The following is a 57,671-nucleotide window of genomic DNA, read 5'->3' on the forward strand; positions in this document are numbered from 1 at the left end:
CTTTTTAAAGGCTCCTACTAGCACATAACAAAACCACTTCTAGTGGTTCAAGCGTAGCGTCCCAAACCTCCACCTCTGGTGGAGGTCATGACTTTGAGGTTTAGCGTTTCGGTCTGCTGCCGACGAGGCCATAAAAGGCGATATAGACATAGCAGATGATCGGCATCAGGAAGGCATGATGAATGCCGACTGTATCGGCCAGCGCGCCCTGTATCAGCGGGATGATCGCGCCGCCGACAATGGCCAGATTCAGGATCGCCGAGCCCTGGCTGGTGTGCTTGCCAAGGCCATGCAGTGCCAGACTGAAGATGGTCGGGAACATGATCGAGTTGAACAGGCCGATAGCCAGAACCGCCCACATGGAGGCATTGCCCGTTGTCGCGACCGTGAGGAGCAGCAACAGAATGGCGGCCACGGCGTTGAAGGCCAGCGCCTTGCCGTCATCGATATAGCGCATGGCTGCCGAGCCGATGAAGCGGCCGACCATGGCTCCGCCCCAGAAATAGGCGACGTGATGCGCCGCATCGGTTTCCGATAAGCCGACCACACTCGGGTCGCTCAGGAAATTGACGAGAAAGCTGCCGACGCTGACTTCCGCGCCCACATAGACGAAAATGCCGATGGCGCCCAGCACCAGATGCCGGTACTGCCAGGCAGAACCTTCATCCGCGACGGTGCTTTCTTCGGCTTCGACATCCGGCAGCTTCAGGATAGCGAAGACAACGGCAAGAACGACAAAGGCGAGTGCCAGCAAGAGATAGGGGAACTTGACGGCATCGGCTTCCGCCGTGCTGTTGACGGCCCCGGTTGCGGCAGACAGGATCAGCATTGCGCCGAAAAGCGGTGCAATCGTCGTGCCGAGCGAGTTGAACGCCTGTGTCAGCGTCAGGCGACTTGCAGCCGTTTCCGGCTTGCCGAGGATCGTGACATACGGGTTGGCAGACACTTGCAGTATCGTGACGCCGGACGCCAGCACGAAGAGTGCGCCGAGAAACAGCCCATAGACCCGGTAGGAAGCTGCCGGAATGAACAGGGCGCAGCCGATGGCGGCGACCACGAGGCCGACGACGATGGCGCGTTTGTAGGAGATACGCTTGACGAGCGCTCCGGCGGGCAGCGAAACGATGAAGTATGCGCCGAAGAAGCAGAACTGGATCAGCATCGACTGGGTATAGTTGAGCTGGAAGACATTCTTCAGATGCGGGATCAGGATGTCGTTGAGGCTGGTGATGAAGCCCCACATGAAGAACAAAACGGTCAGGCTGGTGAGTGCGAAACCGAAATTTCCAATAGGGGTTGAGCCAGTGGGAGACTGGCTGCTGGCTGCGGAGGAAACAGTCATTTTTCTCTACAATCTACGCTTGGGGAGGAAACTTGAATGCAATTGATCGTTTGGGGAGTACTTGCCCTTAAACGCTGAAATAAACGGCGCCAGTGTTGGGAGCGCTCTGGCTACACAACTATGGGTGGGGCATTTTGAAAAGAGAATTCTGATAAAAATTGTGTGTTCGTGTAAAACGCGCGCGCACTGTGGAAAACAGAACGAAAAAAGCCGCGCCAGTTTGAAACACCGGGCGCGGCTTTTTTCATTTCATGCGGACCGCTCCGATGCAGTCGGAGGCGGAACGGAATATTTCGATCAGCCGCGCTTGGCGTCGATCGACAGCGAGCCTGCGCCATGCAGAGCGAGCAGGAAGAGGCCGCCAGCGATGGCAAGGTTCTTCTGCGCCATCAGGGCGTTCATGCCTTCAGCGAAGTTCATGTGGGCAACAAGCGTTGCACCGATGGTGAACAGGCCAACGACTGCTGCAGCGATACGGGTCTGGAAACCGACCAGAATGGCAATGCCGCCGACAAACTCAACGAGGCCGACAACGACAGCCGTAACCATCGGGAGCGGAAGGCCGAGGCCTGCAAAATAGCCAGCCGTGCCGGAAAGAGCCGTCAGCTTGCCGAAACCGGCAATGATGAAGAGGATCGAAAGGAACACGCGGGCGATGAGCGTTACAGCGCCGTTGGACTGTGGGGTAATCGAGGACATGGGGGAGCTCTCTCCTGTTGAACTTTGCCATCAATTATCGATTAACAACTGTCAAGAAAAGCCGTATAATTCTCGACAGTTTGTTCACTGCATATAGACGATCATGCACGCCTGATTACTCAGGCGCGATCATGCGCTCCGCCCGGACGAGCCGGTCGTAGTCTTCAGCACTCACCAGCCCACTCGCCAGCGCTTCTTCGCGCAGGGTCGTGCCGTTCTTATGCGCGGTCTTGGCGATCTTCGCTGCACCGTCGTAGCCGATTGCAGGTGCGAGCGCAGTCACCAGCATCAGCGAACGATCCAGAAGTTCCTTGATGCGGGTTTCATTGGCTTCAATTCCGTCCACGCAGTGATCGGCGAAGGAAACCATCGCATCGCTGAGCAGGCGGATCGATTGCAGGACATTGTAAGCGATGACCGGCTTGAACACGTTCAGTTCGAAATGGCCCTGGCTGGCGGCGACCGTCACTGTGGTCTGGTTGCCGAAGACCTGCGTTGCCACCATGGTCATGGCTTCGGCCTGCGTGGGATTCACCTTGCCCGGCATGATCGACGAGCCGGGCTCATTTTCCGGCAGGGACAGTTCGCCGAGGCCGGAACGCGGGCCGGAACCGAGGAAGCGGATATCGTTCGCGATCTTGAACAGATCAGCCGCCAGCGCGTTCAGGCTGCCATGGAAGTTGAGAATTGCGCCATGGCTGGCCAGCGCTTCGAACTTGTTCGGCGCAGTCTTGAACGACAGGCCGGTGATTTCGCTGACTGCATCAGCAAAGCCGCTGTCGAAGCCGATCGGCGCATTAAGGCCGGTGCCCACTGCCGTGCCACCCTGCGCGAGCAGAAAAACATCGGCGAGGGACTGCTCAATGCGATGACGCGCATATTCAAGCGCTGCGCGATAGCCGGAAAATTCCTGACCGAGCGTGACTGGCGTGGCATCCTGCGTATGGGTGCGGCCGATCTTGATGATGTCCTTGAAGGCTTCTTCCTTGACCTTGAGCGCCTTGGTCAAATGCTCCAGCGCCGGGTAAAGGCGATTGACCGCTTCAACCGCCGTGGCGATATGGATCGCCGTCGGGAAACTGTCATTGGATGACTGGCTCATATTGACGTGGTCGTTCGGATGAACCGGCTTTTTCGAACCCTTCTCGCCGCCAAGCAGTTCGATGGCGCGATTGGAGATCACTTCATTGGCGTTCATGTTCGACTGCGTGCCGGAACCCGTCTGCCAGACGACGAGCGGAAAATGATCGTCAAGCTTGCCTTCGATCACTTCTGACGCAGCAACCGCGACGACCTGACCCAGAACCGGGTCGAGCTTGCCGAGCGCAATATTGGTTTCGGCTGCGGCGCGCTTGACGACGCCCAGCGCATGAACGAGCGGCAGTGGCATGCGCTCGCCGCCGATCTTGAAATTCTGCAAGGAACGCTGTGTCTGTGCGCCCCAATAGCGGTCGGCGGGAACATCAATCGGTCCGAAAGTATCTGTTTCGGTACGCGTGGCGGTCATTTCATGTCTCCGGCTAGCTTTCGGCCCGTATCGGGCTCTGACGCAATGAATATAGCACTACCAACGAATTGGTAGCTCCGTCTTTTCCTTACGGAGCTATTTGACAAAATATGATTAGGAAATTCAACTTTATTTGAGCGTGAATTTCTGCGCCGGTCAGTTGTCTTCCTGATCGTCGTCTCCGCCCTCGGTTTCGGAGATCCACGCGGTCGGCTCGATCTTGCGCTGGGTCTTGCTGTCAGTGAATGTCCACCAGCCGGTATCGGTCTCATCCCACTGTCCGCCGCCAGCGTTCAATTGGGCGAGCGAACGATATTGCGCAATCGATTCATTGCGCTGATCATCCTCATCGGTCCAGACGACTGTAATCTTGCGACCATCCTTGGGGGCAGTATCGATTGGCAGTTCCTTGCGCATATGATTTTCCGTCCTCTCTCACATTGCGATAACGATAGGGCAAAATCGGCGGGAGGCAAGCTGAAGCAGTCGAGCGCAAGCACGAGCTGAACTTCGTAGGAAAATCTACGGGCCAGAAATTTGTGAAAATACGCCTTAAAGTGGAAAGGCAGGCCGAAGCCTGCCTTTCCTGTTGCCTGAGACAGGACTTCCGGGGTGCGGGGGCAAACTGGAAGTCCATCTCATGTCAACCGGGATTGACCATGATTGGTTGTCTCAAGTCAATGAGAACTTTCTAAAATAGAATATTAACATCGGCAAAGGGGTCAGACGGTAAATTTTTTATAAATCACAGATAGTTACGTAACGTAATGAGCGAAGTGCCGGTTAACCGCTCTCCCGCATATGCGCGGGCTCATTATTTGGCTGTGGGTTTGGCTTAGTATTCGTCAATTAAGGATGGCTTTTGGGACTTTAGATATAAAAAACCTCCGGCCGAAGCCGGAGGTTCTCTTTAAAGTAGTGCTTTATGGATTTCTTAGAAATCCATGCCGCCACCCGCGCCGCTTTGCGGCGCAGGCATATCCATTCATGGGCGTGCGTTATGGATTTCTTAGAAGTCCATGCCGCCCATGCCGCCCATGCCGCCAGGCATGCCAGCCGGAGCTGCATCCTTCTTCGGCAGTTCAGCAATCATGGCTTCCGTGGTGATCAGCAGGCCAGCAACCGAAGCTGCGTTCTGCAGAGCCGTACGGACAACCTTGACCGGATCAACGATGCCGAGAGCGATCAGATCGCCATATTCGCCGTTGGCAGTGTTGTAGCCAAAGGTGTCAGCGCCGTTTTCGAGGATCTTGCCAACGATAACCGAAGCTTCTTCACCAGCGTTGGTCGTGATCTGACGGGCCGGAGCCTGGATCGCACGACGAACGATGTTGATGCCAGCTTCCTGGTCAGCATTGATGCCCTTGGCCTTGATCTGAACCGAAGCGCGGAGCAGAGCGGTACCGCCGCCAGCAACGATGCCTTCTTCAACCGCAGCGCGGGTTGCGTTCAGGGCGTCGTCAACGCGGTCCTTCTTTTCCTTGACTTCAACTTCCGTTGCACCGCCAACGCGGATCACGGCAACGCCGCCAGCGAGCTTGGCAAGGCGTTCCTGAAGCTTTTCACGGTCGTAGTCCGAAGAGGTTTCTTCGATCTGCTGCTTGATCTGGCCAACGCGAGCGTCGATTTCGGCCTTCTGGCCTGCACCGTCGACGATCGTGGTGTTTTCCTTGGAGATCGACACCTTCTTGGCGCGGCCGAGCATATCGAGCGTAACGCTTTCGAGCTTGATACCGAGATCTTCGGAGATAACCTGACCACCGGTGAGGATCGCGATGTCTTCGAGCATGGCCTTGCGGCGGTCGCCGAAGCCAGGAGCCTTGACAGCAGCAATCTTCAGGCCGCCACGCAGCTTGTTGACGACGAGGGTCGCAAGAGCTTCGCCTTCAACGTCTTCAGCGATGATGAGGAGCGGCTTGGAGGTCTGAACGACAGCTTCGAGAACCGGCAGAAGAGCTTGAAGGTTCGAGAGCTTCTTTTCGTGCAGAAGGATGTAAGCGTCTTCGAGGTCAGCAACCATCTTTTCAGGGTTGGTGACGAAGTACGGCGACAGGTAGCCGCGGTCGAACTGCATGCCTTCAACGACTTCGAGTTCGGTTTCGGCGGTCTTGGCTTCTTCAACCGTGATGACGCCTTCGTTGCCGACTTTCTGCATCGCTTCAGCGATCATCTTGCCGATTTCGGCTTCGCCGTTAGCGGAGATCGTGCCAACCTGGGCAACTTCTTCCGAGGTGTTGATCTTCTTGGCTTTGCCGAGAAGGTTTGCAACAACTTCCGAAACTGCGAGGTCGATACCGCGCTTCAGGTCCATCGGGTTCATGCCGGCGGCAACAGCCTTGGCGCCTTCCTGAACGATAGCCTGACCGAGAACGGTCGCGGTGGTGGTGCCGTCACCGGCAGTGTCGTTGGTCTTGGAAGCCACTTCGCGCAGCATCTGTGCGCCCATGTTTTCGAACTTGTCTTCCAGTTCGACTTCCTTGGCAACCGAAACGCCGTCCTTGGTGATGCGCGGAGCGCCGAAGGACTTGTCGATTACAACGTTGCGGCCTTTCGGGCCGAGCGTGACCTTAACAGCGTCAGCGAGGATATCGACGCCGCGCAGCATCTTTTCGCGCGCAGAGCGACCGAATTTTACGTCTTTTGCAGCCATTTTACTCTCCTGGGAATATCCCGGTCAGGTATGGTGAATTGGTTTTGAGGCAGGAGCGAAACCGCTCTGTCTCTTTGTTCTTACGCATTATCCTACGCAAAACCGCTTCGCACTTTTGCTGGAAATGCTCCGGGCTAAATGAATTAGCCGACGATACCCAAAATATCGGATTCCTTCATGATCAGCAGGTCTTCGCCGTTGATCTTGACTTCCGTGCCGGACCACTTGCCGAACAGAACCTTGTCGCCAGCCTTGACGTCCAGCGGAACGAGCTTGCCAGCTTCGTCACGAGCGCCGGCGCCAGCAGCGACAACTTCGCCTTCCTGCGGCTTTTCCTTAGCGGAGTCAGGGATAATGATCCCGCCAGCGGTCTTTGCTTCCGATTCAACGCGACGAACGACGACGCGGTCATGAAGCGGGCGGAACTTGATATCAGCCATGGTATAACCCTTGGTGTTATAGACGTTGAACCCTGTTATACGGATCAAACCGATCCGCGCTGTTAGCACTCTCTCATCCGGAGTGCTAACGTGCCTTTGAGATAGAGGCCGGATCTTTTAATGTCAAGATTGCCTGAAAAATTTGACAGGCGAATGATGGTTAATTTGCACCGTTCGCGAAGGGATCAGGTGGTCCGATATGCGGAGGGCCGAGTGGTCCGCTCCGCATATGGTGGTTCGTTTGCAGGATCAACCCGAGATGCGCAGGTTTGACAGCTCATCGCCAATTTGGCGGAACGTTTCCGACAGATTGCCACCGGTTGTGTTCCAGAACAGCTTGGCGGGCTTGCCGCCGTCGAGGCGAACACGCGAGTCGGACGAGCAGGTTTTCAGCAGCTCGATCTGGGCTTTTTCGTCCGTCTTGCTCGTGTTCAGGTCCACCGCCACAGTCATAACGATGATGTTGGCGTCCTTCGCATTGTTGCAAAGCTTGTTGAAACGGGCATTCATCGCTTTGGTATAGACGCTGTTGTCCTGCGAGACAGACACGCCGCTTTCCTGAAACAGACGGGTCTGGCTGTAGCCCTTCGTGGTGCGGCTCGTATAGCCATGTGCTGAATAGTAGGACAGGTTGCTGGCCTTATCCCTGTTCGATCCAGCAAGCGAATTATACGTATAGTACGTATTGGCGCCATCGGTGAGCACGATCACAACCTTGTCGTTGCCGCGGTCGGTCGATGGGCGGCCTTCCGTAAACGGCGCGCCCTGTACAAGTGTGCGCCATCCCCACGCCATGCCTTCCGGAACATTCGTACCGCCATTTGGCTGCATGGCCTTGATCGCCGTCTTGATCGTCGTCTTGCCTGCATCGGTGGAGATGTCGGTCAGGCGCGTGATGGCCGTGGTCGTGCAACTATAGTTTGGCCCACCACCAGAAGACTGCTTCGACAGTACATTGTTCAGATAATATTTCTTGAGGTCATTCTGGCGGGCCAGGCCCGTCAAGCTGGTGTCGTCTGTCCACCAGCTGTTCAGCGTGAGGTTGGTCGGGTTTCCGTTCTTGTCGGCATCGTAATATTCCGCCGGGCCAAACATTGGCACGAACAGGGTTTCCGGTTTGCCGACGGATGGCGGGGTCACGTCCAGCGCCAGGGTGCCCGGGCGCGCCTCAACGCATCCTGCCCACGGAATCCACGAGGCGGTAGAACGCTTTGCGAGATCGGCATAGAGAACAGCGCGAGAAAAGGCCTTGTTATTGTCCGTTCCCCAGCCAGTACCCGATTTGAAGTAAAGGCCGCTGCCTGTCGGGTTTTCGACAATGCTGCGCGTGCTGTCGATTTTGACCGGCAGTACGAAGTTTTCGAGATTGACCGGCGAGGTGCCGCTCGGGTCCATCCATGTTTCTTTGAGATAGCCGGGACCTATGTTGACGGAGCCCGCGAAGGGCACCAGTGAGAATTGCACCGGTTTTTCAACGCGCGTGATTAAAGCCGATTGCGCAGCCATGCTGTCGACGAGCTGTGTTGCGGCGTCTTTTAGCAATTGCAGGCGCTGCGTATTCGAACCGGCGCCATTTTCATTCATGGAGCCGGAATTATCGAGCACGAGCGCCACTTCAATAGTATTCTTCAGCCGCACGAAGGAACTCAGCGTATATTGCTTGTTGTCCCAGTCATTGGCCGAGTTGGTCAGTTGTGCTGCGATGGAGCCGAACAGCGATGGATATATGAAGTTCGCGGTGGCTTCGATCTGCTGATTATCGTTCGAAGTTTGCGGAAACTGGATGGCAAAGGCGACCCGATCCGCGGCAATCGCTGTCAGGTTCACATTAAAGACCTTGCCGCCATAGTCCTTCATGTCCGCTTCGCTCGCGCCGGTCGAAAAGCGCTTGCCGACGGCCAGCGCCGCCGCGTCAAGCGCGGCCTGCACATTGTTGCGGGTGCGCATGAGATTGGTGGCGTCTATTGCGACCATGCCAGCAAGCAATAGCGGCACGAGCAATATGGCCGTGATCATCGCGAAATTGCCGCGTTCGTCACTGCAGAATCGGTTTGCTCTGTCGAAAAGGCTTCCGACTTTTGCCTTGCGTGCAAAGCCCGTCGTGCAGGCGGCGAAAAGCCTCCTTGCTGGTCCGCTCCAGTTATTCAAATCCACGCCCGCCCGAAAGGTTGTGTTGTTCTTTGTTGAACCGAAAGGTTGTGCGTCGTTCCTAGCAGCATCTTTCTAACAGTCGGTCACGAAGTGCGGTAAATGATCGGTGAATCTACACAACAGCTTATTGAGACATTCCTCATGGGGTGTTTGGACGCGGCGCTTTCTCGGCTTATTGGCGGTAAAGCTCGTGACAGTTCTGATCGGCTGCGTTAGATGGAGCGCATGCGGCTTGCTTATGCGGGCGGCGTTCCAGCTCGAAAATGGAATATCAAGAGGAAGACTATGAAGCAGCTTGAAAGCCTCGACGATCTGACCGGCCAATATGACGTGTTTTTCTGCGACGTCTGGGGCGTGGTGCATAATGGCGTCGCTGCACATCCGGCTGCTGTCGATGCGCTGAAGCGCGCCCGCGCCAGAGGCGTCACGGTCATTCTCGTCACCAATTCTCCGCGCCCGCATCCGGGCGTCGAGGCGCAGCTCGCAATGCTGGGCGTGCCTGCGGATACCTATGATCGTGTCGTCACCTCCGGCGATGTGACCCGCGACCTGATCGTCGAAGGTCCGCGCAAGGTTCTGCACATCGGTCGCGAAAACGAATTGTCGATCTATGACGGGCTGGATGTGGAACTGGTGGAAGAATTCGAGGCCGATGGCGTCGTCTGTACCGGTCTTGCCGATGACGATGTGGAAACGCCTGCCGATTACGCCGACCTGCTCCAGCGTCTGCGTTCGCGCAACCTGCCTTTCATCTGCGCCAATCCCGACATTATGGTCGAGCGCGGTCCGCGTCTTGTCTGGTGTGCAGGCGCTCTTGCGCGCGACTACAGCCAGCTCGGCGGTCGCACGCTGATCGCCGGAAAGCCGCATCGCCCGATCTATGAGGCTGCGCTGCACGCTGCCGAAGAGGTTCGTGGCGGCCCCGTCGACAAGAGCCGCATTCTCGGCATTGGCGATGGCGTGCTGACCGATGTGAAGGGCGCTGCCGGTTTCGGTCTCGATGTGCTCTATATTTCGGGGGGCGTGCACGCTGCCGATTATGCAGATAACGGAGCTGTCGATCTCGCAAAGATGGAAGCGTTTCTGGAAAAGCACGGACATCGTCCAGTCGCCGAGCTTTACGCGCTCGTCTGATATTTTCGCACATTGCGGGCAAGGTCAAACAAGCTCAGACTGAAGCAAGTCAAGACTCAGGCACACCATGACGAATTCTGATTTCCAACGTCTTTCGGGAACCGACACCTTGCCGGAGCGGCTGCGCAATTGCGTGGTGGCCATCGGCAATTTCGACGGCGTTCATCGCGGACATCAGGCCGTGCTTGAGCGAGCGCTGGAAATCGCGGCCAAGGAAAACCTGCCTGCAGTCGTGCTGACATTCGAGCCGCATCCGCGCAGTTTCTTCAAGCCGGACGAACCGATCGACCGGCTCACCGATGCGCGTGAAAAGGCGTCGATCCTGCGGCACATGGGCTTTCATGCGGTTGTGGAGCAGCCTTTCACCGCCGAATTCTCCAGCCGGTCGGCTGAAGATTTCGTGCAGCATATTCTGGTCGAAAAACTCCATGCCAGCCGTGTCGTGACCGGCTATGACTTTCACTTCGGCAAGGGCCGGCGCGGCACGCCGGAGTTTCTCCTGCAGGCAGGCGAGGGCGCTGGTTTCCATGTGACGCTGGTGGATGCCTTTACCGATGAAGGCAACAATCTCGTTTCGTCCACGCGGGTTCGCAATCTGCTCTGCGACGGCGATGTTGCCGGAGCGGCAGGACTGCTCGGCTATCGCTATGCGGTCTGCGGCGAGGTCATTCACGGCAAGAAGCTTGGGCGCACACTCGGTTTTCCCACGGCCAATATGAAGGTCAGCGCCCAGACCAGCCTGAAACATGGCATTTATGCCGTCCGTTTCCGCAGGCAGGTTGGCAGCCTGCATGACGGTGTCGCCAGTTTTGGCCGTCGTCCTACGGTGGATAGCGACGGCTCGCCGCTTCTCGAAACATTCCTGTTCGATTTTTCCGGCGATCTTTACGGCGAAGTCGCCTGTGTTTCGTTCTTCGGCTTCCTGCGCGGCGAAGTGAAATTTGACGGGCTGGATCCGCTGATCGAGCAGATGAAGCGCGACGAGGAAGAAGCCCGCGCCTTACTGGCCGGTGCCCGTCCTCTTTCGGAACTGGACCGTGTGCTTTCCTTTGAGTGAAGTGTAGCGGATTATTTTTCTACCTAAGATTTAAGTCAAATTTTACGTATTTCCGACAGAGAGTGTTAAACACCTTGCGAAGTTTCGAGGTGCTGTTTGTCGGAGATCTTGTTTTGCGTATTCTCTCACTGGCCCTCGTTGCAGGCACTCTCATTCCCCTCACCGGTTCCATTGCTCATGCCGCCGATGTGCAGCAGACCGATGTCTATGCGGCGGAAACGGTTCAGCCGGTCCGCAAGCATTTCTGGTCCGGCGACTGGTATCTCAAGGTCGGCGCTGCCGGTCTGGTCGCGCCGAAGTTCGAAGGCTCGAACAAATATCGCTTTTCCGCGCAGCCGCTGATTTCGCTTGGCCGTCAGGGCGAAGCGACGCGGTTTTCCTCGCGCAACGACAATGTTTCCTTCGCGCTGATCGACAACAACCGCTTCCGCGCCGGTCTGGCAGGCAAGCTGCTGTTCGAACGCGACGATGACATTCACGGCCTGAAAGACACCAAGTTCGGCGGTGAAGTGGGCGGTTTTGCCGAAGTCTATCCGACCGACTGGCTGCGTGTGCGTGGTGAGGTGCGTCAAGGCATCCGCGCCCATAAGGGCGTTGTCGCCGATATTTCTGCGGACGCCTTTTATGATGTGACGCCGGTTATCCGCGTTTCGGCAGGTCCGCGCGCAACTTTCGCGTCGAAGGATTACTTCAAGACCTATTACGGCGTTGATGCGCAGGAATCGGCAGCGTCCGGTCTGTCGGAATACAATCCGGGTGGCGGTTTCAAATCGGCCGGTTTCGGCGGTGCCATCAACTGGAAGGCGACCGACAAGATCGATACCAGCCTGTTTGGCGAATATACCCGCCTGCAAGGCCCGGCCAAGGATTCGAGCATCGTCAAGGAGCGCGGTTCGCCCGACCAGTTCATGGTTGGCATCTCTGCGACCTACCGTTTCGACTTCTCTTTGGATTAAGGCGCTCACGCGGTTTGACCACGTGTCAGACCGCATGAAGCGGACGCTACTGTGAAGATTTTCAGGGGCAGGGATGCAGTTTTATTGCGTCTTTGTTCCCCTGGCCTCTTTATTCCTGCAAAGCTCATTGCTAAAAGCGTGCCCATGATGACGGATTTTCGGCTTATCATGACGGCCATACGAATTATTGGCCCGGCCTCCCGCTTTGCCTGAATGGCTGTTTTGCCAGGCAATATCTGGCGCGGAGGTCCGGGAACGACCGGCTGTGCTCTTACAGTCCCCCTGTTATCGTTGATCCACATGCCCGCCATTTCTGGCCGAGGCTTCACAGGCGAATACCGATCATGACTGAGACGACCAAGATCGATTACTCTAAAACCCTCAATCTGCCGCAGACAGAATTTCCGATGCGCGCGGGCTTGCCGCAGCGCGAACCGCTGTTCGTCGAGCGCTGGGAGGGGATGAACCTTTACAAGAAGCTGCGCGAGCAGGCGAAAGACCGCCCGCTCTATGTGCTGCACGATGGCCCTCCCTATGCCAACGGCAATATCCATATCGGCCATGCGCTGAACAAGATCCTCAAGGACGTCATCACCCGCTCGTTCCAGATGCGCGGCTATAACTCGAACTACGTTCCGGGCTGGGATTGCCACGGCCTGCCGATCGAATGGAAGATCGAGGAAAAATATCGCGCCGAAGGCAAGAACAAGGACGAAGTGCCGATCAACGAATTCCGCAAGGAATGCCGTGAATTCGCCGCCAACTGGATCAGGGTCCAGACGGATGAGTTCAAGCGTCTTGCGATCCTCGGCGATTTCGAAAACCCCTACACGACGATGAATTTCCACGCTGAATCGCGCATCGCTGGCGAGCTTCTCAAGTTCGCGGCTTCCGGTCAGCTTTATCGCGGCTCCAAGCCGGTAATGTGGTCGGTTGTCGAGCGCACGGCGCTTGCCGAAGCCGAAGTCGAATATCACGACGTCGAGTCGGATATGATCTGGGTCAAGTTCCCGGTCGCTGGCCAGAATGATCTTTCCGGCAGCGCCGTGGTGATCTGGACGACCACCCCATGGACCATCCCCGGCAACCGCGCCGTGTCCTATTCGTCGCGTATCGAATATGGGCTTTACGAAGTCACGGAAGCCGAGAACGATTTTGGCCCGCTTCCGGGCGAAAAGCTCATCTTCGCCGACAAGCTGGCTGAAGAAAGCTTCGCCAAGGCAAAGCTTCAGTTCAAGCGCCTGCGCGGTGTTTCGGCAGACGAGCTTGGCAAGATCGTGCTCGATCATCCGCTGAAGGGGTTTGCGGGCGGCTACGAATTCGCGGTTCCGATGCTCGATGGCGATCATGTGACCGACGATGCCGGTACGGGTTTCGTCCACACCGCGCCAAGCCACGGTCGTGAAGACTTTGAAGCCTGGATGAACAATGTTCGTGAACTGGAAGCACGCGGTATCGATCCGAGCATCCCGTTCCCGGTCGGCGACGACGGCTATTATACCAAGGACGCGCCGGGCTTCGGTCCAGACCGCGAAGGCGGTGCCGCACGCGTGATCGACGACAACGGCAAGAAGGGCGACGCCAACAAGTCGGTGATGGATCAGCTTATCGCCAATGACAAGCTGTTCGCCCGCGGTCGCCTCAAGCACTCCTATCCGCATTCCTGGCGTTCCAAGAAGCAGGTCATCTTCCGCAACACGCCGCAATGGTTCGTCTATATGGATAAGAACCTCGGCGACGGCACCACGCTGCGCTCACGCGCGCTGAAGGCCATCGACGATACACGTTTCGTCCCGGCTGCCGGTCAGACGCGCCTGCGCTCGATGATCGAAGGTCGCCCGGACTGGGTGCTTTCGCGTCAGCGCGCCTGGGGCGTACCGATCTGCGTTTTCGTGGACGAGGAAGGCAACATCCTTCAGGACGATGCAGTCAACAAGCGTGTTCTCGATGCATTCGAGGCCGAAGGTGCAGATGCATGGTTTGCCGAAGGTGCGCGCGAGCGTTTCCTCGGTAACCGCGCCAATGAGCCTTGGGTGCAGGTGCGCGACATTCTGGACGTGTGGTTCGATTCCGGATCGACCCACACCTTCACGCTGGAAGACCGCCCGGACATGAAATGGCCGGCAGACGTCTATCTCGAAGGCTCGGACCAGCATCGCGGCTGGTTCCATTCGTCGCTTCTGGAAAGCTGCGGCACGCGCGGTCGTGCGCCATATAACGCCGTCGTGACCCATGGTTTCACCATGGACGAGCACGGCAAGAAAATGTCGAAGTCGCTCGGCAATACGGTAACGCCGCAGGACGTGATCAAGGAATCCGGCGCGGATATCCTGCGTCTGTGGGTCATGACGACCGATTATTGGGAAGATCAGCGCCTCGGCAAGAGCATCATCCAGACCAATATTGATGCCTATCGCAAGCTGCGCAACACCATCCGCTGGATGCTGGGCACGCTGGCGCATGACGAAGGCGAAAACGTTGCTCATGCCGATCTGCCGGAACTTGAGCGCCTGATGCTGCACCGCCTGACGGAGCTGGATGAGGTTGTGCGCAGCGGATATGACACATTCGATTTCAAGCGCATCGCCCGCGCTCTGATCGATTTCATGAATGTCGAACTTTCGGCTTTCTATTTCGATATCCGCAAGGACGCGCTTTACTGCGATGCCCCGTCGAGTGTTCGCCGCAAGGCTGCGTTGCAGACCGTGCGCGAAATCTTCGATCGCCTGACGACCTGGCTGGCGCCGATGCTGCCTTTCACCATGGAAGAAGCATGGCTCGACCGTTACCCGCAGTCGGTTTCGGTTCATGCCGAGCAGTTCCGTCCGACGCCTGCTGCATGGCGTGATGACGTTCTGGCCGAAAAGTGGCGCAAGGTTCGTGCGGTTCGCCGCGTTGTGACCGGCGCGCTGGAGCTGGAACGCGCAGACAAGCGCATCGGTTCGTCGCTGGAAGCAGCGCCGGTGGTCCACATCTCCGACAAGAGCCTGAGCGATTCGCTCGACGGTCTCGATTTTGCGGAAATCTGCATCACCAGCGGCATCTCGTTCAGCGATGCAGCGGCACCGGAAAGCGCTTTCACGCTTGGTGATGTGAAGGGTGTGGCCGTCGTGCCTGTTCGCGCCGAAGGCGAAAAATGTGCGCGTTCGTGGCGCTACACCACGGATGTGGGTTCCGACCCGGAATTCCCGGAAGTGTCGGCCCGCGATGCCGAGGCACTGCGCGAATTGAAGGCGCTCGGCAAGCTCGAAGCCTGATCGCAAAAATCACAATCCGCTCCGGTTTCACCCGGGGCGGATTGTTTGTTTACGCAACAGGGGTTGCGGCTTCCCGCGTGAACATGGTGAAATAGCGGTTAAAGCCGGATTGCCGCATGAGTTCCTCTCATGTACAAGGCAGTCCTCGAATAAATTCACGATCTGCCTTGGAGTTGCCGGTTTTTTGAGGCAAGGCACGCTGGAGCAAGCCTCGCGAACAAAGAATCGACAGGCGTAAAAGAAGTGGCGCTAATGAAGATTGACGGACGAGTTCTGATACTTATGACGGCTGTAGCGGGTCTTTCGCTGTCAGGCTGCATGTCTTCGCCGACCTACGGGACGGACAAGTCGTCGGGCGCGCAGCTCTTCGACGACGTTTCCAATATGGCGAGCTTCGGTCAGGGCAAGAACAAGAAAGAGCGCATCGATTACAAGCCGCGTCCTGATCTTGTGCGTCCTTCTCCTGGCGATAAGGGGCAGCTGCCTGCACCGCAGGATAATGTGGCCACCGCCGGCGGTGCAGACTGGCCGGAATCTCCGGAACAGCGTCGCAAGCGCCTGCGTGATGAAATCACCGCCAACCGCGATAACCCGAACTTCGTCTCGCCGGTTGAAGCAGACGGTCCGGTTGCGAGCAACCTGAAGACTGCACTTCCGGGCGGCAACAGCCGTCGCGAAGAATATGATTCCCGTTTGCCAACCGTTGATCCGCAGAAAATGGCGGCCATCAAGGCAGAACGTGCACAGCAGGCGCAGGGTTCGGCCACGAACCGCAAATATCTGAGCGAGCCGCCGCTGGCCTATCGTGAACCGGCATCCACCGCCGCCACCGGCGAACTGGGGCAGGACGAGGCGCAGAAGGAACGCGAGCGCAAGAAGGCCGCTGGCAAGTCCAAGGGCTGGCGCGATTATCTGCCCTGGAACTAACGTCCAGAAATTATTTATAAGAGTTTAAGCAGCCATGGCGTTACTATCCGCTGTGGCTGTTTTATTTTGAGTATAGTGTGAAGGTTTTCTGGCCGGATATTACAAATTTGTAATTTTAAGCATCATGACTTCTATTTGATTTCAATCAAAGACTTCATGTCTGTAAAGGGCATGATAGGGCATCGCTTCAAAGGTATAGTTCAATGAGCAGCGCAAACACGATCTGGGACAGCCGCAACGGTTACGGTGTGGTCTCCCGCAGCTTTCACTGGCTGATGGCGTTGTTGTTTCTATGGCAATTTCTGTCGGCAATTTTGCATCTCTTTGCGCGAGGCAGCGCGGTTTTCACGTTTTTCTGGTCCGCACACCAGCAGCTTGGCTTTGCATTGCTGGTTCTGGTTCTGCTGCGTGGCGTCTGGGGCCTTCTCAATACGGGTCGCCGTCCGCATAAGGACGGCCTGATGGGTAAGGCCGCGACGCTCGGTCATCTGGGCATTTATGCGCTGATGTTTGCAATTCCGGTCCTCGCGCTGATCCGCGCCTATGGTCGGGGGCGGAGCTTTTCCTTCCTCGGCATGCCGATCTTCGATGCCGCTGGCGTGCAAAACGAAACGCTGAACAGCATTGGCAGCGCGCTTCATGGCCCACTTGGCTGGGTTTTGCTGGCGGTTGTCGTCTGCCATGTATTCATGGCTCTGGTTCACCATTTCGCACTGCGTGACGACACCTTGCGTCATATGACCGGGCATAAGCCGAGGGGCTAGCGCTTCTCGCGGAAAAAATCCTTGAGGATTTTCTGCGCTTCGCCTTCGGAGAAGCCCGCATAGATTTCCGGCACATGATGACAGGTCGGCTGGGTGTAAAAGCGGGGGCCGTGTTCGACGCCGCCACCCTTGGGGTCGGATGCGCCGTAATAAAGGCGGCGGATGCGTGCAAAGGAGATTGCAGCGGCACACATGGCGCAGGGTTCCAGCGTCACATAGAGATCGCAGTCGATCAGCCGTTCCGATTGCAGGGCTTCACCGGCCTGCCGGATGACCAGCACCTCGGCGTGGGCGGTCACGTCGTTGAGTTCCCGCGTGCGGTTTCCGGCGCGGGCGATGATCTGCCCGTCATGCACGACAACGGCGCCAATCGGCACTTCGCCGCGCGCACCAGCGGCGCGCGCTTCATTCAGCGCGGCATCCATCGGTGTTGGTGCATCGGTAACGGTTGCGGAGGCCGCCTTTTTCATGTGCACTCCATTTCATGCACGTCCATTTCATTGCATGGATCGGGAAATTTCGCTCGCAAGCACTGGAGCGATTTGTTACTGCATAATTCTCGAAATCGAAACCGATTTGCGAACAGATTTATACGGCGTTTTCGTTCCAGACATTCCTTTGCCTGCTTTCGACGGTGCAAGGTGACACGGAAACGCTGCTGAGAGGCCAATACCAGATGACTAAAGACGACGATAACAAGGGCGGCAAGCCGCCTCATGGCCGTAGCGGACGCCCCGGTGGCGCCGGCGGCGGGCGCTCAGGCGGCCCCAAAGGTGGTTCGGGACGGTTTGACCGTTCGGATCGCCCTGAACGCTCGGACCGTTCCGATCGCCCGGGCCGTGACAGCCGCCCGCGCCGCGATGATGGTGACCGGGACGATGCACGCCGCGCCGGACCACGCCGGAGTGCCCCGCGCGATGTGGAAGTTGAGGAAGATACGAGCGAGCGTATCGCCAAGCGTCTGGCGCGTGTCGGCATCGCTTCGCGTCGTGAAGCTGAAACGATGATCGCCGCCGGTCGTATCGCGGTCAACGGCAAGGTGCTCGATAGCCCTGCGGTCAATGTGAAGCGCACCGACGTCATCACCGTCGACGGCAAGCCGCTGAAGCAGGCCGAGCGCACCCGCCTGTGGCTCTATCACAAGCCTGCCGGTCTCGTGACCACCAATCGCGATCCTGAAGGTCGCCCGACCGTGTTCGATGCGCTGCCAGCTGAAATGCCGCGCGTGCTGTCGGTTGGTCGTCTCGATATCAATACCGAAGGACTTCTGCTGCTCACCAATGATGGCGGGCTGTCGCGGGTTCTGGAACTGCCGTCCACCGGCTGGCTGCGCCGCTATCGCGTGCGCGCCCATGGCAAGGTCACGCAGCCGCAGCTCGACGAATTGAAGAACGGTATCGCTGTCGACGGCGTGTTCTATGGCAGTATCGAAGCGGAGCTTGAGCGCGTTCAGGGCGCGAATGTCTGGATCAATATCGGTTTGCGCGAAGGCAAGAACCGTGAAGTGAAGAACATTCTCGGCGCACTGGGTTTGACCGTCGGTCGTCTGATCCGTGTGTCTTTCGGCCCGTTCCAACTTGGTGACCTTGAAGAAGGCGCTGTGCGCGAAATTAAGGGCCGCACGCTGCGCGATCAGCTTGGTGACAAGCTGGTTGAGGATTCCGGTGCCGATTTCGACGCGCCGATCTTCAATGAGTTCTCCAATGCCGCTGTACAGGGCCGCACCCGTCGCGAGATGGAAGAAGCTCAGCCGGAACAGGAAAGCGAAACCCGCCGCGCACCGCGTGAGCGCGAATGGATTTCCAGCCGTCCCGAACGTCGTCGCGGACGCGAAGACAAGACGGAGAAGGTGGAACCGCGCCGTCGCGGCAACGCCAACGTCTGGATGGCGCCCGGCGCGCGTCCAAAGGGCGAGAAGGCCGCTTCCAAGCCTGCGCGCGTCGAACATCAGGTGCCGCATCGCGGCGCGAAGTTCAGCGGCGACATGCAGGTGCGTCCGCGTCGTTCGGACGATGCCGAGCAGGGCCGCGAAGAGGGTGGCGAACGCCGTTACGACAAGCGTTCGGAAGGCCCGCGTTCAAGCGGTCCGCGCTCTGGCGGTAAGCCGGGGGCGGAAGGTCGCTCTTACAGCGCTCGTTCTGAGGGCCCCCGTTTTGAAGGTTCCCGCTCTGAAGGCGGGCGTCCGGAACCGCGCGAAAAGCGTGAGGACGGTCACAAGGAACGTCGTCCCGGCAAGCGCGAGCGCGCCGAGTTGCGCGATGCTGCATCCGGCGAGCGCGCGCAGGGTGGTTTTGAAGGTCGCAAGACGTTCAAATCCGACAAGCCATATAAGTCCGACAAGCCGGGCGGTACACGTGGCGAGGGTCGCTTCGGCGGTTCTGATCGCGATACGCGTTCAGGCGCGCGTAGCGGTGGCGCTCCACGCGGTTTCAGCGATGGCCCGCGTCGTGGACCTGACGGTGGTAAGCCAGCAGGTAAATCGGGCGGTAAGCCAGGCGGACGTCCGGGTGGCAAGCCGACCGGCGGAAAGCCCACTGGCGGTAAGCCAGGCGGCGGTGGCAGATCGGGAGGCGGCGGTGCGGATCGTCGGCGGTAAGTTTCGCGGTCGTCCGCTTGTAACACCGTCTACCAACGCCATCCGCCCCACCACGGACCGCACGCGCGAGAGCCTGTTCAATGTTCTCGCGCACAGCTTCCCCGACAAGGTGGAAGGCGCGCGCGTCCTCGACCTTTTCGCGGGCACCGGCGCGCTCGGTCTTGAAGCCCTTTCGCGCGGTGCGCGTTACGCGACCTTTGTGGAGGAATCCGCGGAAGGTCGTGGGCTCTTGCGCCAGAATGTCGAGGCGCTTGGCCTGCAAGGTCATACGAAGATTCTCCGTCGTGACGCCTGTCAGCTTGGCATTGTCGGCACGATGGAGCCGTTCGATCTGATCTTCGCCGATCCGCCTTATGGACGGCGCATGGGGGAAAAAGCATTTTTATCGGCGCTTCAGGGCGGCTGGCTTAATCCTGACGCACTTTTGGTGCTTGAAGAGGCAGCTGAAGCTTCGCTTGAGCTTGACGAACAATTTGTTGTGCTTGACGAGCGCAACTACGGCGGCACAATCATTCGGCTCATCCAACTCAAAGCCGATTGAGATGATTTGCAGCGGTGTTTGCCGCCGCTCTATTTCTGTTCGGCGGCGATGTCGCTGGTAATGAACTGAAGCATGCCGCCCGGAAAGGCCGGGCGGAAATGAAACCGATTGGAGATGTCGCTTGGTGAATAACACCTCCCTCCGACGCCTGTTGTTATCGACCGCTCTTGGTTTCGCGCTGGCTCTGCCGCTCGCAACCGGCTCCGTTGAAGCTCAAAATCAACCAGCCCCCCAAACCGATGCCGCTAAGCCGGCCCCTGCGCCACAAGCGCAAGGCGATCAGGCCGCTCTGCCTGAAATCACCCAGTCCGATGGCGTCAGCAATTTCACCTTGCCCAATGGCCTGAAAGTCGTGGTCATTCCCGATCATCGCGCACCGGTTGTGACGCAGATGATCTGGTATCACGTTGGCTCGGCTGATGAAGTGCCGGGCGTTTCCGGTATTGCGCATTTTCTTGAGCATTTGATGTTCAAGGGTACGAAGAACCATCCGGCAGGCGAGTTCTCGTCCAAGGTCGCATCGATCGGCGGCGAGGAAAACGCTTTCACCTCTTATGACTACACCGCCTACTACCAGCGGGTTTCGCCCGAAGCGCTGGAAATGATCATGGGTTTCGAGTCGGACCGGATGGAAAATCTGGTTCTGAACGAAGAGGCCGTGACCACCGAGCGTGAGGTCATTCTGGAAGAACGGCGCATGCGCGTTGATTCCAACCCCGCTGCGATGCTGAGCGAGAACACCGATGCCGTGCTCTTCTACAACCATCCCTATCGCAAGCCGGTTATCGGCTGGCGGCAGGAAATGGAAAAGCTGAGCCTCAAGAACGCTATCGACTTCTATCAGCAATATTACACGCCAAACAACGCCACGCTGGTCATCGCCGGTGACGTGACGCCGGAACGCGTGCGTGAACTGACGCTCAAGACCTGGGCCAATGTGCCGAAGCGTGCCGAAGTTCTGCCGCGCGACCGCCCGCAGGAGCCGGAAAAACACGCCGCCCGCGTGGTGACGCTGCATGATGCGCGCATCAGCACGCCATCGTTCCGTATGTCCTGGCTGGTTCCGTCCTATGCCAATGAAAAGCGTTTTCCCGATGTGAAACCGGGCGATGCGCCTGCGCTCGATCTGTTGAGTGAAATTCTCGGCGGCTCGACCCGGTCGCGCCTTTACCAGACGCTGATCGTCAAGAACAACATCGCAGCCAATACGGGTGCAACCTATAGTGGTGACGCGCTCGATAACGGCACCTTCTCGGTCTATGGCGCGCCGCGCGACGGCGCAACGCTTGGCGATGTGGAGAAGGCGGTGGAAGCTGAACTGGCGCGGATCGTCAAGGACGGCGTGACCCAGACCGAACTGGATCAGGCGCGCAACCGCTTCCTGAAGGCGGTCATTTTCGCCCGTGACAGCCAGGCTGGCATGGCGCGGATTTATGGTTCGACGCTATCCGTCGGCCAGTCGGTGGAAGATATCCAGAAATGGCCGGATCTTATCAAGGCGGTGACAGCCGATCAGATTCGAGACGTGGCGGAGCGGTATCTCGTCAAGGACCAGTCGGTGACCAGTTATCTTCTGCCGCCCAATGCCGAGCCGGAAAACGCCCGTGAGAACCCCAACGCGCCCGCAAACGGTGCCAGCGGCAATGGTGCAGAGGGAGCGATCCAGTGAAGACCATGATCATGCTGAACTTCAAACGCGTTTTTGCCTCTCCCGGTCCGCGTTCGCTCGCAAGTGCTCTGGTCGCATCCATGGCGCTTCTCGTGATTTGCGCGCTGCCTGCGCGCGCCATTGAGATACAGGAAGTCGTTTCGCCCAAGGGCATTCATGCCTGGCTGGTGGAGGACAATTCGGTGCCGCTGGTTTCCATGCGCTTCTCGTTCAAGGGCGGCACGTCGCAAGACCCGGCAGGCAAGGAAGGTCTCGCCAATCTGATGACCGGCCTGTTTGATGAAGGCGCAGGTGATCTCGATTCCGATGCGTTTCAGGAACGGATCGATAATCTGGGTGCGGAAATGAGCTTCACCGCCACGCAGGATGCCGTTGCTGGCGGGGTTCGTATGCTGGCGGAAAATCGCGATGCCGTGACCGATCTCGTGGCGCTGGCTGTCAACAAGCCGCGCTTCGATCAGCCTGCGGTTGACCGCATCCGCAGTCAGGTCGTGGCAAGCATTGAGGCGGCGCAGCGCAATCCCGGCACCATCGCAGCGCGCCGTTTTGCTGAAGTGCTTTATGGCAACCATCCTTATGCACGGCCAGACGAAGGCACGGTCAAATCGCTTCAGGCGATTACCCGTGACGATCTCGTGGCGTTCCATCGCAAGAATTTTGCCCGCGACCGGCTGACCATCGGTGTGGTCGGCTCCATCAATGCCAAAGACCTTGGCGTGATGCTCGACAAGGTGTTCGGCGATCTGCCCGCAGCGGCGGAACTGGTTCCGGTGCCTGACGTCAAGCTGGCGCTCGGCACGACCACCAGCCTTTCGTTCGATGTGCCGCAGACGGCGATCCGGTTCGTCTATCCGGCAATCCCGCGCAAGGATCCGGACTTCTTTGCCGCTTACCTGATGAACCACATTCTGGGTGGCGGCTTCACCTCGCGGCTTTATGCTGAAGTGCGCGAAAAGCGCGGTCTCGCCTATTCGGTTTCTTCGCAGCTGGTGTTGCACGATCATGTGTCCGCCTTGGCGATCTCGACGGCGACGCGCCCGGAAAAAGCGCAGGACTCGCTCAAGATCATTCGCGAGCAGGTGGCTGCCATGGCGAATGACGGCCCGACGGAAGCAGAGCTTGCCGCCGCAAAGAGTTTCCTCAAAGGATCTTATGCGGTGAACAATCTCGATTCTTCGGGAGCCATTGCCGAAACGCTGGTCAGCTTGCAGGATGCGGGACTGCCGCGTGATTATATCGACAAGCGTTCGGCGCTTATCGATGCGGTGACGCTTGATCAGGTCAAGGCTATTGCCAAGAAACTGCTCGAAGCAGAACCGGCGATATTGATCTATGGACCTGCTAAGAGTTGAGGAACTCGCTTGGATAACGCCATGCCATCCACGCCCCGCATTGCCGTCGCTTTCGGCGGCGGCGGAGCGCGGGGCATTGCGCATCTGCATATTATCGAAGCCCTTGACGAGCTGGGCATCAAGCCTGTCGCCATTGCCGGATCGTCCATCGGGTCGATTGTCGGCGCGGGCATGGCCAACGGCATGAGCGGCAAGGAAATACACGACTATATGGCGGCGATTTTCAATCGTCGTTCAGAAGTGGCGCGTCGTATGTGGCAGACGCGTCCATCCCGCTGGGTCGAACTGCTGAAAGGCGGCTTTCGCGTCAGCCAGTTCAACATCGAGAAAATCATCGATGTGTTCCTGCCCGCATCGCTGCCGGACAAGGTCGAAGACCTCAAGATTCCGATGAGCATTACTGCGGCGGATTTTCACGCCGCGAAGGAAGTTCAGATCGTCGATGGCGATTTGCGCTCTGCTATTGCCGCTTCCTGCGCCATTCCGCCGGTCTTCGCACCCGTGCGCCGCAATGGTCGCATTCTGGTTGATGGCGGCCTGTTCAACCCGGTGCCGTTCGATCTTCTGTTCGACAAGGCGGATATTGTCATCGGCATCGATGTCGTAGGCGCGCCGCCCGGTGACGACGATTATATGCCGACTACATTCGAAGCGGTTATCGGCGGCAACCAGCTGACCATGTGCTCGATCATCGAGAACAAGTTCCGCATTCGGCCACCGCATATTTTTCTGCGGCCGGACGTGGGTCGCATCGGCCTGCTCGATTTCCTGAAATTCGATCAGATTCTCGAACAGAGCGTCGGTGTACGCGAAGAACTGAAACAGGCCCTCGATCACATTATCGAGGGCGATAATCTTCCGACGCTTTCTTAACCCGCCGGTTCACTCGGCGGGGATTGCATCTTCCATCGTATCGTCGTTGGCGGCAGGGGAAGGCGCATCGACCGTCTTGTCGATACGCTGGCCTTCGCGCGTCGGCTTGACCAGAGGTTCAGGCGTAACCGGCTTGTTGAACAACAGATGCCGTCCCGCCATGATGCCTTCAGAGGCCTGCACATGCAGGCGGTCCTCATCGCGCTGGCGCACATCCTCGCGGATGGCATAGGCGTTGTTTTCCGCCATGCCCAGACCTTCCAGCGCCCGCTGCCCGAAGAGCAGGCCGGATTCGAAAGTTTCGCGCAGTTCGTATTCCACGCCCTGTGCCCGCAACTGTAACGTATGCTCGCGGTCATAGGAGCGCACAAACAGACGCACATCCGGATAATCCGACTGGATCAGGCTGACGATATGGTTCGTTGTTTCCTTGTTATGGGTGCAGACTGCGACGATCTTGGCCTTGCGGATGCCGGAAGCTTCCAGCACGTCCTTGCGGGTGCCGTCGCCGAAATAGATGCGGAAACCGAACTTGCCAGCAGCGCGCACGCGGTTCGGCGACTTGTCGATCACCGTCACGTCGATACCGCCAGCGAGCAGGATCTGCGATGCAATCTGGCCGTAACGCGAGAAGCCGATCATCAACACGTCGGAGCCCGCGCCTTCGAAATCCTCTTCGATTTCATCGACTGGCTTGTCCTTGATGAGAAGCTTCGAGCCGATGGCCACCGAAAGCGGGGTCAGCGCCATGGATACGGTAACGGCCGCCACCAGTTCCGAGCCGAGAGCACTGGAGATGATCGCTGCGGCGGAAGCAGCCGAGAACAGCACGAAGGCGAACTCGCCGCCCTGCGGCAGCAGGAAGGCGATGCGCACGGCGTCATTGTGGCTGGAACGGAAGATGCGGCAGAGCACATAGATGACGGCGATCTTTGCCGCCATGAAGACCGGCACGGCCAGAAGGATCGTCTTCCAATATTCCAAAATCACGCTGAGATTGAGCGACAGGCCCACAGCGACGAAGAAGAGGCCGAGGAAAATACCACGGAACGGTTCGATATCGGCTTCCAGCTCGTGGCGATAGGAGGACTCGGCCAGGAGCACGCCAGCGATGAACGCGCCCATGGCCATGGACAGACCAGCTGCCTGCAACAATCCTGCCGATCCCAGCACGACAAACAGGGCAGCAGCGATCATGACCTCGCGCGCACCAGTATTGGCGATGATCCGGAACATCGGATTGATCAGATAGCGCCCGGCAACGACGAGCGCGGCAATGGCGGCAACGGCGGTTGCAAGGTGAAAGCCCGCGCTCGCCTGTGACGGTTCATTGGGCGACAGGGCCGGAATGATCGCCAGAATTGGAACGATGGCGAGGTCCTGAAACAGCAGGATCGCGAAGGCGCGCTGCCCGTGCTTCTGGTTGGTCTCGGCGCGATCTTCCAGCACCTGCATGGCGAAGGCTGTCGAAGACAGGGCGAGGCCAAAGCCGATGATAATGGCAGCTTCCGGGTTTAGGCCTGCCAGATAGATTCCAAGCGCCGTTAGAACTGCGCCACACAGCAGAACCTGTGCCGCGCCCAGCCCGAAGATCGCATGACGCAACGCCCAGAGCCGCGACGGCTTCAGTTCGAGGCCGATGATGAAGAGCAGGAACACCACGCCCAGCTCGGAAAAGTGCAGGAATTCCTCACCGTCGGCGATAAGGCGCGCGACGGGTCCGATCGTGATGCCGGCAGCCAGATAGCCCAGCACTGTGCCAAGCCCCAGACGCTTGAACAGCGGCGCGGCGATGATGGCGCCACCGAGAATCATTAGGGCCTGTAGGTAGAGATTTCCACCGGTCGGAATCATGCTGCGCGCTCTTGTGGTTCGGAGACGGAAGGGTCTCGCGACTTGAGGATTTGGAGAAATGTGGACGGGCGTGCCTTGATGCCCCCCGATTTCGGCAATATAGAAACAAGATATGGCTGCAATCAGCCCGATGTCGACCAAATTGACGATATTTTTTTAGCAAGTCCCGGTCACGACCCGTTGCACATTGCAATGTCCGGTCAGGCGGAGGCGAGCTTGCCAAAGCGGGATTGTGCAATGATTTCAGATAATTCGGCGGAAAAGCTGGTCGAGCGTGCGGCCCAGTTGGTGAAAGCTGTCGAACGTGCGGGTGCCGATCATGCTGACGCTGTCGTGATGCGTGCCCGCTCCGTCAGCGTCTCGGTGAGACTTGGCAAGGTTGAGGGAACCGAATCGTCGGAGAGCGACGATTTTGCGCTGCGCGTTTTTGTCGGACGGCGGATCGCTAGTGTTTCCGCCAATGCAGGCGCCGATCCCGACCGTCTGGCGGAGCGCGCCGTCGCCATGGCGCGCGTTGCACCGGAAGATCCCTATGAGCAGCTTGCCGATTCGGCCCTGTTGGTGAAGTCGCCACGCGATCTTGATCTTTACGACACGACTGAAATCGATACCGAACGTCTGACACAGGATGCACTGGCGGCAGAAGCCGCTGCGCGCGAGGTCAAGGGCGTGACGAATTCCGGCGGCGCGGGCGCATCGCGCAGCCTCGGCGGACTGGTGCTTGTCACTTCCACCGGCTTTGCCGGTCATTATGCCGCCACCCGTTTCGGACGGTCGGTTTCGGCCATTGCGGGCGAAGGCACCAAGATGGAGCGCGACTATGATTTCAGCTCGCGGCTGCATTTTGGCGATCTCGATACGCCGGACGCTATCGGCCGTCGCGCCGGGGAGCGCGCTGTGCGCAGGCTCGGCGCACGGCAGGCAAAGACCGGCCCGGTCACAGTGGTCTTTGATCCGCGCCTCGCACGCGGCATCGCCGGGCATCTGGCCAGCGCCATCAATGGTGCATCGGTCGCGCGCAAGACGAGCTTTCTGCGCGACAGTCTGGGCAAGCAGATATTGAAGCAGGGCATCACCGTAACGGATAACCCGCTGCGCATGCGCGGATCGTCGTCCCGTCCTTTCGACGGCGAAGGCATTGAGGGTCAGCCGCTGACCATGGTTGAAGACGGTGTGTTGAACCATTGGCTGTTGTCCGGCTCCAGCGCGCGTGAACTGAGCCTGACGGGCAACGGACGCGGCGTACGTTCCGGTTCCGGTGTTTCGCCTGCCTCGACCAATTTTGCCATTGAGCCGGGCACGCAGTCGCCGGAAGATCTCATCCGCGCTGTCGGTACGGGTTTCTATGTGACGGAAGTTTTCGGTCAGGGCGTCGATATGATCACCGGGCAATATAGCCGCGGTGCTTCCGGCTTCTGGATCGAAAATGGCGAACTTGCCTATCCGGTCAGTGAAGTCACCATCGCGTCGAACCTGAAGGACATGTTCCTCAATCTGACACCGGCATCGGATATCGACCGCAATTTCGGGATGACCGCGCCGACCCTCGTAATCGAAGGCATGACACTTGCCGGAAACTGACAAACACAGCGCAACGCGGAACGAACTGGCGCTGTTGCGCGATGCAGCCCGCGAAGCCGGGCGCATTGCCATGCGTTATTTCGGGCGCTCGCCTGAAGTCTGGTTGAAGGATGGTCATTCGCCGGTCAGCGAGGCCGACCTTGCGGTTGATCGCTATCTGAAAGACGTGCTTCTGACGGCGCGGCCTGATTATGGCTGGATTTCTGAGGAAACCGTCGATGAGCGCGCCAAGGCAAAGCGGCGGCGGGCTTTCGTCGTCGATCCCATCGACGGCACCCGCGCTTATATTGCCGGTCAGGACCAGTGGTGCGTGAGCATCGCGATTGTCGAGGATGGCAGGCCGATTGCCGGGGTTCTGGAATGCCCGGTGCGCAAGGAGCTGATCGAGGCCGGGCACGGACTTGGCGCGGTGCAAAACGATTCGCCGATCTACGTCAAACTGCCGCCGGAAGGCGAGAAGGTCACCATCGCTTCGGCGCGCAACATGACCGCCGCGCTGCCGGAAAAATGGCGCGACAGGGTCAAGCTGCACGCCTATGTGCCATCGCTTGCCTATCGTATTGCGATGGTCGCGCGCGGGGACATCGCAGGTACCTTCATTCGGCCAAATTCGCATGATTGGGATCTGGCTGCAGCCGATCTCATCTTGAGTGAGTCGGGCGGGGCAATTCTGACAAACGATGCTCTTCCGCTCATTTATGGCGGTCCGACGCGGAGCCATGGGGCTCTTGTCGCGGCCAGCGGGAATTTGCTGCATGAAATGTTGAGTGTTGTCGCGGAGTGACCGTTGGGTTAATCATGCCGCGAACCAAAATTGTTCAGGGATTATTGTCATGAGTGTCGAAGGCGACAAAAAGCAGCTTCTTCATCTGGTTTTCGGCGGCGAGCTGTCGAAGCTCGGAACCGTTCAGTTCCGCGATCTCGAAAACCTCGATATCGTCGGCATCTATCCCAACTATGAATCCGCAAAGACCGCCTGGAAGGCCAAGGCCCAGCAGACTGTCGACAACGCTCATATGCGTTATTTCATCGTGCACCTGCATCGGTTGCTCGATCCCGAAGGTGTGACGCTGCAGGCGGACTGAGCGGTTTGCCCGGTTCAGACCAACATACAACCGAAGGCGAAGAGCGTCCGGTCCAGTCAGCGGTAGAACCCGTCAGGCGCAAGAAAAAAGACGGCTTTGCAAAGCGTCTTTGGAAGCGTGTGCGCGGGCCGCTGACGCAGTCGGCTGTCTTCAAATCGATATTGGTCTGGCTTATCACGAGCTATTTCAAGTTCGTCTATTATACCAATACACGTCTGAAAGGATCGGCCGACCCGCAGGCGCTGGTCGGCAAGGACGATCCTTTCATTGTGACCTTCTGGCACGGCCAGCATCTCATGGGGCCGTTTATCTGCCCCAAGGGGATCGAACTCGTCGCCATGTTCTCGCGCAGCGCCGATGCGGAGCTGAATGCCCGCGTGGCGGAAAAGCTGGGGCTGATGACGGTTCGCGGTTCCGGTGGACGCAGCTCGCGCGCGAAGCCGGAAAAGGGTGGTGCGCGTGCGCTCCTCACTTTGAAGAACGCGCTGAAAAAAGGACAGTCGGCATCGATCATCGCCGACATTCCCCATGGCACGCCGCGCGAGGCGGGCGAGGGGATCATTTTGTTGGCGAAATTGTCCGGGCGACCGATCATTCCGGTTGCTTATGCCTTCTCAAGAAATCATGTTTTGGAGAAGTCGTGGGACAAGACGACGATTCCGCTGCCTTTTGGACGGTCCGTTGTTGTGCGCGCCGACAATGTCTGGGTGGATGCCGACGCCGATGAAACGCAACTGGAAGAAAAACGCATGGAACTGACGCGCCTGCTGAACGATGCCACGGAGCGCGCCTATGCGGCATTGGAGAAAGCGAAATGAGCGAACGCTGGGCGCGCAATCTATTGTCAGCCTATCGCATGTTCGGCTCTGCCGCCTATCCCTTCATGGGGCCTTACATTGCCTATCGCGCATCGCGCGGCAAGGAAGAGCGGCAGCGTCGTGGTGAGCGTTATGGCAAGTCAGCCGTTGCCCGCCCGCAGGGGCCGGTCATCTGGGCCCATGCCGCCAGCGTCGGCGAAAGCGTTGCCATTACGCCGCTGATCGAAAGCATTGCCGCAACCGGCATTCATATCGTGATGACGACGGGCACAGTGACGTCCGCAAAGCTTGTGGCCGATCAGCTGGGCTCCAAGGTCATCCATCAATATGCGCCGCTCGATCTGCAACCGGCGGTCAATAATTTCCTCAATCACTGGAAGCCGGACCTCGCGATTGGCTGCGAATCCGAAATCTGGCCCGCAACGGTGCTGTCGCTCGGCGGTCGTCATATTCCGCAGGTGCTGGTCAATGGCCGCATGTCGGATCGGTCTTTCGCCAGATGGCAGAAGCGGCCTCAGCTGGCTGAAGCTTTGTTCGAAAATTTTGCCCATGTCGTGGCCCAGTCGGAACTCGACGGTGACCGTTTCCGAGCGCTGGGCGCGCGTCCGGTCAGTGTATCGGGCAATCTGAAAGTCGACACTACGCCTCCACCTGCCGATCCGCAGGCCTTGTCCACATTGCAGCGGCAGATTGCCGGACGGCGCAGCTGGGCGGCGATCTCTACCCATGACGGCGAAGAGGCAATCGCTGCCGAAGTGCACCAGATGCTGAAAGTGCGTTATCCGCATCTCGTGACAATCATCGTGCCGCGTCATCCGGATCGCACGCCTGCAATCGAGGCGATGCTGGCGGAAAAGGGTTTGAAAGTCACCAAACGCAGCAGCGGCTTGGCCGTTGAAGCGGATACCGATATTCTGCTGGGCGATACGATTGGCGAAATGGGGCTTTATCTCCAGCTGACCGAGATTGCTTTCATCGGCAATTCGCTGACCAAGGAAGGCGGACACAATCCGCTGGAACCGGCCATGATGGGTACAGCCGTACTGACCGGCAAGAATGTGCAGAATTTCCGCGAGTCCTTCCAGCGCCTGATCAAGAATGGCGGCGCGCGCATCGTGAAGGACCGGAACATGCTCGCCGGGGCGATCAATTTCCTGTTCAACAATCCGCAGCATCTGCGCGGCATGATCAATGCGGGCGTCAGCACAGTCAAGGATATGCGCGGTGCGCTTGACCGCACGCTTGTCGCGCTGGAACCGTTCATCCAGCCGCTTGTGTTGCAGGCGCAGTTCCCCGGCAATCGCAATGAGGTTGCCTACATCCAAGGCGGCATCTGACATGGCGAGCGAAGCGCCGCCTTTCTGGTGGGAAAAGCCCGATTGGCGCGCAAGATCACTTGCTCCTGCCGCGTGGATTTACGGCGCAATCGCGGGGCGACGCCTGATCCGGTCTGAACCGCCAAGGATTGCTCTGCCCGTTCTCTGCATTGGTAATTTCACGGTCGGTGGGGCAGGCAAGACCCCGACAGCGATTGCCTTTGCCAAAGGCGCAAAGGCGCGTGGGTTGAAACCGGGCATCGTCTCGCGTGGCTATGGCGGCAGCTATCAGGGCCTGCATGTGGTGGACCCGGGGCATGACAGCGCCCGCTATGTCGGTGACGAACCGCTGCTGCTTGCGCGCCATGCACCGGTCGCACTTTCTCCTGACCGCGTGAGGGCCGCGCAGCATCTGCAATCGCTCGGCTGCGATTTCATCATCATGGATGACGGGTTCCAGAGCGCGCGGCTTCATGCCGATTTTGCGCTGCTGGTGGTGGATGCAGGGCGCGGGATTGGCAATGGCCGCGTTATCCCGGCAGGTCCTTTGCGTGCGCCGCTGACCGACCAGATGCGCAAGACCGATGCGCTGCTGCGGATCGGCAAGGGCGATGCGGCGGATTTCGTGATCCGTCAGGCGGCCCGAGCGGGACGACCGATCTATGAGGCAAAGCTCATTCCATCCTCGACGGCAACGGTGGCGGGGCAGCGATGGCTGGCCTTTGCCGGTATCGGCAATCCGGACAAGTTCTATGCCAGTCTTGCGCAGGCGGGCGGCACGATTGTCGAAACGCGCTCGTTCCCTGATCATCACAGCTTCGAGCCAGACGAAATTCGCGATCTGATCGATACGGCCCGCCGCAACGGCCTGAGCCTGATCACCACGGCGAAGGACCATGTGCGTCTGGCGACCATGGTCGGTGTACCGGCGGAATTTCTGTCGAAACTGGCGGTTCTTGATATCGATCTGAAATTTGAGCGCACGGATGCGCTCAATCATATCCTCGATACGGTGATCGAGCGCTTTAAAAGCCGGTCGTTATAAGCGAACTAGGCCTTCTTGCGGCTGCGCATTTCCGGGTTGAACTCAAGCTCGCGCTCGAAGGAAATGTGGCCGGTTGCATAGGCTTCCTGCCGCGCAACGCTCCAGTATTTCAGCTCGTCCAGCGGAATTTGCGCGCCGGTAACGGCACAGAGCACATAGGAACCGTGCTTGACGATTTCATAGTCGCCGTCGAGATAACGCAGGACAGCTTCGGAGGATGAGCGGGGCGATTCAAATCTGTTCATATGTGTAAAACCTTTGCACTGAACTCTAGCAAGTGCGAACCTTGGCGTCCAGCGGTGCTGAAGGTGCTTATACCAAATCCTGTCAACGTCTGCCGAAAAGCCGTTCAATATCGCTCAGCTTCAGCTCGATATAGGTCGGGCGTCCGTGATTGCAGGTGCCGGAACCGGGCGTTGCCTCCATTTCGCGCAGCAATGCGTTCATTTCTTCCGGCTTGAGACGGCGTCCGGAACGCACTGACCCGTGGCAGGCCATGGTGGCTGCGACATGGTTGAGCATGGCTTTCAACCCGTCGGAGGTTTCATGCTCGGCAATCTCGTCGGCCAGATCGCGGATCAGTTGTTGCACATTCATCTCGCCCAGCATGGCTGGCGTCTCGCGCACGGCGATCGCGCCCGGTCCGAACTGCTCGACGCCCAGCCCGAACCGGGCCAGCGTTTCGGCATGGCTTGCCAGCCGCTCGGCGTCTTCTTCGGGCAGATCGACCACTTCGGGGATCAGCAGCATCTGTCCCGGTATCGGGCGGGAATGCAGCGCGTTTTTGAGTGCTTCATAGACGAGCCGTTCATGGGCCGCGTGCTGGTCCACGATCACGAGACTGTCTTCTGTTTGTGAGACAATATAATTGGCATGAATTTGTGCACGGGCAGCACCCAGCGGCTTTTGCTGCAACTCGGCCGGGGCTTCGCTCATCGTTGCGCGCGCATCGGCTGTGGGAATATTCACGACGTCGATTTTCGTCTGCTCGCTTTCATGGAAACCGGATGCGCTGCCGAAATCAAGCGGTCTATGCGCTGGATGTGCAGTCTGCGGCGACCATTCGCTTCGAGGCGTTGGGCGGTCAGTCCGCCAGCTCGTGGAGGCATAGCTGCTGGATGCGGCGCGCGCGCTTGATGAGGACTGCGGCTGAAACCCTTCAGCGCGAAAGGCCTGCAACATGGCTTCCGCACCGCTGGTTGCCGGGCGGATGCCGGATTGGGCGAGAGCCTGCTTGATCGCACCGACGATAAGGCCGCGCACCAGACCGGGATCGCGGAAGCGGACATCGGCCTTGGCCGGGTGCACATTCACATCGACCAGTGCCGGATCGAGCGTCAGAAACAGCACGGCGACCGGATGGCGGTCACGGGCAATGACATCGGCATAGGCCCCGCGCAGCGCGCCAAAAATCTGCTTGTCGCGCACCGGTCGACCATTCACATAAGCGAACTGGTGCTGCGCATTGCCGCGATTGTGGGACGGTATGCCAACAAATCCTGCAAGCCGCACATCATCGCGCTCGGCATTAATGGCCAGTGCGTTTTCGCCGAAATCCTGACCCAGAACCTGCCCGATGCGTTCCAGCGTTGCATCGGCGCCCGTGCCGGTCGCAGGCATTTCCAAAGGCGAGCGGTCGGTGCCTGACAGCGAAAAGCGCACATGCGGGAAGGCGATGGCGATGCGCTTCAGCACATCTGTGATGGCGGAAGCTTCGGCGCGGTCGGTCTTCATGAATTTGAGGCGGGCGGGCGTCGCATAAAACAGGTCGCGCACTTCGGCTATCGTGCCGCGATTGAGTGCGGCAGGGCGCGGGCCTTCCAGATGGCCGCCTGAAACGGAAACTTCGAAACCAGCATCCGCATCCTGCGGACGCGATTTCAGCGTCAGCTTCGCGACTGAACCGATGGAGGGCAGGGCTTCGCCGCGAAAGCCCAGCGCGCGAATATCGTGCACGTCGTCGGAAAGTTTGGATGTGCAATGGCGCGAAACCGCAAGCGGCAGCTCGTTGGCGGGAATGCCGGAGCCGTTGTCGGTGACGCGCAGCAGCGTCTTGCCGCCGCCGCCGGTCACAACCTCGATGCGGGTCGCGCCAGCGTCGATGGCGTTCTCGACAAGTTCCTTGATCACGCTGGCGGGCCGTTCGATGACCTCGCCTGCCGCGATCTGATTGATGATGGTTTCGCTTAAGTGTCGAATGGGCATGTGGCGATTATAGGCAGATTCGCAAGCTGCTGTAATAGCGCCGCACAGCTTGCGAACCGAGCGAATGAAACCGCAGGCTTTAGTCCTGCGGTTTGCTTTGTAACGGCGTCAGGCTGCCTGGGCCTCAGCCTCTTTGTTGAGGCCGAGCTGAATTGCGGGTGCGGGATAACCGAGCAGGAAGCCCTGCACCTGATTGCAGCCTTCTTCCTGCAGAATATCCATCTGGATCTGCGTTTCGACACCTTCGGCCAGCACCGGAATGTCAAGGCTCTGGCCAAGCGCCAGAATGGCGCGCACGAAGGCTTTCGACTGCACATTCTGCGCCAGATCGGTGACGAAGCTGCGGTCGAGCTTGATCTTGTCGAAGGGGAAGGAGCGCAGCGTCGCCAGCGACGAATAGCCGGTGCCGAAATCGTCAATCGCAATGCTGACCCCAAGCGCCTTGATTTCACGCAAGATGTGCAGGGCGCGGGCTTGATCGCGAATGATCGCGCTTTCGGTCACTTCCAGCTCCAGAAGCCGTGGCGGCAGCCCGGTCTCGGTCAGAATGTCCTGAACCGTTTCTACGAGGCCGGTATGGCTGAGCTGTAGCGGCGAGATATTGACAGCGATCCTGCGGGCAACGGGCCAGCTAGCCGCTTCGCGGCAGGCTGCACGCAATACCCACTCGCCAAGCTGTGTGATGACGCCGGATTCCTCGGCTATCGGAATGAACACGGTTGGCGGAACCAGACCCTGCACGGGATGACGCCAGCGCAGCAGAACTTCATATCCCGATACGCCGCCATCCTTCATGCTGCGCTGGACCTGAAAATTCAGGAAGAACTGGTTTTCGTCGATCGCTGTCCAGATATCACGGGCCAGCGCGGCGCGCTTGCGTGCCGCTTCATCCATGCTGCTTTCATAGTAACAGATCTTGTCTTCAATGCTCTGCTTGGCGCGATACATGGCCATATCCGCATTGGACAGAAGCTTCTCCACGTCGTCGGCATCGGTCGGATAAATCGCAATGCCGAGGCTCGCGCCGGGACGCACGACAGCATTGTCGAGATCCACCAGATCGCACAGCGCGATATTGAGGCGAGAGACGAAGCTGCGCAGATCGTCTTCGTCCTCAAACGTCTTGAGCGCCGCGAATTCATCGCCGCCGAAGCGGCCTATCAGTTCACCGCTTTCCAGATGCTCGGTCATGCGGGCAGAAATTTCGCAGAGCAACCTGTCACCGGCGGCGTGGCCATAGAGGTCGTTGACCTCCTTGAAGCGATCCAGATCGATACCGATCAGCGCAATACGATAGTGGCCATTATCGGCATTGATCTTTTCGCGGTTCAGACGCTCGACAAACTGGGTACGGTTGGGCAATCCGGTCAGCGAGTCATGGCGCGCAATATGCTGCAGCTGCCGCAAGTTCGATGACTGGACGTGGCTGTCAATGAGGTAGCTCGCAAGTGCTGTGCCAAGCACGAGCAGGCCGACGCCGCCAACCGAAACGGCGAGCGCAAACTTGTCGGCCAGTGCGGCGTCTTGCAGATAGTTCATCGGCGTGACGGTGAGGGCGGTCATGCCGGTAAAATGCAGGCTGACGATGGCTGTTGTGAACGTCAGAACCGCCAGACGGTACGAGGTTGGATAGCGCAGGCGCAGCAAAACCTGACCGGACAGGGAGCCGAACAGCACCGCAAGCGCGATGGACGCATAGAAATAATCCATGTTCCATTCGATCAGCCCGTCGACGCGATATGCCAGCATGCCGATATAGTGCATGGCCGCAATCGAAGCACCGACCATGGCGCCGCCGATGATGGGGGCAAAGCGCGGAAAGCCGCCGGTCATGACGACGAAGCCGATCCCGGTGCCCACAACGGCAATCACCAGCGACAGGATGGTCAGGTCTGGCAACAACACGACGGGCGCGCTCGGTTCATAGGCAAGCATGGCGACGAAATGCGTGCACCAGACGGTCGAGCCCGATGCGATAGCCACCAGAAAATGCCAGCCATAGCGAACCGCGCCCTGGCACTTCGCTGCTTTGCGGACGAGATTGAGCGTGATCGCTGAACCGACGAGGCAGATCAGAGCTGCTAACGTTGTCAACCACACTTCATGTTGTGTGGTGATGCAATTGAGAACGGTCATCATGGGATGGATTGGCCCCGGTAGTCTAAATGACGAGGTCAGGGCACTGGACTGCCCAAGCGATTGGCTTGGTCTAAATGACGGTCAGTTCGACGCGACAGATAGACTTGGCTGTTTAGGTGGTCATTACAAATGCAGAGACTGGATGGAGATCGAGCGACCAAAGCCCTCAGATCGTATCAGCGCCAGACTGCGCATTTTTATCAAGCAACACATCTTAGCCTCTAGAAAGCCTGCTCTAAATCGACGGCCTCTTTGGTTGCATAGCAATTACTGATTAGCGGTTAACGCGAATATCCATAAAACGATGAAAATGCATTTTTCACAAGCTTGTTATAAAAAACGCCCGCTATTGCGGCGTTTTCAAAGGGGAAACGACGTTGCTCATACATTTATAAGTTCAAAATATTCCATAAAATATGCATATGAATTGCATCTTTAGGTAGTATCTCTGGTTGGTATCCAAGTTGCCCTCTTGGTTCTGTGCTTAATTTCCGTTATTGCAGATATTGTTTATATAATTGGGGATATCGGGCATGGGCGACGGCGCGGAAAGCATATTTTCTTCCAAGCCATTGAACGGCATGGCGGCGGCCAGTCCAATTGTCTTTTCGGACACTCTGGGGCTGTTTCAGCGCGCTGTCGGTACATGCCTCGATACAGTTGTCGTCTTTGCAAGCCCCTGGGGGCTGGAAGAGCTTTGCACTACGCGGAAATTCTTCCGCATCATTGCGGACAGGCTGTCGAGCCATGGGATTGCGTCGCTTCGCTTTGACTGGCCGGGCACCGGCGACGCGCGCGATGACATTGACTTTTCTTCCGGTCTGGAACTCTGGCGCAAGACGCTGATCGAAGCGGCAGACAAGGCGCGGCTTTTGTCAGGCGCAAGCCGCGTGGTGATCATCGGGCAGAGTCTTGGAGCGGCAGTCGCCGCCGAAGCCGGGCCGCGTATTGAAGGTCTGGACGCACTTGCGTTGCTGTCTCCGGTGATTTCCGGTCGGTTTTACACCCGCGAACTGGCCGTGTGGTCGAGCATGGTCGATGCCGATCTGGGCCTTCCCGATGCGCAGCGGATCAAAGGGGCGGTGTCCATCGCGTCCCTGACGATGACGCCGGAAATCGCAACTGAAGTGAAGCAGATCAATCTTCTGTCGCTGCCTGAAAAGCCTGCGGACAAGTGCCTTCTGCTCGCAAGGGTCGACCGTCCCAATGACGCGGAACTGGCGGCACATCTCGAAAAGCTGGGTACGGATGTTACGGTGGAAGCTTTCACCGATTACGACAAGCTGATTTCCAACCCGGTCATTTCACGATTGCCGTTGAATGTTGCGGATCGGCTGGTCGATTGGGCGGTGGCGCTTGCCGGTTCCGGACCCGCCCGGAACAGTGCCGATGAAACTGGTCTCGGCGGGCAGATCGCGGGCGACGGCTTCGTCGAAACGCCGGTCGCATTCGGTTCACATAGCCGTTTGTCGGGTGTGCTCTGCGAACCCTCAGGTGAAAGAAAGGGACAGACGGTCCTGTTCCTGTCTTCCTCTTATGATCGGCGCGTCGGATGGGGGCGAACCACAGTCGACATGGCGCGCAAGCTTGCGCGAGACGGCGTGCCGTCGCTTCGCTTCGACATTGCCAATGCTGGCGACAGCCCGCCCAATCCGGGCATGCCGGAACAGGTGCTCTATACCCATGCGCCGGAGGCCGATGTGGCCGATACGCTCGATTATCTGGACGGGATTGGACTTGGGCGTCCGGTATTGGCCGGGCGTTGCAGCGGCGCGTTTCTTGGGCTGCACTGTGCGGTGCTGGATGAGCGGGTATCGGGTGCGGTGCTGGTCAATCCGGTGACATTCTATTGGGCGCCGGAGCTTTCGGTTGACGATGTCGTGCGGGAGGGCAACCGAACGCTGGAAGATTATGGCAGCCGCGCCATGCGTCTCGATACGTTCAAACGCCTGTTTCGCGGAGAACTCGATATTCGCGCCATCCTGCGCAACCTCGTGCGGGGTGTCAGTGGCCGCTTGCGCGGACTGGCGCGCAAGCTCTTGCGCAGCCGCACGGTTGAAGGCCGGGCGATCTATTCCGCTTTTGATGAATTGAAGTTGCGGCAGGTGCCGCTGACGCTGGTCTATGCCGAAAAAGACACTGGTCGCGAGCATTTCAATTATTATTTCGATCAGGCGGGCGACAGGGTGCAGGGCTTCGACAATGTGAGTGTCGCGGTCATTCCGGACGCCGATCACAATCTGACGCCGGAACATGCGCGCACGGTCTATATTGATGCTGTCCGCGCGCTGGCGCTGAAAACTCGTTAGAACCAGACGGTTCGCGACGATCCGGCAAAGCGAATTTCGCCGGACGGTTTGCCTTCGCCATCATGGCGGGGAAGAAGTGCTACACGTTTCGTCTCGCCGGGGGCGAGGTGGAACCAGTTTTCTGCGGCTCTCCAGCCTTCCGCGTCGATGCTGACCGATTGCGCCAGCACGGATGTGCTGAGATCGAGAAACCAGTTGCTGCTTTCTTCCACGACACTGCAGTCAATTGCGGCATCGTGGAAAGCTTTGCTGCGCCCCTGCGGAAAATGAAAAGCTTCCGCGATTGTGGCTTCGCCACGTTTCAACCGGGCAACCGTCACGTCATGGGCCGGAGGGCCGAAGCGATAGGCATAAGTCGTGTCGAAAAATGCTCCAAACAATTCGGTCGCCGGTATTGTGACGCCCGAGCGTGCCGAGAGCGAAAGATTGCGGCGACCGCTCACGACGGCTTGCGCACCGGCGCGCAGGCAGGCGAGTTCCAGTGTCAGATCGTCGGTATGGGGTTGTTCGTTCAGAACATGAATGGCAAGCCCGTTGACGCCTTCGTCGGTCAAGGCAACTTGCACCGGACGAAACGCGCGTTTTAACCCATGCCATGAGGCCTTGGGTTCCAAGGTCGCATCGACCACGCCCCAGCCCGCACCCGGCAACACATCCTGAAACGTCCAGACCAGAGCGCCGAAGCAGGTGCTTGTCGGACGCCTCCATTCGGCGAAGGTCGCCTCCATCACTTCCGCCGTGACGGCGCGGGAAAGATGGAGATATTGCTCCATATCCTCCCGCCGCAAGCGAGCGGGATCGTAGCCATAGAGCATTTCCAGATAGGCATCGCGCACGTCTTCGAAATCCCACGAGACGCCGCGATCGCGCGGAACACGCGCTTTCCAGCGCGGATCATGGACCGCAGGCACGTCGAGATGCGCCTTGAGCGTGCGTGCTTCGGGAACATTGGAGAAGGCCAGACTTTCGGTCGCAAAGCGCACTTCGGCGCGGCGCGCGTCGTCCAGTGGCCTGCAATAGGCGCTCACGCCATAATAATGGCTGACGCCTTCATTGCTGATGAAGGGCAGTGCCCCATCGCAGGGCGAATTCGGCACATAAGGAATGTCTGGGCAGAATTCGCGCACGATGGCAGGCAGAATTTCTTCGGTCAGCGCGCCTTTCCAGATCGTTTCGGGCAGGCCCATCATGGCGCCCTGCTGGTAAATTTCGCTTCCGCCGCACAATACTGTCAGTGACGGCGCATGGCGAATGGCGCAAAGAAGCTGTCGTGCTTCATCCCGTACCTTGGCGACGAAGCCCTCGTCTTTCACCGGGTAATCGAAATTGGCGAACATGAAGTCCTGCCAGACCATGATGCCGAGTTCGTCACAAAGGGCATAAAAGTCAGGCGTTTCATAAGCGGTGATGCCGCTGATGCGCAGCATGTTCATGCCCGCATCCTGCGCGAGTTGCAGCCAGGGTTGATAGTCGTTGCGTGCGCCCGGCAGTCGGACAATGTCGGCAGAACTCCAGACCGCGCCGCGACAAAAGACTTTCTCGCCGTTGATAACCAGCGCAAAGGATTTTCCGTCCGATCCGCGATCCACGCTGATGCGGCGAAAGCCGGTGCGCCCGAGCGGCTGCTTTTTGGCGTCGATGGACAGTTCCACATCATGGAGCGTCGGCGCGCCATGAGTGTGCGGCCACCACGCTTCGACAGCGGGAATGGTCAGGTTCGCCTGCCAGCGACCATCCGTTTGTCGGTTACAGGTGATCTTCGATCCCGCGCAATGCAGGGTCAGATTTTCAGCCTTGCCCGCGTAGGTAAAACTGACAGCAAGTTCTCCGTCGCCATTTTCATGAAGCGTGGATTGGATAGCAATTTCGGTAACAGTTTCTGCGTCGGCTCGGCTGATCGTCACCGGACGCCAGGGCCCCACGGCATGAACTTCCGGGCACCAGCCCGGCATATGACCAAGCGCTGTCGTGCGGATCAGGCGCAAGCCCTGCGTGTTCATCAATTGCGTGCGCCAACGTGCACGCGGGCCCTTTTGCTCCAGCCGGGGACCGAGAGCACGGAAGCAGAGCGCCAGCTCATCCGCGCCCGTCAGCGTGACCGGCAAGTCGTGGGCGAGGAACATGCTGTCGCTCTTGTGAACCAAAGCACCGTTCAGATAGACTTCGCAAATCGTGGCAAGACCCGCAAAATGCAGCATTGCCTCACCGGGCGGCTCGGAGAGGTCGAGAAAATACCACGCATCCTGATTGTTCAGCGGCGTCGGAGCAGTGCGGCTGAAATGGCCTGCTTTTTCAAGCGCTTCCGCCACTGTGCCCGGAACCGGCGCATCGAGATATGCCCCATCGCGCAAGACATCGCCCGGCGTTGCGGCGGCGTTGGCTGCTGTCAGGAAAAGCCGCCAGCCCTCAGTGAGCGGGCGGCTTGTGGCAGTTTGTTCAGGCAGCATCGCGACCAAGTTCTGTTTCAAGCGCTCCTGTCATGCGATCCCACGCATCGGCGGCAGGCACCAATGCGCTTGCCAGCGTATCGAACTTCTTGCGCATCACTGCGCGGGCAAGCTGGAACTGCACGGCCTTAGCGGTTTCGGCAATCTGGATTGCGTCGGCGGCAGCCGAGGTAAACCGCTTGCCTTCGCCTAGCCATTGCAGATGGCTTGCGGCCAGTTCGAAATTCGCGCCAAGCTGGCGCAGCGTGTTGAACGCATATTTGTGGAAGAAGCCGAAGGGACGCTCCGCAATGGCTTCCACCTGTGCCGGAAAAACAGTTGCGAAAGCGCGGATCGGATTGTCCTTGGGTCTGCGCGCAAAGTGGCGCGGCAACAGAATTTCCGCTACGCGCCGCTGATGCGCTTCACTGGGCGCATCCTTCGGGAATTTGGCAAATTCCGTATAGGGCAGGAAGGGCAAGTCTGCTTCCGTCAGATGACGTTGGAAAACGCCGTCGAAATCCTCGCCCTCCAGATGATAAAAACCGCCATTATGGAAATAATCGAGCGAGCGGTTCTCCACATCCATGCGGTTGATCGCGATGGTGGTTTTGCCATGCTCGGTGCGATAGCTCACGCCATGCGTGTCAGGCATGAAATAGCTGTCCATCTCCACCATGCACAGCCGCCCGCGCGAGATCTGTTCCGCGATATGGCCTTCCACATTGTCGAAAATCGCAAGTTCCGTCGCCCGCACGCCATAGAGCGCTTCGAGGTCTTCCAGCGGTACCTTGAAGAAGGTGAACTGGTCGCCTTCGAAATCCTGCGTCAGCGTAAAGCCCAGCATGGCTTCGGGGGCGACCCGAAGCGATGCCAGCACCTCGATCCAGAGATCGACATAGCAATTGGTTTCAGGCCAAATGCGTGTCTGTGCATGTAGCGCATGCGGCGCGTAGCCTTCGGGCGAGATATGCGGATAGACTGCCTGCATAACCTTGATCGATCCTCGTTTCACTCCGGTCGGATTATGCTTCAACCCCACAATTCGTTGCGTACGCTCTCCGGCCAGGCTTTGACGTCGAGGCCATGATGATGGAACAGCGCCAGCGCGATGCGTTCCAGTCCGAAGCCGACGCAAGCCGTGTGCGCAACTTCGCCGTCATGCTGCGACAAGCCCCATTTCACACCGAACTGGTCCTGATGATAGTTGAAGCTCATGCAGGCGGTCGGCTTTTCGACGCTGGTGATCGGGATCAGTAGTTCGAATTTCAGGTTCTGGTCGCGCTGGTTGTTGACCAGCATACGGCCCGCGCGTCCGAAGAAGGGATCGTTCGCCACGTCGATTTCAACCGGCAGGCCGACCTTCTCCATCATGTCCGTGCCGCGCTCGATCCACAGCTGGCGGAATTCCATCACATCGGCTTCCGTGCCCATGCGCACATATTCGCGCATGCGGAACAGCTGCTGACGGGCAGGGTCCACCGAAGGTTCATGACGGAAGCAATAGGATTGCAGGTCATAGAGGCCACCGCCCTGCGGTAGCGGACCGCGTTTGGCAATCGTTGGATAGAGCGGATAGCAGGCAGCGGGCGTCAGGACGATGTCTGTCGCCTTCTGCTCCAGCGTCCAGTCTTCGCCAGCATCCATGCATTTGATGAGGTTGACATGGTCCAGTTCGCAACCGCAAAAGCTGTGCACCGTGCCAGCCAGCTGCGGGAAGCTCTTCATATAGCCGCTTTTTTCAAAGTAAGCGCGATTGAGGCCGGGCGGGAAGCGGATCGCTTCCGCGCCATCAGCGCCGCCGGTGCGGTCAACAAGGCGCTCGAAGGCGACGATGACATCTTCAAACTGGCCGGAGCGTCCGTAAAGGCCGTCCACGCCGGTTTCAATCAGCAGTCCGGCATCGAAAAGCCGGTTGAGAAAAGATCGTTGCGCGTCCATGGCGTTATCCCAAGAGGCTGGTGTTCTGTTTGTGAATGAGCAGCATGGTGGCGGTGTTGCCGAGGATGCGCTCGTTGGAAATCATGAGCTGGGCCGAATGCGCATCGCGCAAATGACGGCCAAGGCTGTAGGGCGTGCCGTTCTTGTAGCCCATGATGCCGCACACCAGCATGGCGTGGTTGATCACCTGCAAGATGGTCTGCGAGGCTGCCACTTTCAGATTGTTCATCGCAATGGCAAAGCCCATGGAAGCAAGCTTGTCCGCGTCGTGCTTCGCATCCTTATAGGTCTTGAGGCAGGCGACGATTTCCGATTTCAGCATTTGCAGCATGTTGGAGGCTTCGGCAACGCGCAAAGGGCCCGGCTGCGGTGCGCCCGGATTGCGGCGTGCTGCGGCGCGCACGAAAGCCTGCGCGCGGTTCACGGCATCGACGGCGATGCCATACCAGAGCGAACTCCACAATGTATGGGACTGCGCCAGCATGGACTGCGCGGCGATCTCGGCAAACGGATGCGGCAGGATCTGCACCTTGTCCGCTTCACCCCGGAACACAAAGCCTTCCGAACAGGTGCCACGCATGCCGAGCGTGTCCCATTCATTGGTCTTTTCCAGCGTGTACTGGTCTTTCCGGAAAACGGTCATGACCTGATCGGACGAGGCCGCATCCTTGTGTGAACGCGACGTGATCAGGATGGCATCAGCATAGACGCCATAGGAAATAACGGTGGCGTTCTTTTCCAGACGGCAGGTGTCGCCGTCAATTTCGATCGCGCAGATGGAGTTGCGCAAATCGCCGCCAATGCCGCCTTCCGTCGTCGCCGAGGCGAGCAGCAACTGCTCGTCCGCGACGTCGCGCATGAAATTGCGATGCCATTCGACCGATTGCCCATGCTCCACCAGGCTGGACAGCTTGATGTGGTGCATGGCGAAGATCATCGCGCTTGCAGCACAGGATTGTCCCAGAATGCAGCACAGTTCTGCAATCTGGTCGATCTCCGCACTTTCGCCGCCCAGATCGCGCGACACCTGAATACCGAGAAGGCGCTCGGTCTTCATCGCATCGATGGCTTCCTGCGGAAAGCGTCCTTCCTTGTCGACGCTATCGGCAAATTTTCCGGCGATGGCTGCTACGCGACCTGCACGCTCGGAAAGGCTATTCCCCCCGCCTGCATTCATTACACGGCCTCATTATCCTTGAGGATGCTTGTGATCGTCTGTTCAATCGCGCTGATGCTCGCAAAGGACTTGCGATTGAGAAACTGGTCCGGAAATTCGATGTCGAACTTGTCTTCGAGGCCAAGCATCAACTGCACCGACGCGAAGGATGACAGGCCAGCCGTATAAAGATCTGCATCGTCAGCGATGTCGGTTACGGCTATGGGCAAGCCGCCAACTTTGGTCAGAAGTTCCCGAATGGATTCATTCATGATTCATTTCCCCGCGTTTGGTGCACGGATCGACGGAAGCGTCTTCATCCGGCGCACCATTTGCTTATGTCAGCTCTTGAAGGTCTACAACCCCTGCTTGAGGCGATATTAGTATCAGGAAGCCTTTATATTATGTTGACAGGATGGGGCGGTTATCGGTCAAATGTGCAAAGCGTCGCATATAGTTAAATATTGATGATGGCGGCAGCTGCCGTTGATCTGCAAGACAAGGCCAAAGTTGGGAGAAAGTTGCGTGGCATTTCTTTTCTGAATCTTTAAATTTTTCGAGAGGAATATTCATATTCTTTTATTGAGAAAATAATATTATTTGGTAAAGATAAAAGAAATACGCAATAGAATGGCCATGAAATCTTGAAATGATCGATATCATATACGTTATTACGCCGATATTCGCGCTCATGGCATTTGGTTTTCTTGCGGTGAAGGTGGGTTTATTCCCGGCTGCTGGTGTTGGCAGTCTCATCTCCTTCGTGAATAATTTTGCAACGCCCTGTTTGCTTTTTTACTCGATTACGACGAGCGACTTTCGTTCCGCCTTCGATCTCAAGATCATCGGGCCGTTTTACGTGGCGGCGATCATCTGTTTTGTGCTGGGCATTACGATTGCCCGCAAAGTCTATGCGAACCGTCCGGGCGAAAGCGTGTCCGTTGGCTTCACCGGCACATTCACCAATACCGTGCTGATCGGCTTGCCGATCATGACGCGCGCCTATGGCGATCAGGCGCTGCCGGTCACCTTGTCGATCATCGGTCTGCATGGGGCCATCCTGCTGACTGTCGGCATGATGACGATGGAGCTCGTGCGCCGCGACGGTGAGGTTTTGAGCAAGACGATCATTGTTGCTCTGCGACGTATTGGCTCCAACCCGCTCATATGGGGTATTGCCACGGGCATTATTGGCTCGAGCCTGGGCCTCCAGCTGATAGAGCCTGCGGATGCGTTTTTCTCGATGATGGCGCAGTCGGTTGTACCGGTTTCGCTGTTCGGCATCGGTGGTGCGCTCACCCAATTCAAACTGTCGGAAAACTGGAAACAGGCCCTCATTGCATCGATCATCAAGCTGATGGTGCATCCGGCGCTGGCCTATATCCTCATGGTCTGGGTGCTGAAAGTGCCGGTGGAAACTGCGCGCTATGGCGTGCTGCTTGCTGCCATGCCCGCCGGGGTGAATGTCTATATATTCGCGACCTATTACAACCGCGCCTCCGGTGTGGCGGCCAACGCCATCCTCATTGGCACACTGCTTTCAGCAGTCACCATGTCCTTCTGGCTCTATGTTCTCGGCAGTTAGGTGTGGGACCGTTTGGTCCCGAACGCGTCAGACCGCGCGCCTGCGCTTCACGGTGATTTCGTAGCGTTCCCATCCGACAAGCACAAAGCTGGAGGCGACGATCAGCAAGGCGCCGACGAACACGTTTGAGGCCGGGACCTCCGCCCAGATCGCATAGCCATAGACAAAGGCCCAGATGAGGCCGGTATACTCCACAGGCGCAAGTGCGGATGCGGGTGCGTGGCGAAACCCTTCATAAAGAAGATATTGGCCGAGCGTGGCGATCAGTCCAAGGCCGAACATGAGCGCCCATCCCATGGCGTCGGGCCATTGCCAGATCCATGGAAAGGAAACCGCGCAGGCGATGCCGAAAATCAGGCTCGTGGCGAACATCTGGGTCAGCGTTGTTTCACTGCGGCTGACAAGCCGGATCAGGATTGTGCTCCACGCCCAGCAAAAGCCAGCCACGACGCACATGATGGCGGGTATCAGGTTTGGCGAGTGGCCCGGATTGGCCGCAATGAGAACGCCGACGAAGCCGCCGAAACAGGCGATCCAGCGACCGGTTCCAATCCGTTCCTTCAAGACGAGAATGGACAGGAACATGACCATGATGGGAGCAGAGAAATAAAGTGTAGTCAGCTCGGCAAGGCCGAGAAACTTGGCTGCATTATAGAACAGCAGCCATGCAAGCAGCATCAGCCCGGCGCGCAAAACAAGCGTTCCGCGATAGGGGCTGTGCATGATCGACGGGTGACGATAATGGCGCACCAGAACGCCGGTAATCACCACGATGACCAGACTGCGCATGAACAGGATTTGCGGCACGGCATAACTGGCGACAAGCCACTTCACCAATGCATCCTGCAAAGCAAAACAGGCATAGCCAGCCGATGCCAGCGCAATTCCGACCAGCGGCTTTGTTTCCTGCATGCCCGTTGCCATAATGACCCGCCAAACCCGTTATTATTCAACGAGCTGTTACTCCCGCCGCGAGGCAATGTCATGTCAAAAATAATGATCGATTGATCAGGGTTTCTGACAGGACGCGCTCGCGGTTTTTTCCACTCATGCGTGCAGTAATACTCGGGTTTCCATGCAGTGTTGAAAGTTGTTTTCTGAAGACAATGTAAAATACGACATGTGCCGTATTTTGGTAAATGTTTCTGTATGTCTACTCAATGTCCTCTTGTCGCAAATACATTTTAGTGACAAAGAAAATAAGAATTTCGGGGCAAGGGGGATATCGTGCGGTCGGGGACACTGGCGGGGGCGCTTGGCGCGTCGGGATGGCGCTATTTTTGCACGGCATTGCTGGGGCTTTACGCAATAATGATCTGTTCGATATCGGCGCATTCTGCCCCGATTATCTCCTCGAACTCTTTCGGTGGTCCGAAAAATACAGCAGTGACGGGCACGCTGACAGCCACGGGAAGCGGAGGCGTGCTTACGTTCAGCCTCGTTACTGCTCCTGTGCATGGAACTGTTGTGCTTAATGCCGATGGAAGTTTTACATATAGGCCTAATGCCGAATACACGGGCGGTGATTCATTCAAATACCTGGTGGAAGAAACCGGCGGAACGACCGGAGGATCTTCACAAGGTACTGCTTATTTCACAATATCTGATGTGTCTCCGCAGGTAACTGCCGTGAGTGTTCCTGCAAGTGGCTATTATGGAGAAAGATCTACACTGATTTTCTCTGTAGCATTTGATCAAAATGTTTATGTTACGGGGCGACCGTCTTTATCACTTACTATTGGTTCGACTAGTCGATCCGCCGAATATGCAAGTGGCAGTGGCACAAGGGTCCTTAGTTTCACCTATTCAGTTCAGTCCGGTGATATGGATATGGACGGAATTACACTTGGTTCATCGATCGCAATGAACGGCGGGACGATCCTCAGCAACACCAGTCTATCGGCCATGCCATCGCTCAACGCTGTCGGGTCTACGGTCGGCGTGCTTGTGAATACGTCGAGCCCTACAGCAGTAATCACGACCTCGTCGCTACCTTCCGATGCCGTTCAACACTTCGTTGTGACATTTTCCGAGACGGTGTGGGGATTGGCCGCAACTGATTTTGCCTTCACAACCACCGGTAATGTTGGTGTAACCCCCAGTGAGGTCCAAACAAGCAGTAATCTGGTTTATACGTTTGACGTCAGTGTAACCGGCAACGGTTCGCTGGGCGTGCAGTTGCCCTCGGGAGCTGTCGAAAGTAAGTACGGAAATCCAAACACTCCTTCCAACACAATGACTGTACCTATACTGCAGTCATCTGATGCGAACTTGACGAGCCTTGTTTCCCGCGCAGGTACTCTAACGCCAGCTTTCTCACCCGGCACGACCTCTTATACGCTGAATGTAGCAAACGACGTCGAGACAATTGCTTTTACGCCAACGCTTTCGGATACGAGGGGTGCGATTGTCATCAACGGGGCAACAATACCCAATGGAACGGCTACCCCTCCAATCAATCTGGCGGTAGGAAGCAATACGGTTACCACCACAATAACCGCGCTGGACGGCATCACCAAGAAAACCTACACTGTCAATGTCATCCGCGCGCAGTCGGGCAATGCCGGTCTTGTGGGGCTGGCTCCGAGCGTCGGAACACTGGAACCTGCATTTTCGCCGAGCACGGCCATGTATTCGTTGACGGTCCCCACAAATACGTCATCACTCCAACTGGCACCCACATCGGCAGACGCGGCGGCTACCATTACGGTCAATGGAGCAACCGTATCATCTGGTAGTTCTAGCAATGCGCTCCAACTAGGTGCCGGCACCACGACCCTCACGGTTGTCGTGACAGCACCGAATGGAACGACACGCAGCTATACGATAAACGTTACGAAGGCTGCATCAGCGGATGCAACGCTTGCAAGCCTTGTTCCCAGTGTGGGATCGCTGGACCCGGCATTTGACAAAGAGACACTCAGCTATTCTCTCAACGTTGAAAACACGGTCGAAAGCATTTCCTTCGCGCCAACGGTTTCAGAACCCTTAGCGCGGGTCAGTGTTGCTGGTAACGGTGTTGCGTCGGGAAGTTCCAGTGCACCCGTGGGACTGGCCGTTGGTTCTAACACGATTTCGATTGTTGTGACTGCGCCAAGTGGGGCCAATCGCAGCTATACGGTTGTCGTTAGCCGTGCGGCCATGGTTTTCCCGGACCCGTCGCTCGATCCGGAAGTGATCGGCTTGTTGAATGCGCAGACAAGTGCCGCACGACGCTTTGCGCAGGTTCAAACACGGAATTTTCAAAACCGACTTGAACAATTGCATGATGAAGGCGACAGGCGACGGTCCAGCCTCGGCGTGCGGCTTGGTGGTTCATCATCCACACAGCAACCGGAAGACCCGGCCAATCCGTCTTCTTCTGCATCGTCGGGAGGGATTTCGCCTCTGGGTTATGCCTCCGAAAAGCGTGATGCTTTTCCGGGTAAGGCGATTGGCCTGAAAGAGCCGGAACAGCCCCAGCAGAGCTTTGAGCCTGATCTTGGACCGGTCGCCTTGTGGAGTAGCGGCTTTGTCAATTTCGGCCAGCGCGATAGCGGTAAGCTCGATCTGGACTATATGCTTGTCGGCGTGAGCGGCGGCATCGACTACCGGTTCTCAGAACGCTTCGTGGCGGGCTTCGGTGTCGGATACGGGCGGGATCGTACAGATATTGGCGACAACGGCACGGAAAGCCGCGCCAATGCATATAGCGCCGCTGTCTTTGGTAGCTTCAAGCCGATCGACAATTTCTTTATCGACGCGCTTGTCGGCGGCAGCATTCTGGATTTTGACTCAACGCGCTTCATAACGGCTGACGGTAGTTTGACGGATGGCAAACGTGATGGCCATCAACTGTTCGGGTCCGTCACGGCTGCATACGAGTTTCGTCAAGAAGCATGGCTGGTTTCGCCCTATGGCCGGATGGAAATGTCGCGCTCCTGGCTTGATGGCTATTCTGAAGGCGGCGATAGCATCTACCGGCTGACCTATAGTGATCAGACAGTGGACACCGTCACGGGTGTGGTTGGTTTGCGCGCAAATTACTCCATCGACTACACTTGGGGGCGTTTGACACCGGGTGTCCGGGCGGAATATGCGCATGATTTTCAGGGGTCGAGCCGGGCCGCAATGGGTTACAGCGCGCTTGGCGGGCTTCCCTATGCGCTCGATGTTGAAGGCGAGAGCACCGACAGCGGCAATGTGGGCCTGTCGCTCGATTTCAGCTTCGATAATGCCTGCGTAACCGGCATCGAATATCGAACCGGCTTCGGCGGTTCCGGTGCGAGAGACCATGCAATTGCACTGCGGGTCGGTGCGAAATTCTAGTCAAAAGCGGCCGAAAGGCCGCTTTTTTCTTATTATCCGGTCCAGTTTTCCGTTCGACGGAACAAAAGCGGCGCAGCACTATTTATAAGGTGAGCAATTATTAGCCGGATGCACTATGGACCGTTATGGTGGGGTTCCTAATCGAAATCTGCCTTTGAACGCAGCCCAAACCAGATTGCCCACTCTGGCCGCGATGGCTGGCGTCATTGCTGTGTTCTATTTTGCCAAAGATGTTTTCCTGCCGCTGGCAATTGCGATCCTGCTGACCTTCATGCTTGCGCCAATTGTGGCCTTCCTGCGGAGGTTACGGCTGCCGAGGCTGGTGGCAATCATCACCAGCGTTGCTGGCGGCTTTCTGATCATCGCAGTTTTCAGCGCAATTCTGGCCTTTCAGGTAACGGAAGTCGGGCAGAATATAGCGACTTACCAGTACAATATCATTGAAAAGATACGGAACCTGAAGAAGGCAGGCACGGAAGGCGGGATTATTGACCGTCTGAACCGGTTTGCCGAAAGGGTGGGGGCCGAGATCAATAGTCCGGAAGATAAGCCGAACGTTCCGGGTATTAATCCGGAGCCGGAAAGAAAGCCGGTTCTGGTCGAGGTATTCTCGCGTCGAAGCCCCATTGAAACACTGGAAAGCATCATAGGGCCGCTGGTCAGCCCACTGGCGACAACCGGGCTCGTCATTGTGGTCGTTGTGTTTATGCTGCTTGAGAGGGAGGAGCTGCGCGACAGGTTTATCCGGCTCGTTGGTTATGGCGACCTGCACCGAACGACCGAAGCCCTTCAGGAGGCTGGTAGTCGTGTGGGCCAATATCTGCTGACCCAACTTATGGTCAACATCGCCTATGGTGTTCCATTGGGTATCGGCTTGTGGTTACTCGGCATACCCAATGCGCTTTTGTGGGGCATGCTTGCCATTGTCTTGAGGTTTGTCCCCTATATCGGACCAGTGATAGCTGCGGTCATGCCAATATTCCTGGCCTTTGCGGTTTCCCCCGGTTGGACATTGCTTATCTGTACGATTGCGCTTTTCATTGTCGTGGAACTCATCAGCAACAATGTGATCGAACCCTGGCTTTATGGCTCCAGAACAGGATTGTCTCCACTTGCAATCATTGTATCCGCAATTTTCTGGGCGTGGTTGTGGGGGCCTGTGGGACTGGTGCTTTCCACCCCATTGACGGTTTGTCTTGTTGTTTTGGGTCGGCACGTGCCGCAGTTTGAGTTCTTCGAAATATTGTTCGGAGACGAACCGGTTCTCGATCCCGAGGAGAGGCTCTATCAACGCCTGCTTGCCGGAGACCCTATCGAAGCGACAGACAACGCGGAAGAGATACTCGAAGAGAAGTTTCTGGTTGAGTATTATGGTACGGTCGGCATTCCAGCTCTTCTACTTGCGGAACAGGACAGGGCGCGTGGTGCACTGAACGACAAGCAGCTCGACGACGTGACGAACAGCGCAAATATGCTGGTTGCCAATCTTCGCATGATCGCTAGTGAAGAACTCGACAATGATGAAGATGTCACAGTTGAAACCGCATCGGACGAAAAGGCCAAGATCGAACTCCCATCCGGCGATGGAAAGGTGATCGTCAGTATTGGGGGGCATGATGCGCTGGAGGACATTACCGCCGAAATGGTGGGGCAGGCGCTGTCGGTTCAGGGTGCGCAGGCCACTGTGATTGGCCATGCGGGACTGTTGCCAAGCCAGTTGAGCAAAGAGGCCATTGCCGCGGCGTCGGCTGTCGTCGTCTGTTATCTGAATGTGGAATCTGCAATACGCGGCAGATTTTCAATCCGTAGATTGAAGCGCTTTAATCCAGATGCCCTGATTGGCATTGCAATTTGGTCGCTGAAGTCAGCCAAAAATGGCAAGGAAGGTGCGGAACTTCAAAGTCGGATACAAGCAGACTTTGTTTCGTCTGATATCGTCGACGTTGTGATCGACTGTCTTTCGCAGCAGAAGCCCTCAAAGCTGCAAGCCTCTGCATCAGCGGGTGGAAAGCGTTCATCATCGCGCGATTAGTGTCGTCTCGACCAATCGGTCGATGCGCAACACAATATCTCACCACTCTGCCGATTGGACAGAAATCTGCGTGCTCGCCATTTCGTATCGAAACCGCTCCGCGATGGACCAGGCCAGGAATAACGCACAAGCCACAACCACCGTGGCCACATAAGTGTTCGGGCTCATTAGATTATCCGATGTTCAGTAATTGCAGCGTAAATACTTATCAGGTTCGTTATCGACAAGCTTCAATAAGACATGGCTGCTATGCGCGCCGCTTAAAACCTCGCCTGTGCTAAAAAGGTGCCGCTTTCAATTCCAGCGATAACCAGACGCCAAGCGTTCTTTCCTTGTGGTCGCGGCCATTGGCGGTATGATCAGGCCTTCAATGCAAATCAGCGGGAGAGCAATCATGGCCGATACACCAGCAAACATTGCGAAACGAAGCGTCGTCGTTGACGGTTTCACCAATAGCGTTCTGGACCCGTCCCAACCAATGATGGGCCCGTTGCAAAATGGTGGAACGATCATCGCCAATACAGCGCCGGGCTGCTGGGGACCAATGATTACGCCGCGGCTGCGTGGCGGGCACGAGGTCACGAAGCCGGTTTATATTGAAGGCGCAGATGTTGGTGATGGTGTTGTCATCCGCATTCGCGACATATCCGTAACTTCGCTGGCGACTGCATCGGGTCATGATGCTGTTTCGAACAAGTATTGCCTTGGTGACCCGTTTGTCGCCGCGCGTTGTCCCGTTTGTGACGAGGTATGGCCTGAAACGCACATTGAAGGTGTGGGTCAGGATTCCGTGCGCTGCAACAAATGCGGAACCGCAATCAAGCCATTCGAGATTGTGCATGGCTACACGGTTGTTTTCGATGAGGCGCAAGATGTCGGTTTGACGGTGAATAAAGATGCCGCCGAACGCATTGCAAAGAACGCGAACCATTATGCATCATTGCCCGATCAATCCGTACAGCACTCGGTTCTGAATTATGCTCCGGCTGATCTGGTTGGTGCGATCGTGCGCATGCGGCCCTTCCTTGGGCAGTTGGGCACCACACCGTCGAAGGCTATGCCGGATTCTCACAATGCAGGCGATTTTGGCGCGTTCCTTGTCGGTGCGCCACATCCTTATGCTTTGACCGAGGAGGAATTGCAGAAGCACAAGACTGATGGGCATATGGATATTGATGCCGTTCGCGCTGGCGCTGTGCTGGTTTGTCCGGTGAAGGTTCCGGGTGCTGGTGTCTATATGGGCGACATGCACGCTGCGCAGGGTGATGGCGAAATCGCAGGCCACACGATGGATGTGGCCGGAAGCGTGACCCTGCAGGTTGAAGTGCTGAAGAAATACAACAATGACGGTCCCGTGCTGTTCCCATTGCTTGAAGATCTGCCGCCATTGGCCAAACCCTTCACGGAGGACGAGAAAAAGCGCGGTGCTAAATTGGCTCAGCAATGGGGTGTCAAAGCCGTCGAGGATGTTGCGCCGATTTCCGTCATCGGTACTGCGGCCAACATGAATGCCGCTATTGCCAACGGTCTGGAAAGAGCGGCCAAACTGCTGGATATGTCCGTTTCGGAAGTGCGGAACCGGGCGACGATCAACGGCGCGATTGAAATCGGGCGCGATCCGGGCGTGATACAGGTGACATTCCTCGCGCCTTTGGCCAACCTGGATAAGGCTGGCCTCGGGGTTATCGCCCGCCAACAGTATAACCTCTGATTGCCGATCCTGCCCGCGCCGATAAAGGGCGCGGGCAGGATGCTGCGCCATCCTTTTTCACATCAAATTAAACTTGACTATTATAGTCATATATAAGATGAGAAGCAGACACGCTGCCTTGTGGCGGCGCGCCAGTTTGTTCATTCCCATTCGACCGGGTTAAATAAAGTTTCGACCAATGTGGAACTTGCACCGTCTCTTCCAGAACCATGCCCGGGAGCTGAACCGGTTCTTCCGGCGCAGGGGGCATAATGCGGAAACGGCTGCCGATCTCACACAGGACACATTTGTCCGGGTTCTGACCGCAACGCCGCAGACCGACAACAATCCCCGCGCTTATCTGCATCAGATCGCCCGCAACCTGTCGATTGACCTCTACCGGCGTGAAAGGCTGTTCCAGCAATCCGATCTCGCGGACGACGAATGGCGGCGGATTGCCGACACCACGCCAACGCCTGAAGCCGTAGTCTATGATCGGCAGCGCCTCGCCATTATCGAAAGCGCGCTCCTGGAATTGCCGGAAAAGACGCGCAGGGCCTTCGAGATGCATCGTCTCGATGAAAAGACGATTGCTGAAGTTGCATCCGAGCTTGGCCTTTCCGTCTCGCGGACATGGACGTTGATCAAGCGCGCCTATCTGCATTTGCGCCAGCGGCTGAAGGAAGACGCTTCCTTTTGATCGCTGTTCTGCCGCTTGCAGGTGAAAATTTCCGCCGCTCGTCCGTTTCACCAATTATAGAGAGATTGCTCCGGCTTGCGGAGTTGCAGCGCCACGAGGAACCGTTCGTTGATGGATGACAAAGTGTCGAAAAGCGAAAGGCTGTTCGAGGAAGCGCTGGACCTCGTCATCCGCATGCAGGACGATCCCGGTAATCCGGTCGCGCTGGACCTCGTTGCGCGCTGGCGCGCACGCAGCGCCGACCATGAGACGGCCTGGCGCGAGGCAATGGAAATTCACGGCATGGCCGGAAAGGTCATGCAGGCGCAGCGCAGCACAGCAAGTGCAGGCCGGGGCATGTCGCGTCGCTCAGTTCTGTTTGGCGGCGCAGCCGGTCTGGCTGCCATCGGGCTGGGTTCTATGCTTGGACCACAGCTGGTCTTGCAGGCGCGCGCCGACTATCTGACAGCCACCGCCGAACTGCGGCGCGTCACGCTCAAAGACGGAACGCAAGTGACACTCGGACCCGATAGCGCCATCCGGTCGCGCTTCGACGAGCACTCCCGCAATGTTGAGCTTCTGGCTGGCATGGCTTTTTTCGATGTCACGCCGGATACGGCGCGGCCATTTCAGGTGATGACGGGCAATCTGGTGGCGACGGCGTTGGGAACGGCTTTTGATGTCAGCAATGATGCAGGTTATCTCGCTGTATCTGTCGATCATGGCGCTGTGGATGTGAAGGTTCAGCCGGATAGCCTGCCTGCGCAACCACCGGTCGGTGCAGGCGAATGGCTGTCCTTTGATCCACGCAGATCAAGTTTCGAGCGCGGCATTCGCGACGTCAGCCAGATCGCAGCCTGGCAGGAAGGGCTGCTGGTGGCGGATCGCGACAGCATTGCCTCGGTTGTGGCGCGGATTGCGCGCTGGAAATCTGGACGTGTGGTGTTGGCCCAGTCGAGTTTTGGTGCCGAGCGCATTTCTGGTGTGTTCGACCTCAACCAGCCATTGTCGGCGCTTGAAGCCGTCGTCGAACCCTATGGCGGCAAGGTCCGCCAGATATCACCCTGGCTTACGATTATTTCCACCATCTGATTTTTCGTCCGCTTTTTTTGAAGCAGGGGGAGAAAATTGCGGGGCACCGTCCGTTTCAGATAACAGGGCCGGAAGTTAGCTGCTGCCATACGACAGCCCATTTCCATAAATGGCGGATTGGAGTGGTTGAGCTATGGGGCTTGATGTCAATAATCGTGTTTGGCGGCAGTTTGGAATAGGTATTCTAACCACGGCGCTTCTGGGGTCGACCTACGTTTTCGCACTGTCATTGGCGACAAGTGATGCCGCGCAGGCCCAGACAACAAGGCAGACTGCATTCAACATCCCCGCCGGGTCGCTGTCCGGTGCGCTTGCCGCATTCGGCAAGCAGGCCGGATTGCAGGTGACCTATCTGCCGGAACTGGCCTCAGCAAAGCGTTCTGCCGGTGTTTCCGGCACGATGACATCAGAACAGGCGCTGACGAGGCTTCTCTCCGGGTCTGGTATTTCCTATCGTTTCACAAGCGGCAGCACGGTCGCGCTTTCCGGCCAGACGGCAGCGGGGCAAGCACCGCTTGATGTGGCTGGAACCACTCTTCTCGATACGATCACGGTGACGAGCGGCAGCGGCGTCGCCGCGTCAGATGCGCCTTATGTGACACCGGCAGCGACGAACTATATTTCGGCCGAGACGATTGAGCGGTTCAGGGGTTCCAGCCCCGCCGATATCTTCCGCGGCACACCGGGTGTGATGTCGGGCGAAGCCCGCAACGGCGCAGGTGCAGTCGATGTGAATATTCGCGGCATGCAGGGCTTCGGGCGTGTTGCCACCACCATCGACGGCGCGGAAAACGGCATCACTGTCTATCAGGGCTATCAGGGCCTTTCGAACCGCACCTATATCGACCCTGATTTTATTGGCGGCATTGATGTGCGCAAGGGATCGGATGCGACGTCGCGCGGTATTGCGGGTAGCGTCGCCATTCGCACGGTGAATGCGGATGATATCGTCAAGCCGGGCGACACCTGGGGTCTCCGGGTGAAGGGCGAATATGCCGGAAACTCCGCAACGCCGCATGGTGGCGCGAAGGGCGGTTATGAGTGGCCCTATTCTCCGGGGAACAATCCGGTCGCCGTTCCCTCCAGCGATGGTTTGGACAGGCCGTCCCTTCTCACGCCGACCGCCGGTTCAGGCAGCATCGTTGCAGCCATGAAGGAGGAAAACTACGATCTCCTTGCAGGCTATGCCTATCGCAAGCGCGGCAATTATTACGCGGGCAAGCATGGCCCTGCGGCGGAGCCGATCAATGTCGGGCCGCGAAGGATCTGCAACAGTTCGGGCAGCTGGTGCGAAAACTGGCCGTCTTATGTCGAAAACGGTGGTCTGACGAATTACCGTGCCGGTGAGGAGGTGCTGAACACTCAGCTTCAGACCGAATCTTATCTGACCAAGGCGACGCTGCGTTTTGATGGCGGTCATGAGCTTCAGCTCGGCTATAACGGTTTTCGCAGCGAGGCGGGCGATCTTCTCGCCTCGCGCTTCACCAGCGAACGCACCCAGCCGACACAGCAGGAGCTGACATCGGGCACCAAGCTGGATACGGGCACGCTGCGCTATCGCTGGAACCCGGACGACAACGATCTGATCGACATGAAGGCCAATCTGTGGCTGACCAGGCTGGAGATGCGCAATCCGCGTCGCGGTTCGCCGATACCGACATCGGAATCGGTGGGTCTTCCATCCGATTACAGAACAGGTTCAGACACTGTCATGTGGGGCGGCGATGTGTCGAATACGTCAAGTTTTGATCTGAGCCGCTATGGGTCGGTCGATCTCACCTATGGCGTTTCCTATCTCAATGAGGATACCAAGCCGAGTGGATATACCGAGTTGCTGGAAGGCTGGTTACAGCTTCCAAGCGTCTATCGTGACGAAGCCGCCGTCTATACCAAAATGTCCTACAAGCCGGTGGACTGGCTGACATTGAATACGGGTCTGCGCTACTCGCATTACTGGTCGCATAACCGGGGCGAGAGCTCGAATGTGGAAGCGGAACCGAGCGAGCGTTCGCAGGGCGGGGTAAGCCCGACCGCGGGCGTTGTGGTCGAGCCTTTTGACGGCGCGCAGCTCTATGTGAATTATTCGAACGCGCTGCGTTTCCCGAGCGTTGTGGAGTCCATGGGTGTCTTCACCGTCATCCAGCCCGATCTTGCTCCAGAGCGGGGTAACAATTGGGACATCGGTGCAAATCTCAAACGGAGTGACGTGTTCCAGAGCGACGACACACTCATGATGAAGCTCGGTTACTTTAACTGGGACATCAAGAACTATATTTCGCGCGAATGGTGGAGCAGTCCGCTCGGCTATTCGAGCATGCGCATCCACAATATCGACCGGGCCCAGTTTTCCGGTCTTGAGTTTTCCAGCCGGTATGAGGCTGGTGGTTTCACCGCCGATCTGTCTGCGAACTATTATCTCGATGTGGAGTTTTGCCGAACCTCCGACACATGCGGAAGCAAGTCGCTTTATGGCGACTATGCAACTAACCATGTTC

The 57,671-nt window shown here is 57.7% G+C and carries 43 protein-coding genes and 1 pseudogene (1 of these 44 running past the window's edge); 26 read left to right on the forward strand and 18 right to left on the reverse strand.

The genetic code is table 11. The annotated features are described in order from the left end of the window. Positions 1-100: 100 nt before the first annotated feature. The 7 genes from QBD01_RS09085 to QBD01_RS09115 form a co-directional block, all read right to left on the reverse strand. Entirely contained in the window at positions 101-1,342 is a 1,242-nt protein-coding gene (locus QBD01_RS09085) for a sugar MFS transporter (protein ID WP_280992519.1), read from the reverse strand. 297 nt (positions 1,343-1,639) lie between these two features. Then, positions 1,640-2,041, reverse strand: a complete 402-nt coding sequence (locus QBD01_RS09090; RefSeq protein WP_280992520.1) for a DoxX family protein — start codon at positions 2,039-2,041, stop codon at positions 1,640-1,642. A 115-nt stretch (positions 2,042-2,156) separates the two neighbouring features. Next, positions 2,157-3,548, reverse strand: a complete 1,392-nt coding sequence (fumC, locus tag QBD01_RS09095; protein WP_078338958.1) for a class II fumarate hydratase — start codon at positions 3,546-3,548, stop codon at positions 2,157-2,159. Between the two features lie 156 nt (positions 3,549-3,704). Beyond that, positions 3,705-3,965 carry a hypothetical protein gene (locus QBD01_RS09100; protein ID WP_280992521.1) on the reverse strand — a complete coding sequence of 87 codons (261 nt, stop codon included), beginning with the start codon at positions 3,963-3,965 and terminating at the stop codon, positions 3,705-3,707. Positions 3,966-4,557: 592 nt separating this feature from the next. Beyond that, positions 4,558-6,198: a chaperonin GroEL gene (gene groL, locus QBD01_RS09105; RefSeq protein ID WP_182519547.1), complete on the reverse strand. Its 1,641-nt coding sequence runs from the start codon at positions 6,196-6,198 to the stop codon at positions 4,558-4,560. A 143-nt stretch (positions 6,199-6,341) separates the two neighbouring features. Continuing rightward, positions 6,342-6,638 carry a co-chaperone GroES gene (gene groES / locus QBD01_RS09110; protein ID WP_078339070.1) on the reverse strand — a complete coding sequence of 99 codons (297 nt, stop codon included), beginning with the start codon at positions 6,636-6,638 and terminating at the stop codon, positions 6,342-6,344. Positions 6,639-6,887: 249 nt separating this feature from the next. Then, entirely contained in the window at positions 6,888-8,654 is a 1,767-nt protein-coding gene (locus QBD01_RS09115; RefSeq protein WP_280992522.1) for a VWA domain-containing protein, read from the reverse strand. Between the two features lie 420 nt (positions 8,655-9,074). Here QBD01_RS09115 and QBD01_RS09120 point away from each other — a divergent pair, with 420 nt between their 5' ends. The 6 genes from QBD01_RS09120 (at position 9,075) to QBD01_RS09145 (ending at position 16,884) form a co-directional block, all read left to right on the forward strand. Further along, complete coding sequence (locus tag QBD01_RS09120; protein ID WP_182519548.1) at positions 9,075-9,923, forward strand: TIGR01459 family HAD-type hydrolase; 849 nt, start codon at positions 9,075-9,077, stop codon at positions 9,921-9,923. Positions 9,924-9,990: 67 nt separating this feature from the next. Further along, positions 9,991-10,980, forward strand: coding sequence for a bifunctional riboflavin kinase/FAD synthetase (locus tag QBD01_RS09125; RefSeq protein WP_280992523.1), 990 nt, complete (start codon positions 9,991-9,993; stop codon positions 10,978-10,980). A 113-nt stretch (positions 10,981-11,093) separates the two neighbouring features. Beyond that, positions 11,094-11,936, forward strand: coding sequence for a MipA/OmpV family protein (locus QBD01_RS09130; protein ID WP_392391354.1), 843 nt, complete (start codon positions 11,094-11,096; stop codon positions 11,934-11,936). 344 nt (positions 11,937-12,280) lie between these two features. Next, a complete protein-coding gene (gene ileS / locus QBD01_RS09135) occupies positions 12,281-15,193 on the forward strand; it encodes an isoleucine--tRNA ligase (RefSeq protein ID WP_280992524.1) in 2,913 nt (970 codons plus the stop codon). A gap of 252 nt (positions 15,194-15,445) precedes the next feature. Continuing rightward, positions 15,446-16,120, forward strand: a complete 675-nt coding sequence (locus tag QBD01_RS09140; RefSeq protein WP_182519552.1) for a hypothetical protein — start codon at positions 15,446-15,448, stop codon at positions 16,118-16,120. A gap of 203 nt (positions 16,121-16,323) precedes the next feature. After that, a complete protein-coding gene (locus QBD01_RS09145) occupies positions 16,324-16,884 on the forward strand; it encodes a cytochrome b (RefSeq protein ID WP_280992525.1) in 561 nt (186 codons plus the stop codon). On the opposite strand, the gene QBD01_RS09150 is transcribed toward QBD01_RS09145, so the two are convergent. Beyond that, positions 16,881-17,354, reverse strand: a complete 474-nt coding sequence (locus QBD01_RS09150; protein ID WP_280992526.1) for a nucleoside deaminase — start codon at positions 17,352-17,354, stop codon at positions 16,881-16,883. The genes QBD01_RS09145 and QBD01_RS09150 overlap by 4 nt on opposite strands. A 206-nt stretch (positions 17,355-17,560) precedes the next feature. On the opposite strand from QBD01_RS09150, the gene QBD01_RS09155 reads away from it, so the two are divergent. The 5 genes from QBD01_RS09155 to QBD01_RS09175 all read left to right on the forward strand — a co-directional run bounded on the left by QBD01_RS09155 (position 17,561) and on the right by QBD01_RS09175 (position 23,915). After that, on the forward strand, positions 17,561-19,480 hold the full coding sequence (locus QBD01_RS09155) for a pseudouridine synthase (protein ID WP_280992527.1): 1,920 nt from the start codon (positions 17,561-17,563) through the stop codon (positions 19,478-19,480). Then, complete coding sequence (gene rsmD / locus QBD01_RS09160; protein ID WP_138783836.1) at positions 19,461-20,021, forward strand: 16S rRNA (guanine(966)-N(2))-methyltransferase RsmD; 561 nt, start codon at positions 19,461-19,463, stop codon at positions 20,019-20,021. Before QBD01_RS09155 ends, rsmD begins: the two co-directional genes overlap by 20 nt. Before the next feature lie 124 nt (positions 20,022-20,145). Next, on the forward strand, positions 20,146-21,690 hold the full coding sequence (locus QBD01_RS09165) for a pitrilysin family protein (RefSeq protein WP_280992528.1): 1,545 nt from the start codon (positions 20,146-20,148) through the stop codon (positions 21,688-21,690). Between the two features lie 11 nt (positions 21,691-21,701). Then, a complete protein-coding gene (locus QBD01_RS09170; protein WP_280992855.1) occupies positions 21,702-23,042 on the forward strand; it encodes a pitrilysin family protein in 1,341 nt (446 codons plus the stop codon). A gap of 9 nt (positions 23,043-23,051) precedes the next feature. Continuing rightward, the gene (locus QBD01_RS09175; RefSeq protein ID WP_280992529.1) at positions 23,052-23,915 is read left to right on the forward strand and encodes a patatin-like phospholipase family protein; all 864 of its coding nucleotides are present in this window, start codon (positions 23,052-23,054) and stop codon (positions 23,913-23,915) included. Positions 23,916-23,924: 9 nt separating this feature from the next. Here the strand turns inward: QBD01_RS09175 and QBD01_RS09180 are convergent, their stop codons facing one another. Then, complete coding sequence (locus tag QBD01_RS09180; RefSeq protein ID WP_280992530.1) at positions 23,925-25,769, reverse strand: monovalent cation:proton antiporter-2 (CPA2) family protein; 1,845 nt, start codon at positions 25,767-25,769, stop codon at positions 23,925-23,927. A 237-nt stretch (positions 25,770-26,006) separates the two neighbouring features. Here QBD01_RS09180 and QBD01_RS09185 point away from each other — a divergent pair, with 237 nt between their 5' ends. The 6 genes from QBD01_RS09185 (at position 26,007) to lpxK (ending at position 31,614) form a co-directional block, all read left to right on the forward strand. After that, the gene (locus tag QBD01_RS09185) at positions 26,007-27,350 is read left to right on the forward strand and encodes a TldD/PmbA family protein (protein ID WP_280992531.1); all 1,344 of its coding nucleotides are present in this window, start codon (positions 26,007-26,009) and stop codon (positions 27,348-27,350) included. After that, on the forward strand, positions 27,337-28,134 hold the full coding sequence (locus tag QBD01_RS09190; protein WP_280992532.1) for a 3'(2'),5'-bisphosphate nucleotidase CysQ: 798 nt from the start codon (positions 27,337-27,339) through the stop codon (positions 28,132-28,134). The genes QBD01_RS09185 and QBD01_RS09190 overlap by 14 nt, the downstream gene beginning before the upstream one ends. A gap of 49 nt (positions 28,135-28,183) precedes the next feature. Beyond that, complete coding sequence (locus tag QBD01_RS09195; protein WP_078338942.1) at positions 28,184-28,435, forward strand: DUF4170 domain-containing protein; 252 nt, start codon at positions 28,184-28,186, stop codon at positions 28,433-28,435. Between the two features lie 119 nt (positions 28,436-28,554). After that, the gene (locus tag QBD01_RS09200; protein ID WP_280992856.1) at positions 28,555-29,253 is read left to right on the forward strand and encodes a lysophospholipid acyltransferase family protein; all 699 of its coding nucleotides are present in this window, start codon (positions 28,555-28,557) and stop codon (positions 29,251-29,253) included. After that, positions 29,250-30,590 carry a lipid IV(A) 3-deoxy-D-manno-octulosonic acid transferase gene (gene waaA, locus QBD01_RS09205; protein ID WP_280992533.1) on the forward strand — a complete coding sequence of 447 codons (1,341 nt, stop codon included), beginning with the start codon at positions 29,250-29,252 and terminating at the stop codon, positions 30,588-30,590. The genes QBD01_RS09200 and waaA overlap by 4 nt, the downstream gene beginning before the upstream one ends. A 1-nt stretch (position 30,591) precedes the next feature. Continuing rightward, positions 30,592-31,614: a tetraacyldisaccharide 4'-kinase gene (gene lpxK, locus QBD01_RS09210; protein ID WP_280992534.1), complete on the forward strand. Its 1,023-nt coding sequence runs from the start codon at positions 30,592-30,594 to the stop codon at positions 31,612-31,614. Between the two features lie 5 nt (positions 31,615-31,619). Here lpxK and QBD01_RS09215 read toward each other — a convergent pair whose 3' ends face one another. From QBD01_RS09215 to QBD01_RS09225, 3 genes are all read right to left on the reverse strand, one after another. Then, the gene (locus QBD01_RS09215; RefSeq protein WP_078338939.1) at positions 31,620-31,859 is read right to left on the reverse strand and encodes a DUF2093 domain-containing protein; all 240 of its coding nucleotides are present in this window, start codon (positions 31,857-31,859) and stop codon (positions 31,620-31,622) included. Positions 31,860-31,941: 82 nt separating this feature from the next. Next, positions 31,942-33,819 (reverse strand): DNA mismatch repair endonuclease MutL, encoded by a 1,878-nt coding sequence (gene mutL / locus QBD01_RS09220; RefSeq protein ID WP_280992535.1) that lies wholly within the window; start codon positions 33,817-33,819, stop codon positions 31,942-31,944. Between the two features lie 108 nt (positions 33,820-33,927). Continuing rightward, positions 33,928-35,919: a putative bifunctional diguanylate cyclase/phosphodiesterase gene (locus QBD01_RS09225; protein ID WP_392391377.1), complete on the reverse strand. Its 1,992-nt coding sequence runs from the start codon at positions 35,917-35,919 to the stop codon at positions 33,928-33,930. Between the two features lie 572 nt (positions 35,920-36,491). Between QBD01_RS09225 and QBD01_RS09230 the strand changes: the two genes are divergently transcribed. Beyond that, the gene (locus QBD01_RS09230; RefSeq protein WP_280992537.1) at positions 36,492-38,267 is read left to right on the forward strand and encodes an alpha/beta fold hydrolase; all 1,776 of its coding nucleotides are present in this window, start codon (positions 36,492-36,494) and stop codon (positions 38,265-38,267) included. Here the strand turns inward: QBD01_RS09230 and QBD01_RS09235 are convergent. Genes QBD01_RS09235 through QBD01_RS09255 form a run of 5 tightly spaced genes read right to left on the reverse strand, consistent with a single transcriptional unit; the run spans position 38,264 to position 44,062 of the window. After that, a complete protein-coding gene (locus QBD01_RS09235) occupies positions 38,264-40,714 on the reverse strand; it encodes a glycoside hydrolase family 2 protein (RefSeq protein ID WP_280992857.1) in 2,451 nt (816 codons plus the stop codon). The two genes, QBD01_RS09230 and QBD01_RS09235, sit on opposite strands and share 4 nt — an antisense overlap. Beyond that, positions 40,704-41,684 (reverse strand): DUF1839 family protein, encoded by a 981-nt coding sequence (locus QBD01_RS09240; RefSeq protein ID WP_280992538.1) that lies wholly within the window; start codon positions 41,682-41,684, stop codon positions 40,704-40,706. Before QBD01_RS09240 ends, QBD01_RS09235 begins: the two co-directional genes overlap by 11 nt. Before the next feature lie 41 nt (positions 41,685-41,725). After that, positions 41,726-42,634, reverse strand: coding sequence for an amino acid--[acyl-carrier-protein] ligase (locus QBD01_RS09245; protein ID WP_280992539.1), 909 nt, complete (start codon positions 42,632-42,634; stop codon positions 41,726-41,728). Positions 42,635-42,638: 4 nt separating this feature from the next. Next, complete coding sequence (locus QBD01_RS09250; RefSeq protein WP_280992540.1) at positions 42,639-43,811, reverse strand: acyl-CoA dehydrogenase family protein; 1,173 nt, start codon at positions 43,809-43,811, stop codon at positions 42,639-42,641. Beyond that, the gene (locus QBD01_RS09255) at positions 43,811-44,062 is read right to left on the reverse strand and encodes an acyl carrier protein (RefSeq protein WP_182519568.1); all 252 of its coding nucleotides are present in this window, start codon (positions 44,060-44,062) and stop codon (positions 43,811-43,813) included. The genes QBD01_RS09250 and QBD01_RS09255 overlap by 1 nt, the downstream gene beginning before the upstream one ends. Before the next feature lie 377 nt (positions 44,063-44,439). Here QBD01_RS09255 and QBD01_RS09260 point away from each other — a divergent pair, with 377 nt between their 5' ends. After that, positions 44,440-45,375: an AEC family transporter gene (locus QBD01_RS09260; protein WP_280992541.1), complete on the forward strand. Its 936-nt coding sequence runs from the start codon at positions 44,440-44,442 to the stop codon at positions 45,373-45,375. 27 nt (positions 45,376-45,402) lie between these two features. On the opposite strand, the gene QBD01_RS09265 is transcribed toward QBD01_RS09260, so the two are convergent. Further along, positions 45,403-46,299 carry a DMT family transporter gene (locus QBD01_RS09265; RefSeq protein WP_392391355.1) on the reverse strand — a complete coding sequence of 299 codons (897 nt, stop codon included), beginning with the start codon at positions 46,297-46,299 and terminating at the stop codon, positions 45,403-45,405. Between the two features lie 387 nt (positions 46,300-46,686). Here QBD01_RS09265 and QBD01_RS25440 point away from each other — a divergent pair. The 7 genes and pseudogenes from QBD01_RS25440 to QBD01_RS09295 form a co-directional block, all read left to right on the forward strand. Next, positions 46,687-46,962 (forward strand): annotated as a pseudogene (locus QBD01_RS25440) (Ig-like domain-containing protein); the annotation flags it as partial. A gap of 243 nt (positions 46,963-47,205) precedes the next feature. Continuing rightward, positions 47,206-49,683 carry a cadherin-like beta sandwich domain-containing protein gene (locus QBD01_RS09270; RefSeq protein ID WP_280992543.1) on the forward strand — a complete coding sequence of 826 codons (2,478 nt, stop codon included), beginning with the start codon at positions 47,206-47,208 and terminating at the stop codon, positions 49,681-49,683. Between the two features lie 115 nt (positions 49,684-49,798). Then, positions 49,799-51,715 (forward strand): AI-2E family transporter, encoded by a 1,917-nt coding sequence (locus QBD01_RS09275; RefSeq protein ID WP_280992544.1) that lies wholly within the window; start codon positions 49,799-49,801, stop codon positions 51,713-51,715. 394 nt (positions 51,716-52,109) lie between these two features. Further along, the gene (locus QBD01_RS09280; protein WP_280992545.1) at positions 52,110-53,426 is read left to right on the forward strand and encodes an acetamidase/formamidase family protein; all 1,317 of its coding nucleotides are present in this window, start codon (positions 52,110-52,112) and stop codon (positions 53,424-53,426) included. A gap of 178 nt (positions 53,427-53,604) precedes the next feature. Further along, on the forward strand, positions 53,605-54,105 hold the full coding sequence (locus QBD01_RS09285; RefSeq protein ID WP_280992546.1) for an RNA polymerase sigma factor: 501 nt from the start codon (positions 53,605-53,607) through the stop codon (positions 54,103-54,105). Positions 54,106-54,216: 111 nt separating this feature from the next. Next, positions 54,217-55,176 (forward strand): FecR domain-containing protein, encoded by a 960-nt coding sequence (locus tag QBD01_RS09290; protein ID WP_280992547.1) that lies wholly within the window; start codon positions 54,217-54,219, stop codon positions 55,174-55,176. A gap of 133 nt (positions 55,177-55,309) precedes the next feature. Beyond that, positions 55,310-57,671 carry the 5' portion of a TonB-dependent receptor domain-containing protein gene (locus tag QBD01_RS09295; protein ID WP_280992548.1) on the forward strand. 1,235 nt of this gene lie beyond the right edge of the window, so only the first 2,362 of its 3,597 coding nucleotides appear in the window; the start codon lies at positions 55,310-55,312; its stop codon lies off the right edge, out of view.

The sequence above is a fragment of the Ochrobactrum sp. 19YEA23 genome (assembly GCF_029909865.1).
In the GTDB taxonomy this organism is placed as follows: Bacteria; Pseudomonadota; Alphaproteobacteria; order Rhizobiales; family Rhizobiaceae; genus Brucella; species Brucella gambitense.

What these genes read in the sequence shown, in the direction of transcription:
- QBD01_RS09085 (WP_280992519.1), bottom strand. Translation starts at nt 1,342, where the DNA reads ATGACTGTTTCCTCCGCAGCCAGCAGCCAGTCTCCCACTGGCTCAACC.
- QBD01_RS09090 (WP_280992520.1), bottom strand. Translation starts at nt 2,041, where the DNA reads ATGTCCTCGATTACCCCACAGTCCAACGGCGCTGTAACGCTCATCGCC.
- fumC (WP_078338958.1), bottom strand. Translation starts at nt 3,548, where the DNA reads ATGACCGCCACGCGTACCGAAACAGATACTTTCGGACCGATTGATGTT.
- QBD01_RS09100 (WP_280992521.1), bottom strand. Translation starts at nt 3,965, where the DNA reads ATGCGCAAGGAACTGCCAATCGATACTGCCCCCAAGGATGGTCGCAAG.
- groL (WP_182519547.1), bottom strand. Translation starts at nt 6,198, where the DNA reads ATGGCTGCAAAAGACGTAAAATTCGGTCGCTCTGCGCGCGAAAAGATG.
- groES (WP_078339070.1), bottom strand. Translation starts at nt 6,638, where the DNA reads ATGGCTGATATCAAGTTCCGCCCGCTTCATGACCGCGTCGTCGTTCGT.
- QBD01_RS09115 (WP_280992522.1), bottom strand. Translation starts at nt 8,654, where the DNA reads ATGATCACGGCCATATTGCTCGTGCCGCTATTGCTTGCTGGCATGGTC.
- QBD01_RS09120 (WP_182519548.1), top strand. Translation starts at nt 9,075, where the DNA reads ATGAAGCAGCTTGAAAGCCTCGACGATCTGACCGGCCAATATGACGTG.
- QBD01_RS09125 (WP_280992523.1), top strand. Translation starts at nt 9,991, where the DNA reads ATGACGAATTCTGATTTCCAACGTCTTTCGGGAACCGACACCTTGCCG.
- ileS (WP_280992524.1), top strand. Translation starts at nt 12,281, where the DNA reads ATGACTGAGACGACCAAGATCGATTACTCTAAAACCCTCAATCTGCCG.
- QBD01_RS09140 (WP_182519552.1), top strand. Translation starts at nt 15,446, where the DNA reads ATGAAGATTGACGGACGAGTTCTGATACTTATGACGGCTGTAGCGGGT.
- QBD01_RS09145 (WP_280992525.1), top strand. Translation starts at nt 16,324, where the DNA reads ATGAGCAGCGCAAACACGATCTGGGACAGCCGCAACGGTTACGGTGTG.
- QBD01_RS09150 (WP_280992526.1), bottom strand. Translation starts at nt 17,354, where the DNA reads ATGAAAAAGGCGGCCTCCGCAACCGTTACCGATGCACCAACACCGATG.
- QBD01_RS09155 (WP_280992527.1), top strand. Translation starts at nt 17,561, where the DNA reads ATGACTAAAGACGACGATAACAAGGGCGGCAAGCCGCCTCATGGCCGT.
- QBD01_RS09170 (WP_280992855.1), top strand. Translation starts at nt 21,702, where the DNA reads ATGCTGAACTTCAAACGCGTTTTTGCCTCTCCCGGTCCGCGTTCGCTC.
- QBD01_RS09180 (WP_280992530.1), bottom strand. Translation starts at nt 25,769, where the DNA reads ATGATTCCGACCGGTGGAAATCTCTACCTACAGGCCCTAATGATTCTC.
- QBD01_RS09185 (WP_280992531.1), top strand. Translation starts at nt 26,007, where the DNA reads ATGATTTCAGATAATTCGGCGGAAAAGCTGGTCGAGCGTGCGGCCCAG.
- QBD01_RS09195 (WP_078338942.1), top strand. Translation starts at nt 28,184, where the DNA reads ATGAGTGTCGAAGGCGACAAAAAGCAGCTTCTTCATCTGGTTTTCGGC.
- waaA (WP_280992533.1), top strand. Translation starts at nt 29,250, where the DNA reads ATGAGCGAACGCTGGGCGCGCAATCTATTGTCAGCCTATCGCATGTTC.
- lpxK (WP_280992534.1), top strand. Translation starts at nt 30,592, where the DNA reads ATGGCGAGCGAAGCGCCGCCTTTCTGGTGGGAAAAGCCCGATTGGCGC.
- QBD01_RS09215 (WP_078338939.1), bottom strand. Translation starts at nt 31,859, where the DNA reads ATGAACAGATTTGAATCGCCCCGCTCATCCTCCGAAGCTGTCCTGCGT.
- mutL (WP_280992535.1), bottom strand. Translation starts at nt 33,819, where the DNA reads ATGCCCATTCGACACTTAAGCGAAACCATCATCAATCAGATCGCGGCA.
- QBD01_RS09230 (WP_280992537.1), top strand. Translation starts at nt 36,492, where the DNA reads ATGGGCGACGGCGCGGAAAGCATATTTTCTTCCAAGCCATTGAACGGC.
- QBD01_RS09235 (WP_280992857.1), bottom strand. Translation starts at nt 40,714, where the DNA reads ATGCTGCCTGAACAAACTGCCACAAGCCGCCCGCTCACTGAGGGCTGG.
- QBD01_RS09240 (WP_280992538.1), bottom strand. Translation starts at nt 41,684, where the DNA reads ATGCAGGCAGTCTATCCGCATATCTCGCCCGAAGGCTACGCGCCGCAT.
- QBD01_RS09245 (WP_280992539.1), bottom strand. Translation starts at nt 42,634, where the DNA reads ATGGACGCGCAACGATCTTTTCTCAACCGGCTTTTCGATGCCGGACTG.
- QBD01_RS09250 (WP_280992540.1), bottom strand. Translation starts at nt 43,811, where the DNA reads ATGAATGCAGGCGGGGGGAATAGCCTTTCCGAGCGTGCAGGTCGCGTA.
- QBD01_RS09255 (WP_182519568.1), bottom strand. Translation starts at nt 44,062, where the DNA reads ATGAATGAATCCATTCGGGAACTTCTGACCAAAGTTGGCGGCTTGCCC.
- QBD01_RS09260 (WP_280992541.1), top strand. Translation starts at nt 44,440, where the DNA reads ATGATCGATATCATATACGTTATTACGCCGATATTCGCGCTCATGGCA.
- QBD01_RS09265 (WP_392391355.1), bottom strand. Translation starts at nt 46,299, where the DNA reads ATGGCAACGGGCATGCAGGAAACAAAGCCGCTGGTCGGAATTGCGCTG.
- QBD01_RS09270 (WP_280992543.1), top strand. Translation starts at nt 47,206, where the DNA reads ATGGACGGAATTACACTTGGTTCATCGATCGCAATGAACGGCGGGACG.
- QBD01_RS09275 (WP_280992544.1), top strand. Translation starts at nt 49,799, where the DNA reads ATGGACCGTTATGGTGGGGTTCCTAATCGAAATCTGCCTTTGAACGCA.
- QBD01_RS09280 (WP_280992545.1), top strand. Translation starts at nt 52,110, where the DNA reads ATGGCCGATACACCAGCAAACATTGCGAAACGAAGCGTCGTCGTTGAC.
- QBD01_RS09285 (WP_280992546.1), top strand. Translation starts at nt 53,605, where the DNA reads ATGTGGAACTTGCACCGTCTCTTCCAGAACCATGCCCGGGAGCTGAAC.
- QBD01_RS09290 (WP_280992547.1), top strand. Translation starts at nt 54,217, where the DNA reads ATGGATGACAAAGTGTCGAAAAGCGAAAGGCTGTTCGAGGAAGCGCTG.